Source organism: Virgibacillus halodenitrificans JCM 12304 (genome assembly GCF_001310895.1).
GTDB lineage: Bacteria > Bacillota > Bacilli > Bacillales > Amphibacillaceae > Virgibacillus_Q > Virgibacillus_Q halodenitrificans.
This window is the reverse complement of record NZ_BAZS01000028.1, coordinates 1-57,257: the sequence shown is the minus strand read 5'-3', so window position 1 is coordinate 57,257 and position 57,257 is coordinate 1. Positions and strand designations below refer to the sequence as shown.

General features: G+C 37.2%; 58 protein-coding genes, 14 tRNA genes, 1 rRNA gene and 4 pseudogenes. 9 read left to right on the top strand and 68 right to left on the bottom strand.

The window, feature by feature from the left end; translation table 11 throughout:
* Nucleotides 1-54 precede the first annotated feature (54 nt).
* From JCM12304_RS14250 to JCM12304_RS14165, 19 genes and pseudogenes are all read right to left on the bottom strand, one after another.
* Entirely contained in the window at nt 55-918 is an 864-nt protein-coding gene (locus tag JCM12304_RS14250; protein WP_060681105.1) for a DUF6612 family protein, read from the bottom strand.
* A gap of 129 nt (nt 919-1,047) precedes the next feature.
* Nucleotides 1,048-1,518 carry a UCP033725 family protein gene (locus tag JCM12304_RS14245; protein ID WP_060681103.1) on the bottom strand — a complete coding sequence of 157 codons (471 nt, stop codon included), beginning with the start codon at nt 1,516-1,518 and terminating at the stop codon, nt 1,048-1,050.
* Between the two features lie 105 nt (nt 1,519-1,623).
* On the bottom strand, nt 1,624-2,172 hold the full coding sequence (locus JCM12304_RS14240; RefSeq protein ID WP_060681101.1) for a hypothetical protein: 549 nt from the start codon (nt 2,170-2,172) through the stop codon (nt 1,624-1,626).
* Nucleotides 2,173-2,270: 98 nt separating this feature from the next.
* The gene (locus JCM12304_RS14235; RefSeq protein WP_060681098.1) at nt 2,271-2,546 is read right to left on the bottom strand and encodes a hypothetical protein; all 276 of its coding nucleotides are present in this window, start codon (nt 2,544-2,546) and stop codon (nt 2,271-2,273) included.
* A gap of 394 nt (nt 2,547-2,940) precedes the next feature.
* Nucleotides 2,941-3,165 carry a hypothetical protein gene (locus JCM12304_RS20145; RefSeq protein ID WP_233880409.1) on the bottom strand — a complete coding sequence of 75 codons (225 nt, stop codon included), beginning with the start codon at nt 3,163-3,165 and terminating at the stop codon, nt 2,941-2,943.
* Between the two features lie 88 nt (nt 3,166-3,253).
* Nucleotides 3,254-3,880, bottom strand: coding sequence for a hypothetical protein (locus JCM12304_RS14225; protein WP_060681096.1), 627 nt, complete (start codon nt 3,878-3,880; stop codon nt 3,254-3,256).
* A 137-nt stretch (nt 3,881-4,017) separates the two neighbouring features.
* Nucleotides 4,018-4,359: a hypothetical protein gene (locus tag JCM12304_RS14220; protein WP_060681095.1), complete on the bottom strand. Its 342-nt coding sequence runs from the start codon at nt 4,357-4,359 to the stop codon at nt 4,018-4,020.
* A 414-nt stretch (nt 4,360-4,773) separates the two neighbouring features.
* Nucleotides 4,774-5,043 (bottom strand): annotated as a pseudogene (locus JCM12304_RS20505) (DUF7957 family protein); the annotation flags it as partial.
* A gap of 860 nt (nt 5,044-5,903) precedes the next feature.
* Complete coding sequence (locus tag JCM12304_RS14215) at nt 5,904-6,491, bottom strand: hypothetical protein (RefSeq protein ID WP_156035940.1); 588 nt, start codon at nt 6,489-6,491, stop codon at nt 5,904-5,906.
* Nucleotides 6,492-6,544: 53 nt separating this feature from the next.
* Nucleotides 6,545-7,714, bottom strand: a complete 1,170-nt coding sequence (locus tag JCM12304_RS14210; RefSeq protein ID WP_060681091.1) for a glycohydrolase toxin TNT-related protein — start codon at nt 7,712-7,714, stop codon at nt 6,545-6,547.
* 41 nt (nt 7,715-7,755) lie between these two features.
* Nucleotides 7,756-8,367 (bottom strand): T7SS effector LXG polymorphic toxin, encoded by a 612-nt coding sequence (locus JCM12304_RS14205; RefSeq protein WP_060681089.1) that lies wholly within the window; start codon nt 8,365-8,367, stop codon nt 7,756-7,758.
* Nucleotides 8,368-8,387: 20 nt separating this feature from the next.
* A complete protein-coding gene (locus JCM12304_RS14200) occupies nt 8,388-8,687 on the bottom strand; it encodes a YwqI/YxiC family protein (protein WP_060681087.1) in 300 nt (99 codons plus the stop codon).
* Nucleotides 8,684-9,115 (bottom strand): YwqH-like family protein, encoded by a 432-nt coding sequence (locus JCM12304_RS14195; RefSeq protein ID WP_040954484.1) that lies wholly within the window; start codon nt 9,113-9,115, stop codon nt 8,684-8,686. The genes JCM12304_RS14200 and JCM12304_RS14195 overlap by 4 nt, the downstream gene beginning before the upstream one ends.
* Before the next feature lie 26 nt (nt 9,116-9,141).
* On the bottom strand, nt 9,142-9,597 hold the full coding sequence (essA, locus tag JCM12304_RS14190; protein WP_060681085.1) for a type VII secretion protein EssA: 456 nt from the start codon (nt 9,595-9,597) through the stop codon (nt 9,142-9,144).
* The gene (gene esaA, locus JCM12304_RS14185; protein ID WP_060681083.1) at nt 9,578-12,460 is read right to left on the bottom strand and encodes a type VII secretion protein EsaA; all 2,883 of its coding nucleotides are present in this window, start codon (nt 12,458-12,460) and stop codon (nt 9,578-9,580) included. Before esaA ends, essA begins: the two co-directional genes overlap by 20 nt.
* Entirely contained in the window at nt 12,457-16,881 is a 4,425-nt protein-coding gene (gene essC / locus JCM12304_RS14180) for a type VII secretion protein EssC (protein ID WP_060681081.1), read from the bottom strand. The genes esaA and essC overlap by 4 nt, the downstream gene beginning before the upstream one ends.
* 21 nt (nt 16,882-16,902) lie before the next feature.
* Nucleotides 16,903-18,243: a type VII secretion protein EssB gene (gene essB, locus JCM12304_RS14175; protein ID WP_060681079.1), complete on the bottom strand. Its 1,341-nt coding sequence runs from the start codon at nt 18,241-18,243 to the stop codon at nt 16,903-16,905.
* Between the two features lie 83 nt (nt 18,244-18,326).
* Complete coding sequence (gene yukD, locus JCM12304_RS14170; protein WP_019377034.1) at nt 18,327-18,566, bottom strand: ESX secretion system protein YukD; 240 nt, start codon at nt 18,564-18,566, stop codon at nt 18,327-18,329.
* Between the two features lie 136 nt (nt 18,567-18,702).
* A complete protein-coding gene (locus JCM12304_RS14165; protein ID WP_019377033.1) occupies nt 18,703-18,996 on the bottom strand; it encodes a WXG100 family type VII secretion target in 294 nt (97 codons plus the stop codon).
* A 284-nt stretch (nt 18,997-19,280) separates the two neighbouring features.
* Between JCM12304_RS14165 and dsdA the strand changes: the two genes are divergently transcribed.
* Nucleotides 19,281-20,606 (top strand): D-serine ammonia-lyase, encoded by a 1,326-nt coding sequence (gene dsdA / locus JCM12304_RS14160; protein WP_218185787.1) that lies wholly within the window; start codon nt 19,281-19,283, stop codon nt 20,604-20,606.
* A 50-nt stretch (nt 20,607-20,656) separates the two neighbouring features.
* Here dsdA and JCM12304_RS14155 read toward each other — a convergent pair whose 3' ends face one another.
* Complete coding sequence (locus JCM12304_RS14155) at nt 20,657-21,133, bottom strand: GNAT family N-acetyltransferase (protein ID WP_060681075.1); 477 nt, start codon at nt 21,131-21,133, stop codon at nt 20,657-20,659.
* A gap of 123 nt (nt 21,134-21,256) precedes the next feature.
* Here JCM12304_RS14155 and JCM12304_RS14150 point away from each other — a divergent pair, with 123 nt between their 5' ends.
* Nucleotides 21,257-22,204 carry an MFS transporter gene (locus JCM12304_RS14150; RefSeq protein ID WP_256200840.1) on the top strand — a complete coding sequence of 316 codons (948 nt, stop codon included), beginning with the start codon at nt 21,257-21,259 and terminating at the stop codon, nt 22,202-22,204.
* Nucleotides 22,205-22,425: 221 nt separating this feature from the next.
* Here JCM12304_RS14150 and JCM12304_RS14145 read toward each other — a convergent pair whose 3' ends face one another.
* From JCM12304_RS14145 to JCM12304_RS14100, 13 genes and pseudogenes are all read right to left on the bottom strand, one after another.
* Nucleotides 22,426-23,238 carry a helix-turn-helix domain-containing protein gene (locus tag JCM12304_RS14145; RefSeq protein ID WP_060681072.1) on the bottom strand — a complete coding sequence of 271 codons (813 nt, stop codon included), beginning with the start codon at nt 23,236-23,238 and terminating at the stop codon, nt 22,426-22,428.
* Nucleotides 23,239-23,284: 46 nt separating this feature from the next.
* Nucleotides 23,285-23,785, bottom strand: a complete 501-nt coding sequence (locus JCM12304_RS14140) for a GNAT family N-acetyltransferase (RefSeq protein WP_060681110.1) — start codon at nt 23,783-23,785, stop codon at nt 23,285-23,287.
* A 267-nt stretch (nt 23,786-24,052) separates the two neighbouring features.
* On the bottom strand, nt 24,053-24,160 hold the full coding sequence (yxzF, locus tag JCM12304_RS20500; protein ID WP_233880395.1) for a small protein YxzF: 108 nt from the start codon (nt 24,158-24,160) through the stop codon (nt 24,053-24,055).
* A gap of 137 nt (nt 24,161-24,297) precedes the next feature.
* Complete coding sequence (locus JCM12304_RS14135; protein ID WP_172675296.1) at nt 24,298-24,573, bottom strand: hypothetical protein; 276 nt, start codon at nt 24,571-24,573, stop codon at nt 24,298-24,300.
* A gap of 38 nt (nt 24,574-24,611) precedes the next feature.
* A complete protein-coding gene (locus tag JCM12304_RS14130) occupies nt 24,612-25,643 on the bottom strand; it encodes a potassium channel family protein (RefSeq protein WP_060681068.1) in 1,032 nt (343 codons plus the stop codon).
* A 275-nt stretch (nt 25,644-25,918) separates the two neighbouring features.
* Complete coding sequence (locus tag JCM12304_RS14125) at nt 25,919-26,335, bottom strand: GNAT family N-acetyltransferase (protein ID WP_060681066.1); 417 nt, start codon at nt 26,333-26,335, stop codon at nt 25,919-25,921.
* Between the two features lie 7 nt (nt 26,336-26,342).
* Nucleotides 26,343-26,693: an ASCH domain-containing protein gene (locus JCM12304_RS14120; protein ID WP_060681064.1), complete on the bottom strand. Its 351-nt coding sequence runs from the start codon at nt 26,691-26,693 to the stop codon at nt 26,343-26,345.
* A gap of 5 nt (nt 26,694-26,698) precedes the next feature.
* Nucleotides 26,699-26,791, bottom strand: a pseudogene (locus JCM12304_RS20415) (VOC family protein); the annotation flags it as partial.
* Entirely contained in the window at nt 26,757-26,879 is a 123-nt protein-coding gene (locus JCM12304_RS19630; protein ID WP_369813171.1) for a hypothetical protein, read from the bottom strand. The gene JCM12304_RS19630 and the pseudogene JCM12304_RS20415, both read right to left, overlap by 35 nt.
* Nucleotides 26,872-27,582, bottom strand: coding sequence for an aspartate/glutamate racemase family protein (locus tag JCM12304_RS14115; protein WP_060681062.1), 711 nt, complete (start codon nt 27,580-27,582; stop codon nt 26,872-26,874). The genes JCM12304_RS19630 and JCM12304_RS14115 overlap by 8 nt, the downstream gene beginning before the upstream one ends.
* Nucleotides 27,583-27,585: 3 nt before the next feature.
* Nucleotides 27,586-28,050 carry a GNAT family N-acetyltransferase gene (locus tag JCM12304_RS14110; RefSeq protein WP_060681060.1) on the bottom strand — a complete coding sequence of 155 codons (465 nt, stop codon included), beginning with the start codon at nt 28,048-28,050 and terminating at the stop codon, nt 27,586-27,588.
* Nucleotides 28,040-28,465 (bottom strand): hypothetical protein, encoded by a 426-nt coding sequence (locus JCM12304_RS14105; RefSeq protein WP_060681057.1) that lies wholly within the window; start codon nt 28,463-28,465, stop codon nt 28,040-28,042. The genes JCM12304_RS14110 and JCM12304_RS14105 overlap by 11 nt, the downstream gene beginning before the upstream one ends.
* Nucleotides 28,466-28,477: 12 nt before the next feature.
* Nucleotides 28,478-28,963: a GNAT family N-acetyltransferase gene (locus JCM12304_RS14100; protein WP_060681109.1), complete on the bottom strand. Its 486-nt coding sequence runs from the start codon at nt 28,961-28,963 to the stop codon at nt 28,478-28,480.
* Nucleotides 28,964-29,129: 166 nt separating this feature from the next.
* Between JCM12304_RS14100 and JCM12304_RS14095 the strand changes: the two genes are divergently transcribed.
* Both JCM12304_RS14095 and JCM12304_RS14090 read left to right on the top strand, forming a co-directional pair.
* On the top strand, nt 29,130-29,399 hold the full coding sequence (locus JCM12304_RS14095) for a YesK family protein (RefSeq protein WP_060681055.1): 270 nt from the start codon (nt 29,130-29,132) through the stop codon (nt 29,397-29,399).
* A gap of 97 nt (nt 29,400-29,496) precedes the next feature.
* Nucleotides 29,497-30,270, top strand: a complete 774-nt coding sequence (locus JCM12304_RS14090) for a glycoside hydrolase domain-containing protein (protein WP_060681053.1) — start codon at nt 29,497-29,499, stop codon at nt 30,268-30,270.
* 331 nt (nt 30,271-30,601) lie between these two features.
* Here the strand turns inward: JCM12304_RS14090 and JCM12304_RS14085 are convergent, their stop codons facing one another.
* The 8 genes from JCM12304_RS14085 to JCM12304_RS14050 all read right to left on the bottom strand — a co-directional run bounded on the left by JCM12304_RS14085 (nt 30,602) and on the right by JCM12304_RS14050 (nt 36,683).
* Nucleotides 30,602-30,943, bottom strand: a complete 342-nt coding sequence (locus tag JCM12304_RS14085) for an SIMPL domain-containing protein (protein WP_256200841.1) — start codon at nt 30,941-30,943, stop codon at nt 30,602-30,604.
* 41 nt (nt 30,944-30,984) lie between these two features.
* Nucleotides 30,985-31,254 carry an SIMPL domain-containing protein gene (locus tag JCM12304_RS14080; RefSeq protein ID WP_060681048.1) on the bottom strand — a complete coding sequence of 90 codons (270 nt, stop codon included), beginning with the start codon at nt 31,252-31,254 and terminating at the stop codon, nt 30,985-30,987.
* Nucleotides 31,255-31,335: 81 nt separating this feature from the next.
* The gene (locus JCM12304_RS14075) at nt 31,336-31,893 is read right to left on the bottom strand and encodes an SLOG family protein (protein ID WP_060681047.1); all 558 of its coding nucleotides are present in this window, start codon (nt 31,891-31,893) and stop codon (nt 31,336-31,338) included.
* 194 nt (nt 31,894-32,087) lie between these two features.
* On the bottom strand, nt 32,088-32,501 hold the full coding sequence (locus JCM12304_RS14070; protein WP_019377014.1) for a spore coat protein: 414 nt from the start codon (nt 32,499-32,501) through the stop codon (nt 32,088-32,090).
* 201 nt (nt 32,502-32,702) lie between these two features.
* Complete coding sequence (locus JCM12304_RS14065; RefSeq protein ID WP_019377013.1) at nt 32,703-32,855, bottom strand: small acid-soluble spore protein P; 153 nt, start codon at nt 32,853-32,855, stop codon at nt 32,703-32,705.
* Nucleotides 32,856-32,988: 133 nt separating this feature from the next.
* A complete protein-coding gene (locus JCM12304_RS14060; RefSeq protein ID WP_060681045.1) occupies nt 32,989-34,335 on the bottom strand; it encodes a dihydrolipoyl dehydrogenase family protein in 1,347 nt (448 codons plus the stop codon).
* Between the two features lie 789 nt (nt 34,336-35,124).
* Complete coding sequence (locus JCM12304_RS14055) at nt 35,125-36,057, bottom strand: manganese-dependent inorganic pyrophosphatase (RefSeq protein ID WP_060681043.1); 933 nt, start codon at nt 36,055-36,057, stop codon at nt 35,125-35,127.
* Nucleotides 36,058-36,125: 68 nt separating this feature from the next.
* A complete protein-coding gene (locus JCM12304_RS14050; protein ID WP_060681041.1) occupies nt 36,126-36,683 on the bottom strand; it encodes a hypothetical protein in 558 nt (185 codons plus the stop codon).
* Between the two features lie 144 nt (nt 36,684-36,827).
* Here JCM12304_RS14050 and JCM12304_RS14045 point away from each other — a divergent pair.
* A pseudogene (locus JCM12304_RS14045) lies at nt 36,828-37,945 on the top strand (NAD(P)/FAD-dependent oxidoreductase).
* Between the two features lie 101 nt (nt 37,946-38,046).
* Nucleotides 38,047-38,208 carry a hypothetical protein gene (locus JCM12304_RS19415; protein WP_019377008.1) on the top strand — a complete coding sequence of 54 codons (162 nt, stop codon included), beginning with the start codon at nt 38,047-38,049 and terminating at the stop codon, nt 38,206-38,208.
* Nucleotides 38,209-38,243: 35 nt separating this feature from the next.
* On the opposite strand, the gene JCM12304_RS14040 is transcribed toward JCM12304_RS19415, so the two are convergent.
* The 5 genes from JCM12304_RS14040 to JCM12304_RS14020 all read right to left on the bottom strand — a co-directional run bounded on the left by JCM12304_RS14040 (nt 38,244) and on the right by JCM12304_RS14020 (nt 43,504).
* Nucleotides 38,244-39,197: a cation diffusion facilitator family transporter gene (locus JCM12304_RS14040; RefSeq protein ID WP_060681039.1), complete on the bottom strand. Its 954-nt coding sequence runs from the start codon at nt 39,195-39,197 to the stop codon at nt 38,244-38,246.
* Nucleotides 39,198-39,253: 56 nt separating this feature from the next.
* Nucleotides 39,254-39,898, bottom strand: coding sequence for a YczE/YyaS/YitT family protein (locus tag JCM12304_RS14035; protein WP_019377006.1), 645 nt, complete (start codon nt 39,896-39,898; stop codon nt 39,254-39,256).
* Between the two features lie 183 nt (nt 39,899-40,081).
* Nucleotides 40,082-41,578: a histidine ammonia-lyase gene (gene hutH / locus JCM12304_RS14030; RefSeq protein WP_060681036.1), complete on the bottom strand. Its 1,497-nt coding sequence runs from the start codon at nt 41,576-41,578 to the stop codon at nt 40,082-40,084.
* 291 nt (nt 41,579-41,869) lie between these two features.
* On the bottom strand, nt 41,870-42,436 hold the full coding sequence (locus JCM12304_RS14025) for an NADPH-dependent FMN reductase (RefSeq protein ID WP_060681034.1): 567 nt from the start codon (nt 42,434-42,436) through the stop codon (nt 41,870-41,872).
* A gap of 12 nt (nt 42,437-42,448) precedes the next feature.
* The gene (locus tag JCM12304_RS14020) at nt 42,449-43,504 is read right to left on the bottom strand and encodes an LLM class flavin-dependent oxidoreductase (RefSeq protein ID WP_060681033.1); all 1,056 of its coding nucleotides are present in this window, start codon (nt 43,502-43,504) and stop codon (nt 42,449-42,451) included.
* A gap of 153 nt (nt 43,505-43,657) precedes the next feature.
* On the opposite strand from JCM12304_RS14020, the gene JCM12304_RS14015 reads away from it, so the two are divergent.
* Nucleotides 43,658-44,011, top strand: coding sequence for a winged helix-turn-helix transcriptional regulator (locus tag JCM12304_RS14015; protein WP_019377002.1), 354 nt, complete (start codon nt 43,658-43,660; stop codon nt 44,009-44,011).
* A 146-nt stretch (nt 44,012-44,157) separates the two neighbouring features.
* On the opposite strand, the gene JCM12304_RS14010 is transcribed toward JCM12304_RS14015, so the two are convergent.
* Nucleotides 44,158-44,559: an RDD family protein gene (locus JCM12304_RS14010; RefSeq protein WP_019377001.1), complete on the bottom strand. Its 402-nt coding sequence runs from the start codon at nt 44,557-44,559 to the stop codon at nt 44,158-44,160.
* 131 nt (nt 44,560-44,690) lie between these two features.
* Between JCM12304_RS14010 and JCM12304_RS14005 the strand changes: the two genes are divergently transcribed.
* Nucleotides 44,691-45,257, top strand: a complete 567-nt coding sequence (locus tag JCM12304_RS14005) for a Maf family protein (RefSeq protein WP_060681031.1) — start codon at nt 44,691-44,693, stop codon at nt 45,255-45,257.
* A gap of 401 nt (nt 45,258-45,658) precedes the next feature.
* Here the strand turns inward: JCM12304_RS14005 and JCM12304_RS20135 are convergent, their stop codons facing one another.
* The 3 genes from JCM12304_RS20135 to JCM12304_RS13995 form a co-directional block, all read right to left on the bottom strand.
* Entirely contained in the window at nt 45,659-46,372 is a 714-nt protein-coding gene (locus JCM12304_RS20135) for a hypothetical protein (protein ID WP_256200838.1), read from the bottom strand.
* A 71-nt stretch (nt 46,373-46,443) separates the two neighbouring features.
* On the bottom strand, nt 46,444-47,475 hold the full coding sequence (locus JCM12304_RS20130; protein ID WP_256200837.1) for a hypothetical protein: 1,032 nt from the start codon (nt 47,473-47,475) through the stop codon (nt 46,444-46,446).
* Nucleotides 47,476-47,477: 2 nt separating this feature from the next.
* Complete coding sequence (locus tag JCM12304_RS13995) at nt 47,478-49,424, bottom strand: efflux RND transporter permease subunit (protein WP_082388049.1); 1,947 nt, start codon at nt 49,422-49,424, stop codon at nt 47,478-47,480.
* A 268-nt stretch (nt 49,425-49,692) separates the two neighbouring features.
* Between JCM12304_RS13995 and JCM12304_RS13990 the strand changes: the two genes are divergently transcribed.
* The gene (locus JCM12304_RS13990; protein WP_082388048.1) at nt 49,693-50,262 is read left to right on the top strand and encodes a TetR/AcrR family transcriptional regulator; all 570 of its coding nucleotides are present in this window, start codon (nt 49,693-49,695) and stop codon (nt 50,260-50,262) included.
* 132 nt (nt 50,263-50,394) lie between these two features.
* On the opposite strand, the gene JCM12304_RS13985 is transcribed toward JCM12304_RS13990, so the two are convergent.
* From JCM12304_RS13985 to rrf, 18 genes and pseudogenes are all read right to left on the bottom strand, one after another.
* Nucleotides 50,395-52,326, bottom strand: a complete 1,932-nt coding sequence (locus JCM12304_RS13985) for a fructose-bisphosphatase class III (RefSeq protein ID WP_040954448.1) — start codon at nt 52,324-52,326, stop codon at nt 50,395-50,397.
* Nucleotides 52,327-52,525: 199 nt separating this feature from the next.
* Nucleotides 52,526-53,715 (bottom strand): annotated as a pseudogene (locus tag JCM12304_RS13980) (DUF4317 domain-containing protein).
* A 457-nt stretch (nt 53,716-54,172) separates the two neighbouring features.
* Nucleotides 54,173-55,270: a metallophosphoesterase family protein gene (locus JCM12304_RS13975; protein WP_060681027.1), complete on the bottom strand. Its 1,098-nt coding sequence runs from the start codon at nt 55,268-55,270 to the stop codon at nt 54,173-54,175.
* A 422-nt stretch (nt 55,271-55,692) separates the two neighbouring features.
* Nucleotides 55,693-55,776, bottom strand: a tRNA-Leu gene (locus JCM12304_RS13970).
* A gap of 7 nt (nt 55,777-55,783) precedes the next feature.
* Nucleotides 55,784-55,857: transfer RNA gene (locus tag JCM12304_RS13965), tRNA-Cys, on the bottom strand.
* Nucleotides 55,858-55,866: 9 nt separating this feature from the next.
* A tRNA-Gly gene (locus tag JCM12304_RS13960) sits at nt 55,867-55,941 on the bottom strand.
* A gap of 3 nt (nt 55,942-55,944) precedes the next feature.
* Nucleotides 55,945-56,019 (bottom strand) — tRNA-Gln (locus tag JCM12304_RS13955).
* Between the two features lie 25 nt (nt 56,020-56,044).
* Nucleotides 56,045-56,117 (bottom strand) — tRNA-His (locus JCM12304_RS13950).
* Nucleotides 56,118-56,127: 10 nt separating this feature from the next.
* A tRNA-Trp gene (locus JCM12304_RS13945) sits at nt 56,128-56,201 on the bottom strand.
* Nucleotides 56,202-56,223: 22 nt separating this feature from the next.
* Nucleotides 56,224-56,308: transfer RNA gene (locus JCM12304_RS13940), tRNA-Tyr, on the bottom strand.
* 21 nt (nt 56,309-56,329) lie between these two features.
* A tRNA-Phe gene (locus JCM12304_RS13935) sits at nt 56,330-56,405 on the bottom strand.
* A gap of 38 nt (nt 56,406-56,443) precedes the next feature.
* Nucleotides 56,444-56,520, bottom strand: a tRNA-Asp gene (locus JCM12304_RS13930).
* A 47-nt stretch (nt 56,521-56,567) separates the two neighbouring features.
* Nucleotides 56,568-56,644: transfer RNA gene (locus JCM12304_RS13925), tRNA-Met, on the bottom strand.
* Between the two features lie 21 nt (nt 56,645-56,665).
* A tRNA-Val gene (locus JCM12304_RS13920) sits at nt 56,666-56,741 on the bottom strand.
* 4 nt (nt 56,742-56,745) lie between these two features.
* A tRNA-Glu gene (locus JCM12304_RS13915) sits at nt 56,746-56,820 on the bottom strand.
* 16 nt (nt 56,821-56,836) lie between these two features.
* Nucleotides 56,837-56,928, bottom strand: a tRNA-Ser gene (locus JCM12304_RS13910).
* Between the two features lie 2 nt (nt 56,929-56,930).
* Nucleotides 56,931-57,005 (bottom strand) — tRNA-Asn (locus tag JCM12304_RS13905).
* Between the two features lie 36 nt (nt 57,006-57,041).
* Nucleotides 57,042-57,157, bottom strand: a 5S ribosomal RNA gene (rrf, locus tag JCM12304_RS13900).
* Nucleotides 57,158-57,257: the final 100 nt, after the last annotated feature.

Sequence of the window (57,257 nt, the reverse complement as noted above, 5' to 3'; positions counted from 1 at the left end):
GATAAACCGTAAAAAAGGACACTCGTGGAGTAATAACGAGTGTCCCTTTAATTTTTATTGTACTACAGCATCATTCTTAACTTCTTCAGGAACTTCAATTTTATCAATATTGTTGATATTGGAATACGTTGAATCAACTTTTTGAACGATGTTAATTGCATCACCCTCCGGCTGCATTGTCATATCCATATCCATATTAAATTTATTCATTTGATATGTTTCTTTATCAAGGTAAAGTTCGAAAGACATGCTATTTACTTTCATGTCTTCAATCGCCTGCTGTTCTTCTTCTCCCATTTCCTGCATAAGTTCAGGAGGCATTTGTTCCTTTAACATTTCTTGAATTAATTCATTGAATTTCTCACCATCTGCTTTTAGCTTTAAAATGAATTCATCAGAGGATTGCTCAAAGGATAATTGATCAGCATAATCTTTTAACATCTTTAACTGTTGAGATGGATCCGGTTGTTGACCTGCCATTTGTTGGATCATTTCCATAGAAGCACCTTCCATCTTCATCCATTGACCCATTTGATCGCTAAAGACATACATAGCATTATCGACCAAATACATCTCCATTTCCATTGCCGGCAAATTTTCCGTGCCTGCCATATTCATCTTCGTCGTCCCTTTTAAATGAGTTGCAAGTGGATCTAATGTCATTTTTGTCGTAAAATCACTCTCTGTATCCATTGCTACCCCGTCAGCTTCCGAGCTAATTTGCTGTTCTAGCTTCATATCCACTTCAGCACTTTCCATCTTTTCTGAAGCTTCCAGTGCCTTAGTATATACTTCTTCTGCCGTTAACTCACTTTCCTCTTCTTTTTCTGTACCTTCCGTCGGCTCCGCCTTCTCATTACAAGCCACAAGAACAGTTGCCAATAGAGTTGTTAGGAGCAGCATCATCCATTTCTTCAATGTAATATCCACCTTTCTAAGTTAGTCTCCCTATCTATACGAAAGACGGATATGGAAGGTTCCAGGTTTTTCCGAATAGTTAGTGATTTTAAGGGGCAGGAATTTTAAAATAGCTTATTTCCTGCTATTCTATTGAAGTAATTGTTTTAAGTAATCGTTTATATAAGAAGGATTTACTCTAGTTGTAACCAAGCCTTTTCTTCTAAATCTTAATATATGATTTTTCATCTCAATGAGGGCGTCAATCTCTTCTAGCGCTACATTCTTATGGCATACAAATTTATCTTCCCGAAAAAAATTATGGGTGGAGATATCCTGTAAATTATCACTTAACAACAATAACTCACCTTCGTCTAAGGTATGTTTTCCAATTCCACTCGTTTGAAAAGTTACTCCCTTAAAAATAGCTTCATGTGTTAATTCATATACATCTTCTACTTTTCGATCACTTACTTCCTTTATAAATATATCAGAATGAACATTTCCTTCTAAATCAATCAATTCTGTAAAACCGCTTTTCTTTTCTCTCGATTTCAGTCTGATTTTACGGTTTCTAATGTTGCATGCGTATCTTTCTCCTCGATAAATAGCGAATTTCAAGCTCGTTCCCTCCAAACCATGTAACTTTACTTCAGTTTTTCTTGGTTGAGAATGAAGTTGTGGATGATAATAATCTCTATCTTATTACTTCAATTTTAGAATGAATTAATATGCCAGATGTGTTTTTTCTAATGCAGCTGTTTGTATATCCAAACTAAAATGCCATTGATTTCTACCAAGTTGATCTTCTTCACTTTTGGTTATAGCTTCACAAACAACCGAGGGAAGACTTCTCATTCTTGATAAATATGAAAATTTATAATTGGTTGGAGCAAATCGTCGGAAATATTGGCTTCCATCCAAAGAATATGCAGTTAAGATTTTTTCTTTCTTTCCATTTAGTATTAGGACTAAATCTTCACTTCGATATAAAAATGCTTGTTCAATGTGATCCAAAACCAACGTTATTTTTAAACCATCATTAATCCATGTAATGGTGCGACTTTCCATTCTATAATGCAGTAAAGTATTACCATCAAAAGAAAATAAGTATACTTCCTCTTCAATGTGGTTACTCCCACATGTTACATTATTACATGCATTGACTGTATCTACACTGCAGAAAATTATATTGGCAATCTTGATTTCTACCTTTTCATGGTTATATTGCCATATCACTGTATCATGATTCCATGATAAATCACTAGCTTGCATGAGGCTAACTTCCAATTTTGAGTAGCGGAACTTATACTTGAAGCAAACATGCTATATTGAATAGCAAGGTGAGGCACTTAATTGAGTTTCTTATATTTCTAGTTGAGCTTAAGAAGTTGAATACCGAGATCATTATTGAAGCTCCATGAATCAGTAATAAAAATAGGGTAAGTTGGAGTGAATTTTTTATTATCAAGTTGTTCCTTCATTTTTTCAAGTTCAATTAAAATAGTCTTTAAATGAGAAATAGTTCCATCTACTCTTATACCTTGATGGTGTTTTTCTACTTTTCTCGTAACCTTAGTTATAACTTTATTGGCAGAAATAATAAAATCTACATCCTTTTTTTCAGCTTCAGGCGTTCTCAAAACCATTTTGTCACCTCTTTAAGCACTTAATTCCCATGAATCTTAGTAAATTTGCTATTAACTTTCTGAGTTTCGTTGTATGTTTGAATGGTGAGACTATCAGCATTCGGCAACTTCTAAAAGTTCACCAGTTCTCTTCATTCTTTATTTAAATTTGTTTTCTATTTTGCAATTATATCTTCATGTCCACCTTTAGAGCTAAACTTTACTTTTTTAGCTTCTTTAAAAGATATACTCATCACATGGTTAACCTAGAAGCAACTTCCCAATAAGTTAATACTCTTTTTTTAGAAGTGCCCGCTTAGCTAAAGGCAGCAACTCATTCAGTTCAAATATTATAAATAATTCCTAGTTATCTGGAGCGCTTAAAAGCAGTTTTGGAGATTTCCAAGCAAATGCCTTATTGATTTCTATCTCTCCCTCCACAACCTGGAGGCCATTGACCTGTTTCTGCGTACGTCATCACTTCATAAGCGTCTTGGTCTGATTTAAACGCTTTATCCATATTTAGTTTAGATATAGGATAAAAAACCGGTTCATTGTATGGCCCCTGAGCCCAAGAAATTAGATACTCTCCATCTTTCTCAATAATTGCAAAGCCATCTCCCCGATGTATTTTTTCCATTCTTCCTACCTCCATAGATTGGATTTATTTCAGAAACAGTATCCTTTTTTCCATTACTTCACGACTCCAATTTTGAGAGAATCCTAGATTAAGATAAAACTAATTTTATATACTCATCTGATAATTTTTCTGTATCTAGACCGCAAGATAATAAATATTCGAAATGTTTATCTAATAAATACAGCTTATACGCTTTTTTAAAAGTATTGTAATAGGCTAACCAGTTTTCTGCTATTGGAGATTCAACAACAATTTTTTGGTCTTCTCCTATAAAGAAAACCTTACTTTCAGTAACGTTAACTGGCTCTAGCAGAATACTGTTAGCTTTTTTAAGTCCGTTAAAACTATAATACGATTTATTTATATTTAATCTATTAAATGCTTCCTGTAAATCCTTTAAACTACAATGAGGCCCTCCAATATTTATATCCTTATTATCTTGCTCAAATGGATAAATATATTGTTCAAAAAAGCACCTTTTTAGTTGGAATGAATAGAAATATTTACTTGCCTCCGATTCCGAAGAGAAGCTTTTTAAAATTTTAACTTTATGATTGTTTTCTTTTTCAACCAATTCAAACTGCCAATTAAGTTTGTCTTTATATAGTCGATAAAAGTTTTCCCCTTGTCCACTCTTTTCTTCTAGGCCATTTTTTGTGATTTGCATAGGAATGCCTAGTTTATTTAGTAAAAGTAAAACTTTATTAATATTCATATATTAGCCTCTCGTTCTATTAATTTACTTGGCCAAACTATATAGCTACAAGCAGGTACCCTTACAATTATAAGAGAAATGCTTATATAACAGGAATGTTTCACTCCCAGTAGTTATTCACCTATAAATTATGCATCCTACTTCCAGCCATTAGCATCTAAAAATTTATCAGGTATTCTTAACTTTAGCTGTTTATCTATATCTGACCAAAATTCAATTAAATCACTATTATCTTCCCACTCATTTCTTGTGTTTAATGAAATAGCATCATCGCCATAAGAAATTGCACAACCGAAATGACCTCTCTTATAATTAAGTATTACTACATAGAAATTATATACACAAAACTTTATACTAAACATTTTATATGGTTCATCAGTAACAGAGTACAATGTAAACCCGTCAATCTTATTATTAAAATACTTTTTGGCTGTTTTAATAAATTCTCTTGCTGTATCGCGAGCATTATTTTTCTCCATACTAAATTCCTCCTTCTTCTCTTTATTATATTTTTCCTGTAAGTTTTTTTATACAAGTTCTGTAAAACTAAGAATCGACCTGGTATCTTCCCCTACTATAGCCATTAGCGGAAGCAAGTCCATAAATACTGTACTCTGTTTTTGATAGAGAGGAGAAGGTTTTGGCCTATTTATAGGCATCTAGGGAGTGATCGACCGCTTTGACGCCCTTGGCATCGCATTTCCATCCTTTGCTGCACTGCCGACTTAGCTGACAAAGGGAATAAACTCTACTGCTGAGAATATATATGCCAAAAAATAATAACACCCTGACAACAAATGTTTTTTATTTATTTGTTCAACAGATTTCTTCTTGAATTGATAAATTTTCTGGTATTACTACCATTAAAGATGTTGTTAATTTCTCAAATAAAACTACTTAACTATTTGCATATCTATTATTTTTCCATCGTTTACATCAATTTGAAATTTTCTCCCCATAAAATCAGTGGCAAATAAATTATTATTTTTACCTAGATTTAAACCAACATAAGGCACACTTTTCAGTTCTTTTCTACTCCTAATATTTGAGGGGCATATTTGCCAAAGCTTATCTCCTGAAATAGTATAACATTGTACGTTGTTTAGTTCCTTGTGGCTTAGTGGTACTCTAGTTGGAATCTTTAACAGTATGAAAATTCTATCTGGTAAAGATAAAACTTACCTATGGCAGTTGGCAAAAAAATCCCCCCTTTATAAAGCACTTTAAATTCCAGTTTATAAGCAAAGCTAATTTCTGTCTCCGATACTATCTTAATTAAAATCTCAGGGTGTTCTTTACCAAGAATATCTATATATTCTTTAAAACCATATATTTTGTCTTGCGGGTTATGGCTAGTTAATTCTATTTTTTTTGTTCTCTTTTACTTTTTCATCAATGAGTAAAACCAATCCTAAATCCTGTATTATAATTCCACTATTTACTTCTACCTCTTTGACTTTTATTGTATTTCCATCAAAGTCCCCCAAATAACTACATTTTTTCTCTGTCTAAAATCAAATCACTAATCATCTTATTTATCCTTTCTTGCCTTGGATTTTATCTCGAAAATCGCTTTAATAAAGTATATCCATTATTTTATTTTCAAGAAACACTTAATGCCATTATATTTATTCTGTGGTGCAATTCTTCCTTTGTAATTTCAATGTGTTTATTTCTAAGAAATTCTATCCTACTCAGTTCGTTTGCATTTTGTTTTAAAAAGTGAGTTTTATTAGCGGATGCTTTGTATTAGGATTCTCACTACGAAGAGCAAGATCTAGTTTTATCAGAAGCTACTTCTTCTGAAGATAAGTAAGTACCTCCAGAGTATCTTGGGAAAAGTGATAGTGATAAATCTCGAAGCATGTTAGATGGGCTTTGAGGGAGATGGAAATGATACAGTGATTTCATAATTCTTATATAGGAATTTTTATACTAGGAAACCTGTCAAAAAATGAAGTTTATAACAGATTTCCTATATTTATACTTAATTAATTTACATCTATTTTACAGTTATACAAATTTATAAGTATACACAGATATCCTCATCCGTGAAGTTGGAAGAAAGTACATTAGAATTCATTAATTCTTTCTCCAATGTTTTAAGTAAATATAAAAGGTATATTCTCTCATACATTACTTCATAACCTTCTTCAATTTCTAACGGAAGTGTTTCCAAATGGATTTGCTGATCATTGCCAATGAATTGTACAATTAAGTTGTTTTCATTATTCTTTTCTACTTGAATCGAAGAGGGCTTTCTTTTATCTTTAAAGTCATAATAGCTTGAAGGAATGCCCAGAACCGAAACTTTTTGTTTAACTATTTCTTTTGTGAAATCTACTTCATTTTTACTAGTAGGTAATACAAAATTAAGATAATAGTGGGAAGATAGCTGCTTTAAAAAGAAATATTTAACCGCGATCTCTTCATTTGAAAATTTTTTAATTACTTTTTTCTTAGGTGCATCTTTTCTTTCGCTATATATAAGACTGTATTCCCAGTTCTTTTCTGTTTTTTGTACTTGATAGTAATTCTCCCCTTGACCAGACTTTTCTATTAATTTATCTCCAGAAAGGATTACTTCCTTCCCAACTTTATTTAAAATCATAGACGCTTCCTCATATTTCAACTTTTTAGCTCCTCTCACTCAACATATCCAACTTATATCTCTTTAATATATTTGTTTTTAAGTAAGTTTTCAACCGTGGCTTCTACCATATTGCCTTCAAGATCTTTAATTTGCATAGAAGAATGAAATTGTATCCCACCGCCCTCTCGGTCAAACCAAGGAGATATTTCCCCCATTCTTACATTAAATGGCTTTCTAACTTTATATTTGTGATATTCTGCATAGTCACTGTGCAATGCTAATGCTCTTTGCTCATAACCTTCTCCTTGAGGTGATAAATAATTACCCTTAGGTCCTCCATATCTGTCAATCAAAGCTCCCTTTTCGAGGGTATGCCTTACTGGTGTACCTTCAAAACCATCATTAGGTGGCCAATTTATTTTTCCATTAATTTGATTATAATATTTAGGATTGTCGAAAGTAGGCTTATATTTAGCATATAATTCACCTGAAGGTTTATGGTTCCAATCACTTAACTTTATCCTATCTTCCACACTAATATTATTTTCTACATACTCCCAAAATCTGTGGTACCTCTCACTGTCTTGATCACTCATGGAATTAACAAATGAAATATTTTTTTCTTCTTGAGCTATTTTTGTTGATTTCTTATAAACCGCATTCCCAGCCTGCAACCGATCTACATAAGCCCCTGCACCACCAACGCCCAACACAAACAGCGCTTCTGTCAAACTACTATTCCGCTTTTCTTCACTCAATTCATTCCCAAACATATCTTTTCCGGTAATATATTCACTGAAGCCGTTCGCGGAAGCAAGGCCATAAATACCGTACTCTGTTTTTTGTAGCGTAGTGAATGCTTTGGCATTTTTATAAACGTCGAGGGAGTGGTCCACCGCTTTGACGCCCTTGGCGGTTTTGTAAATCGCATTTCCACCTTTTGCTGCTCGGCCGGCCCAGCCGACAACCGGAATGAAGCCTGCTGCTGCGAATGTGGCTGCTTTGATGCGATCTGCTTCAGATAGTTCTTCGCCCGTGACTGGATCAACACCTGTAGCTGCGCGTTTCATATCATAATAGCCAGTGACTTCCCCTGTAAACGTAGAAACAGTATCCCACGCCTTTTCATACCATGGTCGGTTTTCCAATTCTTCCATTTCTTTTTGGATACGTCGCTGCTCCTCCTGTTGCTCTTTAAATTCGAGATAAGCATCTGTTTGTGCTTGTGCATCTTCTCGCATCTGGTAAACATCACTATTGTGATAGGCCTGAGCATCAAAATTTATTGGCGAAATTGCTGAGCTTGGCTTGTTGCATCAAGCAGAGCACTGAAGAGACCTACCATCATATTCTCGAGATACTCAGAAGAGGCATATTCCTCCACTAGTCCTTCATCCAGATTAGCTACCTGTTCCATCGTATCTTTTCGTTTCTTATTGGCCTGGTCTATCTTTTCTTCAAAGTCCTCCTTTGAGAAAGGCTGAAGGGAGACAAGGTCGTTTATTCGATCAAAAATGCTTTTTAATGATTTTCGCTGGGCGTCAACCATCTCTTTTGACTGTGTATGTCCAGTATATAACTCTTCTTTCAAGAATGGTACTTGGACCAATGTGTCTCCTGATAAATCCACATCCTCCGTTGAACCTGATATACCATTAAAGAAGGCAATTCTCACGTTGCAGATAGAGATCCAGGAATCTACCACTTCAATCTGCCCTTGATAGAATCCTTTGATTGCCCTGGCTCCCTGACCCTTAAAACCATCCAGATCGACTATTTTTTGAAAGGCATTTTTCAAACTGACAAACTGCTTCTTCAAGCTTTCATATTGTACAGCTCTATCTTCCATGGAAGCTACCAGTGTTTTGGATTCCAATAAACGTTCATTACCCATGACTTACCTGCCTCTCCATGTTAAGTTCGCTTTATGGCTTCATCCTGCTCTTTGATTGTCTTCACATTAGCCACTGTATCTGCCAGATTTTTTTCCACGACCTGCATATATTGCTTAAGTAATTCCTCTAGATTTTTTTCTCTTTCCAACCATTGGTCTGTATAATTCAGCTTGTTTTTCCCATACGCATTTTCACTAGCACCTGTTAATTGGACTTCTTGCAATGCTTGCTTTGCATCATCTATTTCACTTAAGACAGACTCTATTTCCAAGCGGATTTCTGAAGCTCCACCACCAGTTGTTTCTATATGTGCCTTCATGAGAACAACCTGCCTTTTAGATCTCTGATTTTATCTCCCAATTCTGCAGCAACCTCTTCCCCTTTATCCAGAAGGTTGTCTGCCTGATGAGCAATAGAACTTGCTATATCCAATGCACCTTTTTGCAAATTTAATTGAAATATTTCATTCTCAATGCGCTGAATGTAGTCATCATAGTCATCAGTAATTTTTTCCATAATTTCTAAAGCATCTTCTCGGTCATCATCAAAGTTGGTAGCACGGTTGCCTGACCAAACACCTTCTAAAGTCGGCTTGGTAATTTTCGTTATTTCCGTCATACTGGATGCCTGTTCCTCACGAATATCATTTTTAGCTTTCGTTAATCTGTCAATTTTTTCTTCAATATCAGCAGACCGACCGGATATAACTGCAAAAGCCTGACTTAGGAAATCAGCATCATCTGCCATCTGATACACCTCCGTTATAAGTTTACTCAGCTCTCCGAGTGCTTTAACTTAGGTAGAAGAACAAAGAACATAATGCCGATAATAAGCACGACGGCTATAATTAATAGCATCATGACATTCGTGCTACTTTCCACATTCTCCTCGTCACCATCTAGCTTCATTTGTTTCTCTTTCTGTGAAAACAAACCAAGTTGGTCCGACTTGGATGTAATCGTATTTGTCTCTTTTACAGAAGAGGCAAATAACTTTTCCTTAATTAAGTTACTCTCCGTCTTATCTTTCTTCTCAAAAGATAATTGTTTCTGTTCTTCTGGAAGTTCTTCACGTTGTTCGATTTGATCCCGACTATTCGGCTTAATATTAATTTCTTTTTTTTCATATATATTTGGCTCTACCGGTGCTTGATTATCCTCTGCATGCACCGGCAGGCTTACAAACATAATAGATACTAATAGAAGAAGACTAAGAGGCTTTTTCTTCATTCGGCTCCACCCTTGCTTTATTTCTCATAACTTGCAATGTGTAAATAAAAGCAGAGATTGCTAGTGTAATAGCAGCTAATACAATTATTGTTAATATAAACGATGTTTCCGTACCATACTGTAATCCCATATATACATTGGATACTGGATTATTAAAGGTGAACTCAGGAACCACAATATTTAATAGTGGTGTAATAAAGAACACGATCATCGCTATACTTGCCAACCACCCGACAAATGGTCCAATGAACAAACCACCACGGACCACGTTTGCACAGGCCATCAATAAAAGAATCGTAAAGACAGACCATTTTATTGCCTGAGCATCATCCAATTCATATAGATTCAAACCATAAATACTTATTATCATTCCAACCGCCAGATTCAGTAAAAGGAATAAACCACCTTGTACGAGATACGTATTGTTGGAGTAATAATGACTTAAGAACCCGATTAATAATCCACTTATAAGGATAATCATGAACATAACCACAGGTGGCACTCTTTCCTCCGTTTCAGAAAGAACCTTGCCATTTACTTGTCCTTCAACATTTACAGGATTGGCTAAATGATTATAAACAAATGGATTTTCCTGGCCATCGACAACGGTGTTCCCAAGGATCTCGTATGCATCCTCTCTGATTAATCCAGTCGAAGCCACATTGACAGACCATTTATTATTCAACTCATCCGATTGCTTTTGAACAGTGCTGATTTGAGCTTGTAAATCTTTTGTGTTTGTCGTAATTTCACTCTGATTTTCTTCCAGGTTGGTAACTAAATCAGATAATTGCTTTAAGTCAGAAGCAGTACCCTGTTGGATACTGAAAACCATTTGCCCATCTAAATACTCCAAGGACGGAGATTCCTGCCATTCAAACGTATCTGCATTTACTGTTTGAAGTTGGTTCGTAATCTCAGTTGCGTTTTGTTGGAGTGCTTTTAATATTTCACTACTTTGTTTTTGTTGTTCTTTTATAATTGAATCATACTTTTTAATGTTATCTCTTGACTCATTGATTAAATCAGAAAAATTCACCCCTTGATCTGAATTAATCTGTACAGCTTTTATTTCTTCAGAAGAAGCTCCGAATAATTTTAATAAATCTTGGTTATATCCCAAGTTCATTTTCTCCCATTTTTCCATTTCATTTTCAACAAAATTAACTATTTCTGCATTTACCCCTTCTTTTTGAGAAATAGTTGTTTGAAAGATAGATAATGCATTTGAATAGTTAATTAAATTAACCAGCTTCTTGTTATCTTTATCCTTAATATTATTAAAAGCATTTTCAAGTTCAGGAACATTTTCAAGTATTAAGTCTTCCTTATTATCAATATCATCTAGTACTTTCTTTTTTAAGCTATTTGATACTTCAATTAATACCGAGTAATTTTTTAATAATTCCTCTGAATTATCATTTTCAACTATCTTAGTAAAACTTTTACTTAGTTCTGAGTATTTACTGTATATTTCATCCCAATTAATTGATGGTTTTTCCTCGTCTGACGGAGTACTTGGAGTTGTTTCTGAATCTTCGTCCGTATTTTCAGATGATTCATCTCCCTCTTTTTCATTTATGTTTGTTAAGTCCTCTTTATTATGCTTGGGCTCCTGAGTCTTTACTATATTCTCCTCATCAAGTGACTCCCCGCTAACTTTATCTAAGGTCTTCCCCAAATCTTCAAGTAGGTTATTAACCTCTTCAAAATTAATTCTTTCTCCTTCGATTTCATTGTTAATTTCAGTATTTGGTGCTTCTTTTAAAGTAACAATAGCTTTATTAAGCTCCTCTTTAGGAGCTACCAAAATTTCTTCAAACTTAGTATTCATATTTTCCAATAATATTTTCTGTGATTGTTCCTGGATATTTCTCCATTCGTTTAAAGTTTCTTTACCTCTTTGAACATTTAATTCCATGTTCCCAAACCGATTCATAATTTTATCTTGCTCTTCTCTAAACACAACCGACTGCTGTGACAATTTCTCCTGCATGGCTGCCATACTTTCTTCCATCGCTTTATTATAGCTTTCCATCCCTGCTGCAATTGCTTCCTGGTTCTTTGTCTGTGCTGCTTCGAGTAGCTTTTGCTGCTCCAGTTGTGTTTCTTTATATGCTTCCAAAGCTTCGGTAAATGTCTTCATTTTATTTTCTGCTTCATTCGCAGCATTGGCACTGTCGCTGGATACATCATTAATTTGATCTGTCTGATTTAAGATGTTCTCCAGATTGTTTTTATGCTGATCAATTTCATGTGCCAATGTTTTGGAGGATGGTGTGTAGAATGAGTACATCGCATCCTGAAAAGCAACTTCTTTTTCAAGAATTTTATCAAACTGGGCTCGGATGTTGTCTACTTCTTTTGACACATAGCTCCAGTAAATGGTGGACATCTCTTCATTAATTTTGTTTTTTGCAGTTGCCATTTCTCTGTGAATCCGTTGACGATCTTTCGCTTCCAGATTTGGCTGGATAACGTAGTTCAATGCTGCCTTTGTAGGCTTATCTTCCTTAAAGGTCATGATGTTCTCTGAAAAAGTTGATGGTACATAAATAATGGCATCATATTTTTGATTGCTAAATCCTTGTTCTGCTGCACTTCTGTTTACGACTGTCCATTTGTAATCCTTTTGTTCATTTAATAAAGCTGGGATCTCTTGCCCCAATATCAATTTTTCTTCTTCCTGTATTATTCCTGTATCTTCATTTACAACAGCAACACTTCTTGTCGCTTCATCCTCTTCCTCCTGGACAGCCGGTACTGGCTGGCTGTCCACATAACGGAATAGAAGGAGTGGGAGAACAAGTATGACAAAAATTTTTGCTGCTAGAGTTAAAGAAGATTTAAGTCCTTCACTCATGTAGCTGTCACCCTTTCTGCATCATAATGGGGAACCTGTATTTTCTTAACTTGGCCATTTACTACAAAGTAGCCAAATCCTGCTTTAATTTCAGGTTCATTTCTTGTATATGGTAATGTAATGAAACTTTGATCAGACTTCTTCATTAATAAAATAGCTTGCTTTATTTGTTTTACTTCACTTGTCAGTGGATCGAATCCTTTAGAGAACTCGTTTGCATTTCCTGTTGCAATAAAACTAAAGCCTAAATGACTGTATTTTTTAATAAAGTCAGCAATTTTCGTTTGTAAACCAGCATCCAGATTTTGCTGGAAATTCGCCATACTATCAACAAGAAGAATATATGGTGTAAATTGAAGATTCGCTGAGGTACGCTCACGTAGTGCCTCACGATATTTCTCTTCCCGGCTTTCAAACTCGCTTCCAGCTGTATTCAGCCAATTTTCCACATGCTCTTTTACTTCTATATAGGTTACGCCGCTCTCATCAACATAGTTTGCCAATGAACGATCAACTGAATCGAAGACACCAATCTGCGCGTCCGCCTGTTCCTGCATTCGGTGAATAATCAGTTGCAGCATATTTGTTTTTCCTTTTTGAGCGTCTCCTAAAATAAGACAATGACGATTTTTTTGCCAGTCAATGTACACTGGCTTAACTGTGTCCTCATCTAATCCTATAGCGAGCTTTGTTTTAGAAGGTATCACGTTGTAATCCTGATAGAAAGTGATGAACCCTAAACGTTGTGGTAGCATGGCAATTCCTTCTGGTTTTTCGCTATGCTTATATGTTTCTTTCAATTGTTTTACTTTTTCTTTTATATTTTCCAATACTTCCACATCTGTTTCTCCAGCTACCGGCAAATAGATCTGAGCAAGAAAGGCATCATCATTTTTGATATATACTCTTCCTGGCATTGCCTCTGTATCGTATTGGGTTTTACCAATAATCGCGTATTTCTCTGCCTGATCCATAAGGTAGTGAGCAATCTTGGTTTTTAAATTACTCATCAGTGCATGCTTAACGGCGTTGGATCTAGTCGCAGTTAATACAGTATATACACCAAGTGACTGGCCATCTCTGGCAATCTGGGTAAATCTGTTTTCCAAATCGATCATTTCTTCTTTTACTAAATCATAGTTATCAATGGCAATATAAATAAGTGGCAAACTTTCCTCAGAAATCAGATTATACATCTTGATATTACTAACTTCCTTGCTTCGGAAAAGCTGCTTTCTTCTTTCCATTTCTTCCGCCATAAATGTTAGAAATTTTTCTATTTTACGTTGATCATCCGAACGGAAATAATCTCCTGTATGTGGTAATTGCTGCAACGGAAGAAGCGCGCCATTACCAAAGTCAAAAATATAACAATTAAAAGCTTCAGGGCTGTTTTCTTCAGCGAAAGCCAACAGTAATGTTTGTAGAGTGGTAGATTTCCCATAACCTGACGAGCCAAAGATACCAATATTCCCATCATCCATTGCCTTATAGGTATATGGCATTTGACGTTGTTGCTCTGGTTCATCCACCATAGCAATTGCATAGTGATTGACTTCATTGCTTATCTGCTCAGGTGCAAATGCTCTGGATGGCAATGGAGGCAACCAAGGACTTGGCAGCTTATTAATATTGAGTCGTTGCTGCACCACAGCTATTTCTTCAACAACCGCATCAATTTCGGTACGTTTATCCTTTTTACCACTCTCTTCTGTTGCTACATCAGATAATGGGATTAATCCCAAATCAGTAACGAGAGCTATTTCATCTTCAGCACCAAAGGCTTCTTTCGTATAAGGCGCGCCACTCCATGCTGACTGGAATAATTCATAGACTTCGTTATTGCCAACCTGCAAATAGCCTCGACCGGTAACTGTTATTTTTGCGGCATCTCCATTTTTAAGGATCTCTTTACTATCACTCTCATCCTGTACCTTTAATGCGACTTTAAATCTAGCATTACTCCATATTTGATCATCAATAATTCCTCCTGGCTTTTGTGTTGCCAATATCAGGTGGACACCAAGACTACGACCAATACGTGCAGCACTGACCAGTTCTCGAATAAATTCCGGTTCTTCACTCTTTAATTCAGCAAACTCGTCGGAAATTAAAAATAAATGTGGTAATGGCTCCTCTGCTTCGCCTTCTTTATACAAATCCGTGTAATCATTAATGTGATTTACTTCATACATATCGAATAATCGCTGTCTTCGTTTTAATTCACTCTTAATTGAGGCAAGGGCACGTTTACTAAAGTTCTTGCTGCCTTCAATATTCGTAATAGTACCCAATAAATGCGGCATGGATTTAAAAGGCTGTGCCATTCCTCCACCCTTATAGTCGATAAGCAGAAAAGCAACTTCATATGGATGGTAATGAACAGCAAGGGACAAAATATACGATTGTAAGAATTCACTTTTTCCTGATCCCGTTGTACCTGCTAATAATCCGTGCGGACCATGTGCTTTTTCATGCAAATTTAAATATACATAGTCGTCCTTTCCTTTAAGCCCTACTGGTACAGCAAGCGACTTAGAGGATTGATTCTCCAGCCATTTTTCCTGAATCCCGATCTCCGCAGCATCTTCTGTATGAAATAATTCTAAGAAACTTACTTTATCCGGAATAGAGTTACTCATGCCTAATTGGTGATCCAGCGATCGTAGCGTCCTTGCAAATGTTTCATTGTCCTGTTTCGCATGTTCATCGAGATAAAATGGAATATGTACTGCTTTTTGTTGTTGAATTAAAATATCACCTTGTGTTTCATCGATATAACGGACAAGTGTGTGAATATTTTCGGATAGACTTTCCTTCGTGTCAGCTGCAAAAATAGTGGAAATCCCTATATCTGCATGCTCTCCTTCTAAATACTCTAAAATTACGTGTTCGGAGATCAGCTGTCTATTCGTAATTAAAAAGACAAAATGTGGACTGAAAATTTTCTTATCCTTTTCTTCATCTAAATCTCTTTCCTTCAATAACTCGTAAATAGAAGTAAGCAGCTGATCTCTCGTTTGTTCATTATAAATAAACCCCTTTGCATACGCATGTGGTAATTGAAAATGTGGCAGCCATTTCATCCATTCCCACGAGGCATATTCCTGTTCATCAAAAATCGCAACAAATCGAACATCATGGTAGCTTTGTGAGAAGCTTAGCTGTCCTACAATTTGTTGTATTTCCTTTTTTACGATAGAGTCTTTTCCAATCATCCCCATAGAGCCTTCAGATAAATTTATAACGAGCGGAGAATTTTTTATCGTTTTATAATGCGACACTAATTCTTGGGATTTTTCCAGGAGATCATCAATTTCCTGATTGGACATATCCGTTCGTTGGGCAGAAACTTTGAAACTGGCTGGCACACTTGCACGCCCTACGCGAAATTGTAAAAAGTCATTACTAACAAGTGTGCGTTCCCAAATACGGTTACTTATCTCGTTCGTTAAATATTTCATTCTTTCAAAGGAAGGAAAATGATAATACAACACGTCCCGTTGTTTATCTGCTAAATTCTGCAGCTCTTCCCGCTTGTTTTCTAAGTAACGTGTATACAGACGCTTTCTCTTTTCCTTGCGATGTCGTTGCTTCTTTTTTTCCTTAAAATATTGTACTGTAGATGTTACTAATGTTGTTCCAAACATAGCTACTGAAATAAGTATAAAGATTCCTCTTGGACGTACTAAAGCTACTACCCCCATAACAATCAGCATCATCAATGGAGGCATAATAATTAACCAAAGTCCACGCTGATTATCTTCACTTTCTTCAGAAGGAAAAGAGAAATCAATCTTATCCTCTGGTTGCTCATAGATCATCCGAGGGGTTCTTCTGTATTTTGGATACTTTTGCTTTAACACACTTGAAGGTAGTTCTATTTGTTCCAATTCCATTTGAATATTCTCATGAGTGGATAACTCAAGCGTGTCATCATCTGTTAATGTCACCAAACTACCGGCACTGTAAATAATATCTCCACAATTCAGTACTGTTCTTGACCTGATCTGTTGCCCATTAATATAGACAGCTTCATCTATAGGCAATACACACCATCGTTTATTCTGCTTTAACATACGGAAAGCTGGTAAGTCAGCCGCATGTGGAATGCTTATTTCAGTTCGATTACCCGTATAGAACATTTTTGTTTCATATTTGGACGTAGTAATTAGAAATTTAACCTCTTGGCCATCAATAAAAACAGGAAGCGGAACTCCTTCCTTCAGATCATGAATTACTTCCTGGTCTAAGTACAAAACATTTCTATCCTCATTTAGTTCTAATCTGTAGGGTGTTGGGATTTCCACGGCTTTAATTGTTAGTGTATGGTGTAATTGGTTACCAATGGTAATTTCTTTCAAATCATCTATTCCTAAACGCTGATAGTAGTCTTTATAGAAGACCCATAATTCCCTCATTCTGACACCTCCTTACCCATTTTACTTTTTGGAATCCTCTTCTTTTTTTGTATCTTTCTTTATCGTTTCAGCTGATTCTTTGGACTCTTCTTTTTCTTTTGCCTTTTCATCTGTCGAAGTTCCATTTTCTTGACCGCCAGCTGCCTCTTCTTTTAGAGTGGTGCTGCCTTGCTCAGAATCAGATTCTTCCTTTTGCTGCTCCAATTCTTTTTCCATTTCTTCTTGGTATTCATCAATTTCTTTTTCAATCGCATCTAATTGGTCTTCACGTTCAGATCCAGTAAGACTTTGGTCTGTTTTAATATCCTCTCGCTGCTTCAGCAACCCATAAATAATTAATTCTCTATCTTCCAATAGTCTTGCGGTGTCTACTGCTTCCTGATAATTCCCGCGACCGATATCTATCCAATAAAGAAAGTACTTACGGTCAGACTGAAGTGTGATCGTATTTTGGACATTCTCCCTTTGTTCCTCTGTTAATGATTCACTTACAATATAGGAAGAAGCTAACTGATATTGAACTACGTACGGCATATCGTCATGATCGTATTTTTGTAATTGGTCGATCACTGCACTGTACTCGTTTTGTAAGAAGGAACGATTACTTGCGACATATGCCTCTGTTTCGGGAATTTTAAAGAACAATGCATAAGCTGTATAAATGAGGGCTGGAACTAAAAAAATAAGTAATGCTAGAGAGACATACCTCTGAAACTTCCACTTTTTCCTCGGAACATGAAATACAGTTTCTTCATATGCTTGATCCTTTTTCAAATTATCTTCAATAATTTCATATAGCTCTACATAGGAAGCTGCATGCATAATTTGTTTTGTAACGGAAGAAATGTCTTTCGTTTCATAATGCGATAAGTACGTTTTAAAATCATACTTTTCATCAGCAATTGCCGCTATTATTGCTTTCGTTTCTAACCAAAGCCTGTCCGTATCCTCCTCATAAGGTGGAAGACTTTCCTTCACCCCATAATGAAGAAAATGGGGAGTTAAACCTCGATCATACATGATGTTCTCAGGACTTATAATTAGTTTTAATCTATCCAATGAATGACTTTGTATCTTTTGGAGTATGTTATAAGCAAACTGCCATCTTGACTGCACATTTTGCTGATGTATTGCTTGGAATGATGCGAAAGTATCAGGTGGAGTTAGTGTAATAATCAGTTGATCCTCTGTAAGCGTAAATGTTTTATTGAACTCTGGCTCTATTTCCTTCAAAAAATGTATCTCCATCTCATCATTCAATTTTAGCTTTGCACGCTGAAAGATAAGATTTTTTCTATCTTCCTCATAAGAGAGGATTACTTCTGTTTTTTCTTCTAAGTATGTAAGACTTTCCTTTGCCATTTATATACCACCTTCTGCAGCAGTCTATTGTGTATTAACAGCTCTTCCGCTGTTATATTTTCATAAAATATGTATTCATAGTTTCACAGAATTTCAATACGGTCACCTGCTGTAATTCCACAGTCTTTCAGCGTTGATGAGCCATCAAAAACCCTTTTTTTATTGGCTATACGAATCCAATAGCCCTCCCGTGGTTTGGTAGGTATTTTAGCAGCCTGCCAGGTAATATCCACCAAATTCTTTACCCGATGCTGGTCAGATAGCCTTAATTCAACTGGTGTTTGATTGTATTTGTTTAAATCAATTGTCACATTTATATACATATCGCCAGACTCCTTCTTTAGTAACTAACCCTCTAGACACTACCATTCTCCTGGTATATAATACTTACATTTTATACAAAAAATAGTGCCGACATGTTATAACTGCGGCACTATTTCATCTTCTATTTCTACTGTATTACCCGCGAATTTGACCTGCAATATTAGCATCTGTTTGTCTAAGTGTATCAGCACTAGAAGCTAATTGACGTTGAATGTCCTCTAAAAGAGTTACCATGTTAACAAAAGAAGGTCGTAGTTCTACATATTGATCTTGGAAAGCTTGTGAAGCTCCACCTTCCCATGCGTCTCCTAACTGTGCAATGAGATCATCCAAGGTTTTTAGAATGGCATTTACATTTCCACTTTCAATACCATACCTTCTCGCAAAATCTTCTAATTCTTCAGGGTTTAAACGAATCATACCAGACATTTAAACAACCTCCATTTATTTTATTGTTCTTTCTACATGATATTATAAAAGAAAATATTGGTAATAACTACAGTTTATACAGAATGTTTTATAAAATAAGTCCTTATTCCCACAAAATTAAAGCTTCAAAAATCATTTATAGGCAATAAGTTTGATTAATCTAGTTACCACTAATTACCCATATTGGATGAAAGCTAAACCTCATAGATTATAATATTTGTTTCCTTCAGTAAATACTGAGAAAATAGAAAAATATCAATGAAGCATTTAAGGAGGGATTGTTTATTTTTACAAATAACGAATTAAAAGCGTGGGAATCAACGTATCCTTTATTAACTGATTTAAGAGAATTACGGCCTGTGTATTGGCAGAATCCTCATTTAGCACCTGCTTCTTGTTTTGATACATTACCCTTAACGATGCAGGATATGAAAGAAGCCGAAGAAAGATGGCATAGATTTGCTCCTTTTTTGGCTGAGGTTTTTCCGCAAACCGAAGAAAGTAACGGAATCATTGAATCCCCTCTGCGCCGCATCGCTGGTATGAAGGACAAACTTGCTAATTACTATAATAGAAGTGTAGCTGGAGAGCTCTATTTGAAATGTGATAATGAATTACCAATAGCTGGTTCTGTAAAAGCAAGAGGGGGAATTTACGAAGTATTGCATCATGCAGAAGCACTTGCTATTGATGCAGGCTTAATCTCAAAAGAAGATAATTATACCCTTTTTGCTACCAAAGAGTTCAAGGATTTTTTCAAAGATTACTCCATTGGCGTTGGGTCTACTGGGAACCTTGGATTGAGCATTGGTATTATGAGTGCAGCATTAGGCTTCCAGGTTTCTGTTTATATGTCCGCAGATGCCAAGCAATGGAAAAAGGATTTATTGAGAGAAAAAGGAGCTAAAGTAGTTGAATTTAGTGGCGACTTTAGTGAAGCGATTGAAGAAGGAAGGAAAACAACAACAGAGGACCCTAATGGCTATTTTGTTGATGATGAAGACTCCAAGCATTTATTCCTTGGTTACAGTACTGCCGCATTTCGACTAAAGCATCAATTGGAAGAACAAGGAATAAAGGTGGATAAAGATCATCCTCTATTTGTCTATATACCATGTGGAGTTGGTGGGTCCCCAGGTGGTATTACATTTGGGCTTAAGCAACTGTTTGGAGACCATGTTCATTGTTTCTTTGTTGAGCCCACACATTCCCCGGCTGTGTTAATTGGATTATTAACTGGAGAAATGGACCGTGTTAGTGTTCAGGATTTCGGACTCGATAACAAAACGGCTGCGGACGGTTTAGCTGTAGGACGCCCATCCCAGTTTGCTACTTCTATTAGCGATCAGTTAGTAAGCGGCATGTATACCATGGAGGATGATGATTTATATCGATTACTTGCTATGCTTCAGGATACAGAAAATATCCAAGTTGAGCCATCAGCAACAGCTGGGCTTCTTGGTCCCCAAACCGTCTTACAAAGTGACTATGCTAAACAACTGGAAATAAATCCGGATAATATCAATCATATCGCCTGGGCAACCGGAGGAGACCTTGTGCCTCAGAAAGATCGAGAAGTATTTTATAAGACGGGGAAAGATCTCATGTAGAAGAATGTAGCGGCCAGAGTGCCGCTACATTTTTTTTAAAAAGAGGAAGCTTATCCTTTATTTCCTATCATCGTAATAAAAGTTGCCCTCTCTGTATTAAATTCGTTTTCTTGTTTAAATCCAAACTTTTTATATAAATGGATGGCACGTTTATTGAAAGTAGCGACTGTTAGACGTTGCGGCAGATCGGGTGAATTCTGCCCAATTGTTTTAAATATATAGTCACAAAATGAATAACCTTTTCCTTGACCAGTTAAATCTGGATTCATACCGAACCCAATATCGAGTTTTCCTTTCTTGTAAGCTTCTACCCTATTCCCCGCTGGCACTTGTGCAGCAGTTCCAGTACAGTAAAAACCAATCAGTCTCTCCCTCTCATCTACAATTGCAAAATAATCCTCGCTTATAAATTCATGTAAAGCTTCTTCCGTTAGTTCATTATTATAAAAATCATATGGTTTATCATATTTCCAGTTTAGTATGGACATGGCAAGCTCTACATCCATAGGAACTGTTTTTAGCTTCATATTATGTCTCCCCTTCTCCTAATCGAATGAAGTAATTCTATCAAAAAATTGCTGGAGTTCAGTGCAAGATTCAGAAAGAAAAGTTAGCCCCTCCTTCGTAAAATAGATGAGAGGTGAAAAACAATGTATCTATCTACATTAACTAACAAAAATATTAGAAATTATTTGCTCGGAGGTGGTGTTTCTCGTTTAGGTGATGTACTTTCTGGCATGGCTTTTCTCTTTCTTGCTTATGACCTTACTGATTCAACTATATATACAACTATAATGGCAATTGCAGAAACAATACCATACTTGTTATTTGGACTGATTGGTGGTGTTATTGCAGATTGGATTCCTCGCAAAAAACTATTAATTTTATTAGATAGTCTACGTATTCCTATTATTTTATCCGTCTTTCTTTTCCATCAGACTGGTTTACTAAGCTTTAGCTATTTACTTATTGTAAGCTTTGTCATTCAAACAATAGGGTGTTTTTTCAACCCTGCACACCGGGCCATTTTACCAATGATTACACAAGCTGAGCAACGCGCCTCTGCAAACAGTCTATATGATACGGTTAGTCGTGGCGTCACAATCTTAAGTCCCGTCTTATCTGTTTGGCTTCTAACTTATGGAACGGTTTATTTTTTTATCGTTGATGCATTATCCTATGGTATTAGTATTGTATGTCTCAGAAAGATCCATTTTACGGAAGAAAAAAACCTGGCTAAAAAGACAGTTCGAACTGCAGTTCTTTCTATCGTTGAGTTTTTTTCGTGGGTGAGAAAACATACAAAGGTAAAATATTTGTTTACTGTAACATTTCTAGTTGTGTTTTTTAACACCTGGGTATGGCAAGTTGGGTTGTTGCTTGCTCTAACTGAACTAACCTCAAACAGTAAAGAACTATATAGCATCCTTCAAGGGGTTTTCGGAGCTATTGTTATCATTACTAATCTAATTATCCCTTACTTCATTCGGGAGATGACCCTAAAAACATATCTTATAGGAGCACTTTTATGGGGTTTGGGGATAACCTATTACGGATTCATGTATAGTCTTACACACTTTTTTATTGGTGTAGCTTAGTAGGAATTGGCCTGCCATTGTCCAGCTTAGCGAGAGTTTATATGCTCCAAACTCTTGTGCCTGAGAACATGCATGGTCGTGCCTTTAGTTCCAATGCATTTCTTCTTTATACGGCAAATACTGTTTCTCTTTTGCTTTTTGGACTGCTTGTTATAGTTACTCCTATTCAATGGTTAATGCTTGGTAGTGGCCTAATGATCATCATAATAAGTTTAGCCGCGTTAACTATTTCTTCGGTAAAGCAGTCGAAATTCCGAGGGTGTTCTCCCATAGATTTTTATAAATAGTGTGTTATAGGATGAAACGTTTTTAAAACCAACATCCAGGGCAATTGATAAAATACTTCTATTCGTCTTAGTTAAAAAATGTTGGCTTTTTAGTAAACGGAATAATTGCAACCAAGAGTACGCAGATAATCCCGTCTCCCTTTTAAATGCATGAGAGAACGGAAATTTATTCATGCCAGCTATCGTTGCCATATCATCCAACGACCAATCCTGCTGGTAAGATTGCTTTAACGCATCAAGCACTCTATTTACATTCGGCGAATATAAGCTATGTGGCAATTCCTCAAGCTGGGACCCTGGAGCGTATTGAAGCATCAGTGTTGTCAACTGAATAAGGCTTGACTCAATAAATAGTTTCTGCATTCCCGTTGTCATATTTTCATTCATGGTAAGAAAATTTTTCGTGAAAGATACCCATTGTAATAGCAGTGGATTTTTAAAAGCAGTAGAGGCAAATTCCATATCTGTTCCTGGAACACCTAGTTGACTAGCTATTTCATGTAGTAAATTCGGTTCAACTTCAACGAGAAATTTTTCTTGTGTTACCTGAATCTGTTTGTGCTCAAATTTCGGATTAAATATAAAAAACTGGTCTTCCTCTATTTGAATGTCAGAACGAGACGTTTGATAGAGGCTTTTTCCATAAGGAGTAAATATTAACTTATAGCATGAATCATATCTCCAATCACGTTCACCTAATCGGTCGGTACGATATAATAAAAGCCCTTTTTTATCCTGCAAAATCATTTAAAAAACTCCTAATCTTAGTCAATCAGCTAAAATACAAAACTTCCTAGATGAACAATACCATATGATCTTCATCATAGTACACATCTTCCAACTTAAGTGCCTTGGTCTCTGTTCCAAAAGAACGAAAACCCATATCTTGATAAAGGCGACTTGCCCTCGTATTTGTTTTTACTACACTAAGGTTAATTTGTTCAATTTCTCTTAATGCTTGTGCCTTTTCTATTGCCTCTTGCAGAAGGGCTCTTCCTATACCCTTGCCGCGTTCTTCCGTGGAGACATACATTGCAAACAGATTTGCTTTGTGCTTTATTTTCTCTCTTGTTTCAATTAATAGAGTTACCATTCCAATGAGACTTCCATTCTCAAACGCTCCAAATGTGTAATTCTCTTCCTTTTCCAGATTGGCAGCAACGCCTTGCAATGGGTTTTCTCGCTGAACTGCCTCTTCATAACAAGTTAAGAATGCTTCTGGATGTCTCTTCAAAGCTTCCAATCTTAAATTCCAATAGCTTGCTGCATCTGCAGGCTTCAATCGTTTAATCAGCATCGTCCAATCCTCCTATTTTCTAATCTATTATATTCGCTATTTATCAAGCATTTTCCTTTAGTAGTTTGGAGAATAGACAAAAAAGTTTCATAATAAAGGTATTTTTTTATGTACATTTGGTGTATTTCTGCTAAATAACTGTTGGGAAAAATATGCTTCAGCTATAAATCCCCCGCTTTTTCAGTGCGTCAGTGATCATAAACCATCGACCAATATAAAAAGGCAAAATGAAACAGCCTAATGCCGATTTCATTTTGCCTATTATTAGGACCGATTATAATTTTTACTATTTTTTCGTTTGTTAAGAAACTTTCTAACGATCGGATAGATGACTGGCCCGTATCTAATTAGTCTTTTGATTAAGCGTCCCATTCATTGTTCCTCCAATTCATTCTTGGGTTATTTATATATTCCCTTTAACTAGACAACATTAAACAATCTACTTGAGAAAAGCGCAACTGTCCGTAAAAGATAGACATTACTTCTGTTAATAAATCTTTAAGGGCTTATTATGAAAATAAAAAAGGGGCTCCTATACACAGTACCGCAATAATTATTAAATACCATGTACTTGCTTTAGACAACTTATTGCTTCTTTTACCTTTATACCAACCAGTGAATTGCAGTCTATTTCGGTAGTATACAAATAACAAAATATAAATACCAACGATCCCATACCATTGATCCTTTTGTTCAATACCATTATTTGTATATACCTGTCCTAATATATACCAAGCGATTCCTCCAACAAGCGTAAAAATAACAATAATCCGTATTAAGTCCAATACTAGCCTCATCAATTCACACCTTTCCCCCGTGGTAACTAGCTTGATTTCTTAATTTGTTCGTAAATTTCACTCTTACAAACAATTAACAATTTGGATTGAGGTGGAAGTTTTTCCGAAGATTTAGCAGCGATATCCAAGTTATTATCTACAGACAATAATGTTGCTCCCATGTTATGCAGAGATTGACACGCATCCCCATATGTTTTCCATGAAGCCTGGGGAACTATCGTAAAAATATCTTCACCATAATTAGAGGAGGTCAACTGTCTGAAAACCTCACTTATCCCTTTATATGTTCCGCTTTTGGCTATCAATCTGGCACTAGTTTGATTAGGTGTAATAAATTCATCCACCCCGCCGTGAACAAAGCTTGCAATATGCTTTTCGCTTGTCACTTCTACAATCGTGTAAATAGATTTGTTTATTTTTTGAGAATAGTCTTCAACGGAAGTAGCGACGAGCAAAGTTTGACCATCCGCAAAAGATGCATTTGGAACACCATCTGAAGAAAAAATCATAACAGAAGTAGAGTCAGCAATATTTGCTTTTTCAAGTGTATGTATATCGGCAGGCTCTCCATGCACAAAATGGACATGCTCATGGACAAAAGGCACCTTTTCTATATCTTCATCTATTAGAACGATTTGTTTATCTTCATGCATATTTAGTAACTCTTGTATGGTTTCCTTGGAACGTCTTGTGTAATTAATAATGACAAAATGATCTTTTCCTTTAAAAGCCAATTTCCCACTCTCCTTCTTATTTTTAAATTCTACGTATACGTCCACTACATAGCCTACAGCTACCCCCATTATGCCAATACCGACAATGTAGACAATAACCATAGCAAATAGTTGACCACCCGCTGTCACAGGAGAAATATCTCCGTAACCTACCGTGGTTACACTTGTCATAACCCACCAAAGGGCAGAGAAATAAGTGGTAAATGTTTGTGGTTCTATTACCTGAATTGCTTTGGCAGAAAGTAGAACAAAGATGAGCAAGCCTATAAATATCGTAGCTTTCACATTCATCTTCATTGCTTTCTGCAAAATACGAAATATCATAAATGACCTCCTGGGTTTTTAGTAATCGATTGAGAAAGGACAGGGTGTGTTGTTAAGTGTCGCGGATGTACGTGGTGTTGTCTCGGTTGAGTGTCCTGCTGTCTCGGTTGTGAACGCTGCTGTCTTGGCTGGACGCGTTGTTGTCTCGGCTGAGTGTCCTGCTGTCTCGGTCGATCCGCGCGTTGTCGCGAATGAGCGTGCTGTTGTCGCGGATGAGTGCTTTGTTGTCGCGGACAGCTCTTATTTTGGCTCAACCATTAGGATAATAACAGCCCCTATTCCAAAATTGTTTTTCGATAACCATAAAAAGGACGAAATTGTTTTTGTTCATAGAACGTGTGTGAATTGCTGCTTGCTAACAACTCCATTCTGGTTTTCGGGTATAATTGATGAACATAGTCTAATAACATTTTACCAATCCCCTGTCCCCTATGTTCCTTCTTTATTAATAGTTCACAAATAAAAAGAGTTATATATTCATCTGTCAGCCCGCGTACATAGCCAACGATCTCACCGTCCAGTTCAGCAATATAAGTCACATTTGAGTGAGACCAGGCTTTTTTTAAGTCATCCGATTTTGCGACAAGGTTGTCCCACTCTTCTAACTTGTTGAGTTGATTAATAGAATCAAAGTCCTTTGTGTCATAAGCACGAACAAAGATCTTAGATTCACAGCTGGAATTCCTCTCCATATGAAATTCACCTTTCTTTAATTAATTTCACCCCGATTGCAAGTGTTCCCCATTTCTCTTCCTGCCTCGGGGAATAGATTTCATAAGTAGCTTCCACCATTTCACTTAAAGAACCACCCTCATCTCCAAAGTGTTGAGTTGGTATCGCTAAATACATAGCTTCAAATGTATTAAAAGTCTCCAGACTAATTACGTGGACTTCTAGCTTTTCTTTTAACTCAGGCAGCTTTCTGAATTCAATTCTATCTCCTACAGATAGCCCCTGTCTTTTAAGATCATTTAAGCGAACTTCAATTGTTTTTTTGCCTGACTTCATAGCAGTAAAAGGGCCTTCATTTAATTTCATTTTATGCAACATGCTAATTACTCCTTCATCCTTTGTTTGAAGGTAGGACTTAACTCACTCCAAACATCAAACTTATTACCATCCAAATCGGCAAATACAAAGTTCCTTCCCTAACTTAGCTACATACCACGAGGCTGCCTCTTCAAGGTGACGCACAGGTAAGTAGATTGTTCCCACTCTTATTAGCTTTTCATTCAATTTTTGTCGCCTCTTCTCCTAATGAAATTTTCACAGCTTCCACGGCATGAATACTCGTCGTATCAAATACTGGGAGACATACTTTTTCCTGCTTCACTAAAAGTCCGATCTCTGTGCAACCTAAAATAATCCCTTCTGCACCTTGCTCTTTTAACTTTTCAATTACTTCATGAAAAAAAGCACGGGACTCTGGAAGCAGTTGTCCAAGGCAAAGCTGTTCAAATATAATTTGATTTATTTTCTCTCTGTCTGTTTGACCTGGTGTCATTATTCTGAGGCCTTGTGATTCTAATATGCCCTTATAAAAGTCCTGCTCCATTGTATATGCAGTTCCTAATAAGCCTATATTTTCTATACCCTGCTGTTTAATTCGGGTAACAGTTGCTTCCGCAATATGTAGAATGGGGATACGGATAAATTTCTCTACTTCTTGAGCTACCTTATGCATGGTATTTGAGCAAATAACAATAAATTCAGCACCAGCCATTTCTAGTCTCACTGCAGCATCACCCAAAACCTCCGCTGCTTTCTCCCATTCATTTAATGATTGATATCTCTCTATCTCGGCAAAGTTAACACTAATCAACAAGCATTCAGCTGAGTGTAATCCACCAAGCCGGCGCTGTATTTCCTGATTAATTAACCGATAATATTCAGAAGTCGATTCCCAGCTCATACCTCCAAGAAGCCCAATTCGTTTCATTCATTAGCCTTCTTTCTGTAAATTTTTTTCTAAACGAAGCATATCTCTACATCTGATTCCATTTTCAACTATTTCTTCCTCATAATGATCTGTAAAATAATCCTTTCTTACACCGATAATGCGAAAGCCACATTTCTGATACAATGCAAGTTGTCCAATGCTGGAATTACCAGTACCAATCTGTATCACGTCATAACCCTTTTGTTTTGAATTCTCAATGGCATGTAAAACCATTTTTCTTCCGATGCCTTTTCCTTGCATATTTTCTTTCACAGCAATGTTAACCAATTCAATAAAGCGAAGGCCTCTTGGAAGAAGAACATATACACCTACTATAGCTTCACCTTCAAATGCAACATAACATTCCCCTCTAGCAAGATAATCCTCTACTATTTTTAAGGAAGGATCTGCAAGAAGCAACAAATTCATTGGGGCATCTTCCAGATCTTTTATTCTTTTAATTTCCATTGCTTGCTTTCCTTTCTATTAAATGATCGTATTCTTTTGTACTGGTTACAGGGATAGAATATCTACCAGCATAATTATGTAAATCATCAAATACTTTCTGCGAGTTATAGTTATCAATATGGATAGGAAACCCCTTTTCTCGTAATATTGCAGCCCCTCTCTTCTTCCAACCAACACGCTTAAATTGTATCTCCTTCATTTCTTTTGGAGAAATCCTTACTTCTCTAATAATAAAATTAAATAGTGTTACTCTATAAAAGATTTCTGTGTCCAATGTTAACTGCATGCGACATAAACTAGCAGCAAATAGAAGCACCGTACCAATAAGAAAATATGAACTTATATCAATTAGAATCAATGTGACTAGTATTAAAATGAGTAGAAACGCAGTTCTCGGTCTGCCATAATACGTCATTACCCTGCTCCTTTAAACTGTTAATTCCATGCGAATAGTTTTCAAAATATGGCCATCAAAATTCTCATCGAAGGTAGAGATCATTTCAAACCCTTTTGCTTTGTAAAATTTCTTACCTATTTCATTATCTTTTTCTACATTAATAAAGATCTTTTTCACCTCAGATAAATAGGTTATTCCCTTTTTAAGAAGGGCTGTGCCAATGGAATTACCTTGATATTCAGGGAGTAAATAAATTGCACCCAGCTCTGCTACTCCTTCGTTAGAAACAGAAGAGAAATTAGCAAAGCCAACTACTTTCCCGCCTACTTCAGCAACAATAATTGTTGATATTTCGATTCGTTGTTGGAGCATTTCTTCACTGTATGCATGTTTTAAAAAGTTATCTTGAATTTTCCTCGGTATAATTCCTTCATAGGTTGCATGCCAGCTTGTTTCAGCAACATATTGCACTTCTAAAATATCATCCTGCTTCATTTTTCTAATTAAAAATTTCATTTCGTCTCCTCCATTTACAACTATAATATCAGAATTTTCCTTTATAGCGGGAGTATTATGTAAAACTTTACTTCCCTTATTTTTAAAATGATTTTCATATGTTATCTTACGAACTTGGCTTATAATGTAGTTATAATCCGTAATAATCATTAAAGGAGCTCAAAAAATGACATTATTTTTTATAATTGCGCCACTAACCTTTATCCTTCTTACTAGTTTAAATTGGTTTTTTGGTCGGTCAAAATCACCACTGGCATATCTCTTTCCTATTTCAGTTATTTTCATTAGTATGATATTGATAATAATCGCATTTCTTATAAATGATCTTGAAGGTATTGGCATCATTGGTTTTGCATTATTTATTGGTGCAGCGGTCGCATTGTTGATTACTGCCATTATTTCAAGTAGTAAAGAACTGAAAAAACATCTCTTTTAACCTGTGCCTTCTTATAGGGCAGGCTTTTTTCATCTGCTTAACGCCCAAACATGAGATTCCATTCTCCCATATACTGCAATAATGGGAGGTGGGGAAGTTGAAGAAAATTGACTTGCTCGTATTTTTAGGTTCAGTAACCGTGCTAGCCATATCAGCCTTTTTCATTTTATTTACAGGTAAGCAGAATAATGATAATGCTAATGATGGCGAACAGACATCAGGTAATGAAGGTACTGAAATTTTTTGGGGAGTAGATTCAGCCAGTAAGGTAGATGAAGATATGTTTCAGTGTGTCGCAGAAAACTTTGGAGAACCGCGTGTATGGGGAAGATATCTGGTAGATATTCAAGATGTTTCCGTTAGTATTGATAAAGAGGAAGCAGCATTGTTACATCAAAAGGATGTAGACATTCTTGCCATTTATAACGCTGTTACTGATGCTACCGGACAGGAAGCTGGAATAGATCATGCTAATAAAGCAATTGAAATAGCAAAAAGCTTAGATATCCCCGATGGTGTTGTTCTTATTGTTGATATTGAACCGAGTTTTCCTATAGATACCGCTTTTCTAGAAGGCTGGTATAACACGATAACTAATTCTCCCTATTCCCCCGGGGTGTATGGCGTATTTGACGACGAAAGTGATCTTCTGACAGCATTTACAGCCACAGACAAAAAAGTACAAGAAAATATGATTGTCTGGACCGCTTTCCCTCAGGTAGAAATAACTACAAAAGAAAACGCTCCTGAATATAATCCCCAAGGTCCTGAGAACAGCATGCTTTACGGGTGGCAATACGGAATTGAATCAGATGCCTGTGCAATTGATACAAATTTATTTAAAGAGGAAATTCTCGATTATCTATGGTAAATAGAAGTAAAGATCAAGGTTCCTATTATGGATGTATGATTGGGTTCTATTTGTATTACCCTTATTCAAAAGAAGCGATAAATTGGTTTTAGCATCGTTTTAATGATGAAATAAAATGAGGGAGGTTAACTAAGTCTAGCTAGTTAACTTCCCTCTTTTGTATATTTTGTATGATACTAAGCTAAATTAAGCAAGATTTTTTGGGGGAAGAATTGCTGCCGTCTCGGATAGAAGGCTTAGGGTGGGGCGCACTCTAGGTGTCCCTTTTGAATTCAGGCTATTATCGAAATTTCAGATATAGGTTTAATTAGCTTAAGAACTTATAAGTTTTTTAATAGTTAAAGGTTGCTTCCAGGGCTGCTTGAATAATAATCTGTCCCGGCTCTATTGGTGTTTGCGCCTGACTGAACGCCATTGTTTTGTATAGAACAGGACCATCACTTCTAAATTCTTTTATTCTTATAGGGATTGATGAAATGGTAGTATTCATTGTCCGGCCCAATACGCCAGCTTTAGTTACTGCATCTTTCAGAGCGTTGCTTAATGCCTGTTCCTCAAACTTCTCTGAATTATCCACTTGAAACTGAACGTTGCTCACACGGTTTACTCCATTTTGAACAGCTAAGTCAATTAAATAGCCGGTTTGTTCAAGCTGCTTAATTTGCACACTGATTGTATTCGTTACTTCATAGCCTCTAAAAATCTGTTTACCTTCTACATAATCGTACCTTGCTCCACCGTATATGAGATGGTTTGTATTTGTTCACTTGGAATTCCTGCTTCATCTAGAGCTTGAATAACTTTTGTCATTATTTCTGAATTTTGTTGTTGCGCCTGGCTAAGTGATTCACTCTCTGTTATTACCGATAGCTGAACCACAGCAATATTCGGCTCAACAACTACTTCCCCATTCCCCGTTACTACGATCGTCCGATTCATACTTTCGCCGTTTTGTCTGCTCGGCCATATATACGTAGGATACAAAGCTGGCCCTCCTTACTACTTCATCGTTCTTTATCATTGTATGCAAGGAGTGAGGATAGTGTAATCTGCAGGCTTGTCCGATTATCCAGACCAATAATCTGGGTTTTGCATACGAAGCTCCTCTACAACATCATCCAAATCAGCAGGAGTTATCACGTAGATTGGATAATCCTTTTCTATTTGCTTTGCTGCCTGATAAAAAAATCGATTACTTCCGGGAAATTCATCGTCCATTAGCAAAAGACACCCATCACTTTTATCAGCAAACCACATATTTTTTGCTTTAAATTGAAAAGCACCTTTATAATCCCCTTGGTAAATTGGTTTATAAAAGTCAGCAATCATTGTTAACTCCTGATACTTTTCCTGTAAATGCTCCGGCCATCGGTTTTCTTGATTTTCGAACGGAGGAAATATCCCCAAGTTAATATTATATTTTTCTTTCAAATCCATAACTACTTCGGCTGTCCACAACTCTACTCCCATCTGTCCGGAAATAATTACCCATTGCAGTCCCTCTTCAATAAAACCAATTAAACGTTTTTCTATGGCTGCTTTAATAAAATCAATTCGTGGATCATTTTCCTTAAATATGCTTAACTCCATCGGTTTATATCCAGTCACAGTTACTATATTCATTTCGTATTCTCCTTTTTCACAGTATACAGAGCAAAATATCGACGTATCTATTAGTAATAAAAACGAACTTAAGCCAATAAAACGTTGTGACTGCTTTGTCGTAGTTGCTTTATTCATCAAAATGATGGCTGTTCGTGCAAAAGTAATTATTAAGACCAAAAAAGAGGCCAGCATTTGCCAGCCTATGATTTACATTAACACCATTTGTTTGGTTTCTTCCAATGATGTGGTCCATACATGCCCGGATCCATCGCACCTGCTACCTGACCTGGAGCATAACCTGGTCCCATTCCTGGTGACATTGCTCCAGCTACCTGGCCTGGAGCAGCTCCTGGTCCCATTCCTGGTGACATTGCTCCAGCTACTTGGCCTGGAGCTGGTACGTTAAATGAACCTCCATACACATCTACACTATTTGTTGTATTCTGTACAGAAGTGGAATGTGGATAAATGTGTTTGTTTTTTATCAAATGATGATTCATTATGGTTGTATGTGATGGATGGATATGATCAACTTGACTTTCTGAAAAGTTGTTCACACAATTATGCTTGGTCGGATATACTATTTGTTTCGGGCAACCGCAATGCGGTCTCTTATGATGTCTCATTTAAAAATCCCCTTTCCTCTAATAGGTTCACTAATAACCTATGGCAAACGGCTATGACTTGTATAAGTCATGTACCTATATTTGGGAAATTTAATCATACTAATTTATATTTTACATCAATGTACTGTTATTTACTCACCTATCTTTTAAAAGAAAAAGCTGTCTGCAGATAGCTCTTGCTATTTGCGGACAGCTTTTTTCTTACATATCATGACCTGGATTATGTTTTTGCCTCGTATGATTTGCTTGTTTTACTTTTTTTGATCCACTTAATGGCTCACCATATGGTTGCTGGGGACTTTGTGGTAATTTTGGTCGCTCTTGCTGCTTAGGTCCTTTAGGTTTCCCACCCATCGTACCTGCCTCCTTTCTTTCTTATCTTACTTAGGATTCGAGGATCAATCCATTTTTATTCACTATATACCTTCTGACTTGGTAAATATAGGAGAGAAAGGTAAGGAAACATTGAAGTCATCATTCTAATGAATTATAGCATTGTCGGGATGTCTGATATTGCAGTTGGGAAAACCAGAGTTAGCTTTTTAATCTCTTCTGTACTAAGTTGTAATTGGATAGCCATTGCGAAGAAGTTAATTAACTCATCTGCCTTACTGCTTATCATATGAGCACCCAGCAATCGTCCTGTTTTTTTATCTGTAATAATCTTCACAGATGCTCTAGATTCATTTTTGTGTGCATAAGTAAACCAATCCTTCATATCTGTAAATTTCGACTCAATATCGTAACCATTCTTTTCTGCTTCTTCCTCTGTAATTCCCGCAGAAGCTACCTTTGGCATGGTAAATACAACAGAAGGAACACCAGTATAATCAGCTTCACCCCTGTTTCCATTAACAATATTTTTAATTACCACTCTTGCCTCTATACCCGCAACTGGGGTCAAGGGAGCTCCTGCTGTATCAGCAGCATCTCCTGCAGCGTATACGTGTGAATTAGTTGTGCTTTGTAAATATTTGTTCACGGTTATACCTGCTTTTTCATATGCCACGTTTCCATTTTCAAGCTGCAGATCTTCCAATTCAGGTATTCGGCCACCTCCATGTACTACCATATCTCCTGTCATTATTTCTTTTTTTCCATTCTTTTTCGTGACAACCTGGTATTGGCTTCCCTCTTGTTTAATTTCTTCTACTTCCGTATTCAAATGTACAGAGACACCTGTTTCCTCCATAGCTTCAATTAATTGCTGCACCATATCCTTATCAAATTGCTTTAAAGGCTGTTCTCCCCTTTGAAGAATATGCACATCACAACCTGCTTTTGCAGCAACATGAGCTAACTCAAATGATATATATCCCCCGCCTACGAAAAGAATACGGGACGGTAATTTGTCCAAATCTAAGAATTCATCACTTGTGGTAAGGTGCTCATTTCCTTCTATTGGTAATGGCATTGGTTTTGCACCGGTAGCTATTACAACATTTTTACCAAACAATGTTTCTTGTCCAATCATTATTTCCTGGTCGTGTACAAAAGTTGCTACTCCATGAAAGGTCTCCACACCTGCATCTTGCATGCTAGTCTCCTGTTTTTCAGGAACAGGTTCAGTAAAAGAACGTTTAAATTGCATGAGTTCCTTCCACTCGATATTACTTGTTCTACCTATTCCTTTCCCTTGCATCTGCTCTGAATGTTGAACCACTTCTGCTGCATCTGTCAACACTTTCTTCGGTATACACCCTCTCAACGGGCATGTTCCTCCATACCCACGGGAATCAACAGCCGCTACATTTAATCCTTGTTTACTGCATCCTGCAGCTATTCTTGAACCGCTTGGCCCTGTTCCAACCACAATCACATCAAACTTTCTCATTACACCACGACACCTTTCCGTCTTTAACAATCTAGTATAAATTTCCCCTTTCCTCATGAATTTGAAACTTTCGGTTTAGTAGCTCATTCGATTTTAATTACGGTAATGAGTTTTAATGAAGTTATGCAATAGTTCGCAAATTGTATAAACTCCGACGTAACTTGATAGTACTGTAAACGGATTTCTAAAAATACACTAGCAAAAAGGTTACTTTAAGACGTTTAGAAGATCACCTATCGCCATTGATTTCCATTGCAGATGAACGCTCTCCACCGGCATGGCTTCAGCCGCTTCCTCCGCTACGCTCCGTCCAGGGTCTTCAGCTCATGCTATTTCGGCAGGAGTCGTGGGCCAACAGGACGTTGGTCACGCAATCGCTTCCACAAAGGTCTTCGGTGGGACGAGTTAGCGCAGTCCCAGGACGTGGCGTTTTTAGATTGCCATCTTCCATTCCAATCAATTGGAATGGCTCTTCTATTTTAGAGAGTTAGAATGAAGTCTTTAGCGAAGGGAAAATATGAAGACTCCTGCGGGAAAAGCGAGACTAGCGAGACCCCACAGAACGGAACGTTAGTGTAGTTCGAGGAGGCTCGCAGGCCGCCCGCGGAAAGCGGAATATTTCCCCGTAGCGGTGATTCACGCACCCTCTATATTCCTAGTTAGTTCGGAGTTTTCTTCTACTCTGATAGTACAACATAACTTTTGACACCAACGTTTGCAGTAGAACCCAATTGCTAGTCCAATAAAAAAGCAACCTCATTCTAAAATGAGATTGCTCTGCCCATGATTTTATTTTGTAAATTCTTCTGTTAATGCAGTCACAATTTGTTTTTTACGAGATACTACTCCTTTAAGTAAGGCACGATTGTTATGGTCGAGTTCCACTCCAAATGCAGACTCTACTTTCTCCTTACCTTCTCCAAGCGCAAGTACTTCAGAATCATTATTAAGAATATCTGTAACAACAAACAAGAATAAATCAAGATCTTTATCCTTAATTATTTGAGCGATTTCTGGATTAATGTCATCCTGGAAGGCATAAATTTTACTCGTATCCACTGCGTTTACTTGAGCAATTTCCACTTTGGCATCCCCCATGGAGAACTCTTTTGCATCCATAGTTAATAATTCTGTAACTGTCTTATCACTTAAATCAGCACCGGCCTGAAGCATTTCCAAACCATATGTCTCCAGATTAACACCAGCAATCTCGGCAAGTTCATAAGCTGCATCGACATCTTCTTTTGTGCATGTTGGAGATTTTAATAATAAAGAATCTGAAATAATAGCAGATAACAATAACCCGGCAATTTCCTTGGAGACAGGAACTCCATTTTCTTTATACATTTTATTTAAAATCGTTGCAGTACATCCAACTGGTTCTGCACGAAAATACAAAGGTTCCTTTGTCTCGAAGTTGGAAATACGATGATGGTCAATTACTTCAGCAATTCGAACATCCTTAATGTTGTCAACCGTTTGTTGGAATTCGTTATGATCCACCAAAATAACTTCTTTAACCTGCTCATCTACTTTTTCGATTTGCTGTGGGGCTTCCATACCAAAATAATCTAACGCGAACTGTGTTTCCTTACTGACAACACCAAGTCTTGCTGCCTCCGCATTTACATTTAGCTTATTTTTTAAGTCAGCATAAGCAATTGCTGAGCAAATAGAATCTGTGTCCGGGTTTTTATGTCCGAAAATCAATGTCTTTTCCATGATCATTCTCCTTCTGTGTTTCATTCTATAATACAGATTACCATATTATATTCGCTGAAGAATAGCAGTTAGTTTTTAGCCTCTAATGTCTTTGTCACATTCCAAATTTTATCATATCCATTATAGCTATTCAATGCAATATCAAGGTCATGAAAGTGACGGTGCAGCTGTCGTACATCTTCAGTTTTTTGTTGATCTATGACGGACTTTGCAAGCTTTTTGATATCGTTTAAATCAGCCTTCAGCGTTTTATTTTTCACAGATTCTGATTGTTGTGCAATAAACTTGGAGACTTCTTCCGCTTTACTGACCTGTTTGTCCCAATCTAAATTACTGATTCCACCATATCCCGTTGTATTATTGTAAAAAGCATGCGCCTCTGAAATATACTCACCTATTTCTTTATGTTCCTTACCTACTGTATTTTGAATTTCTTCTATCTCTTGAACCTTTTCCTCAGACACTTCTTTTTTGCTTTGCGCTTCTCCGTCTCCTTCTCCTCCTATAACCGATTGAACATTAAGGTCAAATAATTGAAAGAAAAATATAAATGCACCAATTATGATAACTAATACCGTACTTATAACGGTCCAACCGAACCAACCTATTTTCTTCTTTTCACTCATAAAAAAACTCCTTTATATAAACCCTACCCTATTTACTTCTCTTCTATTGGTAATATTCCTTTAATTACTTTGCAATTCTTTACAATTCTTCTGATTGTTTTTATGATTAATAAGAAAATAACTATACATTGGAGACGGATATACATGCATGTGACATACATTATTATAGGTGGCGGAATAGCTGGAGCCTCTACCGCCTACTATTTAGCGAAGGCGGGAAATTCGGTAGCTATTATTGATCGAAAGGATGAAGGACAGGCAACAGATGCAGCAGCAGGAATTATTTGTCCATGGTTATCACAACGCCGGAATAAGGCATGGTATCACCTGGCTAAAAACGGTGCTAAAATTTACCCTGAATTAATTAAGGATTTAGCTCAAGATGGCGAGAAAGACACAGGTTATACGCAGGTTGGTGCAATTAGCTACATACAGATAAAAAAAAGTTAATTGCAATGAAAGAACGTGGGTTGAAACGACGTGAGGAAGCACCTGAAATCGGAGATATAAGCCTACTGACACCTGAACAGACACGTGCCTTATTCCCACCATTAGGAGAAGAATTTGGAGCTGTTCATGTGAGTGGCGCTGCCCGAGTAGACGGTAGAAAACTTCGGGATGCCCTACTCCGTGGTGCACAAAAACATGGTGCCACTTTTATCAGGGGAGATGCTTCATTGACTTTTGAAAGTAAAAAAGTAACGGGAGCAACAGTTAACGGAAAACACATGACAGCAGATACGGTAATTGCAGCAAACGGAGCATGGATGGGCAAATTACTCGCGCCACTTGGTGTTACTTTTCATGTTAAACCACAGCGAGCTCAAATAATGCATTTAAAAGCAGCACAGGAAGGCACGGGAGAATGGCCTGTAGTCATACCACCAAACAACCAATATATGCTGGCATTTGAAGATCAGCGCATTGTTGTGGGCGCAACACATGAGGATGATACCGGGTTTGATTATCAAGTAACAGCAGGTGGATTACATGAGATACTGACGAAAGCAATCGATGTTGCACCAGGTCTTCGTAACGCATCTGTTTTAGAAACAAGAGTTGGTTTTCGCCCTGTAGCTCCTGGATTTCTTCCCATCCTTGGTCCATTACCTGGATTTGAAGGTATTTTACTGACAAATGGATTTGGGGCATCTGGCTTAACTATGGGTCCTTATATTGGCTCCCAACTTGCCAAACTGGCTCAAGGAAAGGAATTGGATATTGACCTTGCAAATTACGATGTTGGAGGAGCAATTGGTTAGAAAAGCCTTTTATTACAGATAATTGAACAGAGAACTAACCTTGTTTACACAGTGGAAAGGCTTTGGTAATCTTAGGATAAGAAACGTAAGGAGGCAATTGGATGAAAGGAAAATTCGTCGTCTTTATACTTATAATAGCTACTTTAGCCATGCTCGTACTCGCATGGTTTATGTTACAGGATGTAATTGTCGATTATGATTTGGATAGTGCACTTTCAACTGTCCCATACGCAAATTCAATAACCAAGCTACCTCCGATATAATTTTTACATAGACAGGGTAAGTAATCCTGTCTATGTTATTTTTCAGTCCAGCTTTTTTTATCATCATCTTCAATTATTCCTAGTACTACATCTGCTATTTCCGACTGTCGTAACAGAGTATCAGTTAGTTTAAATTTAATATCATCCGCATCTGCAAGACTGAGCCCTTTCTTAAGTTCGACAGTACCTTCCACATGGTATAACCTTCCTTCCTGCACAATTCTTATTCTTTTTATATCGACGACAGCTTTATCTTCTAATAAAATGCCAGCAATCTTTCGTTCCACTTCCACAGGAGCAGCCACTCCGATCAGACCGACCATATTATCATAACCAACGCGGAATGCGACAAACAGCATTAATAAACCAATTAGAATGGATATAAGCCCATCAGCTGCCAATATACCAAAGAATTGGGACAAAATAATTCCCAGCATTGCCAATGCAGCTCCAGAGGTTGCCACAAGGTCCTCATAGAACACCAAACGAGTAGCAGGAGATGCTTTTTTTACATTTTTAAATGCCGTGGAAAACAGTCCACCCGAATTGTCAGCACTTGATTCTGCCTTAATTTCTTTCATAGCCTTTATTAAAATGAATCCGTCTACTAACAAGGAAGCAAATAAAACACCAAAATTAAGTAATAGACCAGTGGATTCTTCCGGCTCTCTAAACAAATGCCATCCCTTTAAGATTGTTTCATACGCCATTACCGTGACTACAATTACTGCCACCATACAAAAAATATTAATAACTCGGCCAAACCCAGTTGGAAACCGTTTGGATGCAGGTAGTTCTGCTACTACACTTCCAAAATAAACAAACCCCTGATTAATAGCATCAGCTAGAGAATGCATAGAAGAAGCAAACACAGAGCCATTCCCTGTAAATGCCGCAGCTATCCCTTTAATACCAGCCAAAAAAGCATTACCTATTGCCGCAAAGCCGGAAGATGTATTCCCTTGTTTCAATCTTTTCCATAAACCCATAAGTCAATCCTCCCATCATCTTAGCTATACCCTTAATTAAGATGATTGATTACAGATTATGCTCCCAGGTTCCGTGATTGCTTTTGAAGCAGTCTTGTTTCAATATGATCGATCTTATATTTACACCGTTTATATGTGTATTGAAAAATAGGACTTTGAATAAATGTAAAAATAAAGGTAAAGAAAAAGACAGGGCCTCCGAGCAGTAAACCTAAAACGAGCACAGTACTTTCGGTTATTATTCTAATTCTGCCAATTGGCGCATGAAGCTTATCTGATATGGAAAGCATAAACCCATCACGCGGACCAGACCCTACCCCAGCTGCATTGTAGATTCCTCCGCCAACTCCCATGATGATAATGCCAGAGATCATAATAAATATGTCTGTCCATGTGTGAGTAGTTACTGGTAAAATATCAGTCCATAGATAAAAATCTACAAATAGACCTACCAGTATCGCGTTAAAAAATGTACCAATTCTTATGTAACTTTTATCCAATATCCAAGAGATAATGATAAGTAAAACAGATATGATGATATTCCAAGTCCCTATCGAAAAGCCAACTTTTTCATATAATCCGACATTCAATACATCCCAAGGATGGACCCCCAGATATTGAACACGTATTGCCGTACTAATCCCCAGACTAAAAATCATGACCCCTAACAGAAAAATTGTCCACCGCATTGTTTGTATCATAACTTCCCTTCTTTCTGTCCCCACTATCATAATATGAAAAAAGAAAATATTGAAGCAACTTACTCATGCATTTATTTACTGTCACAGAAAGCTTTACTCGTCAGGAGGTTCCACTACATATGGAAACGTCAAAATATCCATACAAAAAGATCGGCCATTAACCGATCTTTAAATTTCTATATGTTAGCAACCAAAGTCGAAAGTAGTTTTGTTCATCCAGTCAGCAAGGTTTTCGATATCTTTCGAGAAAACTCTATCTAGCTGAATAGAGGGTGCGACAGATCTACCTTCTTTGTATAATCGTTGAATCGAAGGGGATGCCATTTTTTTATCCCGGTATTCCAGTGCCTGCATGCCACAGAATAGTTCGATTGCCAAGACTTTTTGTGCATTCTCAATAATTTGATGCGCATGTCTTGCACCAATCGTTCCCATACTTACATGATCTTCCTGATTGGCCGAGGATGGAATGGAATCCACGCTCGCAGGATGTGCCAAGGTTTTATTTTCAGAAACCAGGGATGCAGCCGTATACTGCATGATCATTGCACCTGATTGCAGGCCGGGATTAGGACTGAGAAATGCCGGCAAATCATTCAATTGTGGATTAACAAGTCTTTCAATTCTACGCTCAGCGATGTTTGCTAATTCTGCAGCAGCAATTTTCAAAAGATCCATTGCAATCGCAATGGGCTGGCCATGGAAGTTACCACCTGATACAATTGTTTCCCCATCATCAAACAAAAGTGGGTTATCAGTAGCTGCATTCATTTCTATCTCTAATTTTTCTTTTACATAAGCTAAGGCTTGTCGTGACGCTCCATGCACTTGAGGAATACACCTTAAAGAATAAGCATCCTGCACACGCTTTTCTCCCTGTGTAGTCATTAAATTACTACCTTTGTTAATTTCCCTGATCCGATACGCAACTTCAACTTGTTCAGGATATCCTCTTGCCTGGTGAATTGCTGGGTGAAACGCATCTATAATTCCTTCAAGTCCTTCCAACGTCATAGAAGCAATCCAATCTGCTTGGTTCGCAAGCTTTTCTGCTTTTATATAGTTAACAACACCCATTGCAGTCATTGCCTGTGTGCCGTTAATTAGCGCAAGACCTTCCTTTGCTGTTAATGTTAAGGGTTCATACCCTTTCTCCTTGTACACTTCCTTCGTTTCTTTTATCTTGGAGCCATCATAAACCTCACCCTCACCTATAATAACGAGAGCTAAATGAGCTAAGGGAGCTAAATCTCCAGAAGCACCTAAAGAACCCTGACTAGGAATTACAGGAATAATGTCTTCATTTGCAAGATCTCTTAAACGTTCTACAATACATGGACGTACTCCTGAAAAACCTTTTAAAAGGGCGTTTAGCCTTAGAACTACCATTGCCTTGCTCACTATTTTCGAAAAAGGGGCACCAACACCACAAGCATGTGAACGAATTAAATGTAACTGAAGTTCGTCTACATCCTTCTCTTTAATCCGCACATCACTAAATTTGCCAAACCCTGTATTAATTCCATATACTGTACTTCCTTCTTTAACAATTCGTTCCACTGCATAGCGACTTTTTTCAACTTCGCCCATACTTTCTTTATCGATCTCTACCTTCTCATCCCTATAGCAAATCGCTTCCATATCATTTATTGATAGCTTCGATCCATTTAAATAAATCATACGATTCTCCCATCCAGATTAATTACTTACCGAAGAAATTAATCTCTACACTTTAAACGTATTGTAATAGGGATAAACGTTCATGTCAATAAATTTACAGAATATTTAGTATATTAATTCATTAAAACAATAGTTCATTAACGTAGTGCAGTAAACCTTTGTTATTCATTTATTTTTTATTTAACAATTCATGCCAGAGACAGCTGACAAGAAACGTAGAACAAAATTTTTTCATATATGAAAAAACAGCTTGCACAACACCTTTGTAACAAACTGTCTCTTTTATACCAACTAAAAGTCATATTCTTCTTCTTTTTGTTCATGGATTGCCATAAATGTCTTGGATAGAAGTACCGTATCTTCCACTAAACGATCCAGACGAAAGAGGACATCATCATTTACAATTTCTTTTCTATGAAAATCCGCCTCTTCGATAAATACATACGTCTGTACAAGCTGGGCCTTCATATATGCGAGTATTGGTTTTAGCTGTTGTTCCGCAATTAAATAATGCTTTGCCGAACCGGCAGTAACTAGCATACTGACAACTTTCTCTCGAAAAGCATTTATGGGAAGTAAATCAAAAATGTTTTTTAGGGTTGCAGGGATGGACGCTTGAAAAATCGGAGTTCCAATAATAATTGCATCAGCTTCCATCAGATTTTCCAAAACAAATTTTGTATCTCCTTCATACTCCATATAATTGCGTCCGTCGCTAAATTGAATATCATATGATGCCAAATCAATGAGTTGAAAATCTTCTTTCGGATACTTTTCTGTAATTATTGAAGCAGTATAGTCCATGGCTGTTCTTGTTTTCGTTCCAACATTGGAACCAGATAATCCTACAATTTTCAATGCTATTGCTCCTTACTTTGCTGTATATTTTTTTATAGCTGGTAAGATTTCATTACCGATTATTTCAATATTTTTTTGTAACTTATCAAAAGGCATAGCACCAAAATCAATTTGAGCGATATACCGCTGATGACCAAAAGTTTCATGCTGATAAAGGATTTTTTCAATAATTTCCTGTGGACTTCCGATATTCATGATATTATGTGGGTCAACGCCTTGTGCAAAATGCTGTTTCGGAAAGCCCTGCCCGTTTGTTTTTTTCATCCCTTCATTAATATAAGGATACAAATCTCTTAACGCTTGTTGGGAGGTCTCTGCTGCATAGAAAAAACCTGCTGTTGCAACTGGCAGCTCATCGGGATTATATCCACGACTTCTAGCTGCATCACGGTAAGCGTCAATTGAGCGTTTAAATAAAGTTGCCGGTCCCCCAAGATGGGCAAGGAACATCGGAACACCTGCATACCCTGCTTTTCTCGCACTAGCTGGAGTACCACCGACTGCCCGCCAAATTGGCAGTGAACCATTTTTTGGTCGAGGAAGTACTTTCGCATCCTTTAAGGGAGCACGGAATTCCCCTTGCCAATTTACTGTTTCTTGCTCGTTAATTTGCAACAAAAGATCAAACTTCTCTTCAAATAATTCTTCGTAATCACGGACATCATAACCAAGCAAATCAAATAGCCCGATTCTAGATGCTCTACCGGCGACGAGTTCTGCACGTCCGTTTGATATTAAATCAAGTGTAGAAAAGTTTTCAAATACACGAACCGGATCTGATGTACTTATAATCGTTGAGGAACTGGCAATCTTAATATTTTCTGTTGCTTGGGCAATGGCAGATAAAACTACAGCATGTGCTTGGGTAGCAAAATATTCCTGGTGACTCTCTCCTACACTAAAGAAGTCTATTCCTGCCTGATCAGCCAGCTTAGCGTATTCAATGATTTCATGAATGCGTTGCTCTGCTGAAATTCTATTCCCTGTTAAAGGGTCAGGTAAATGATCTCCTAATGTATATATTCCAAATTCTAATCCCTTGTTAGGATTAATTCCGTATTTTTCCATTATTTTATCCCCTTCATTTTCGCATTTATTGTTTATAGGGTAAAGGTTTGCTGTTTATTTATCCAATGTTATTATAGACAATATAAACCTATAAAGTAAGTACGCACTTTTAAGTGGTATAGTATCAAAAAAGATACTAAAGGAGGGAAAACAATGGACAAAGTCCCTGAAGAATGTCGCGTGGAAGATGCGCTCGGCATTTTAGTAGGAAAATGGAAACCAATTATATTATTACATCTTTTGCAAGAGGGGACAAAACGATTTAGCGATTTAAAACGTAGTATGCCTGGCGTAACGCAAAAAATGCTTACAAAGCAACTTCGTGAACTGGAAGAAGAAGATATTATTCAGCGTGTAGTATATCCTCAGGTACCTCCAAAAGTGGAATATTCCATTACAGAGTACGGTAGAAGCCTTGAACCAATACTTGAGGCCATGCATGAATGGGGTACAAAACACACAGCACATAAACAAGAGAAGCAAATAAACCAAATTAAACAAAATTAACCTTTCAACTCAACCTCTAGAAGGAGGGGGTTAATTAAAATTTGATGTACAAAGCCCATAAGGTAAGAAAAGCAAGTGTATAGGAGTATTATTACTAATAAAAAAAACCAGCTACCGTAAGCTGGTATAGTAGTCTAGCGAGGCTTCTATTGTACTGTCTCCACTTCCTTTACTTTCGTTGCAGAATAGTGGTCATGAGGCATAATTGCTCCCTCTTCCTTATCAAAGCCTTTAGGGTTTCCTAAGTATGCAAATGTACTGATCGTATCGCGGTAGGCCATTCGTTTTAAAATTTGACGAGAAGTTGGCAGTCCGCCATTTTCATTTTCTAAGATGAGTCCCAACTGCTTATAGCCAATTGTTTGGCCATTTCTGCGCAACTGAGCATATTCCAAAGACCACATAGCTACGGTTGGTGTAACTAATGCATGGAATGCCTCATTTTTAATTTTTTTGCGCAGGATAAACTCTGCCCCTGCAGTTACTGCGGTAGATATAGCCAAATCTATGAAGAAAGCCTTGGTACGTTTCTTAGTAATTTCATTCATAGGTAAAACCTCCTCTTTATTTCTATAACAATACGAATTCTAGCAGGATAGGTTTCACTAATTTAGAAATATATAAGCTCAAGAGCTGCATAATAAGAAACACACACGTAGAATTTCAGGAGGCATAAAAAATGACAAACAAATTAATTCTGGCATCTTCCTCACCTAGAAGACAGGAACTTTTAAAGCAAGTAAAAATCCCTTTTATCCAGCGATTACCAAACATAGATGAATCATTAGTAGTGACCAATGATCCAGTAGAAAAAGTCAGGCAGCTAGCCCTAAGAAAAGGGCGTGCTGTTTCTTTTGAAAGTAAGAACGAGTTCATTTTATCTGCTGATACGGTTGTTTCTCATAAACAACAGATATTTGAAAAGCCAAAGAACAGAAAAGATGCTGTGCAAATGATTTCTGCCTTAAGTGGTGATATTCATGAAGTGTTTAGTGGTGTTATGATCCGCTCCCAAACGGAGGAAGTAATTTTCACCGTTTGTACAAAAGTAGAATTTTGGCCATTATCTAAAGAAGAAATAGAATGGTATACAGCCACTGAAGAACCTTATGACAAGGCAGGAGCTTATGGTATCCAAAGCATTGGAGCTATGTTTGTTAAACAAATTGTCGGGGATTATTTTAATGTTGTCGGGTTACCACTCTCTCGAACTGTCAGAGAACTAAACAGGTTTTCTATTTACTAGAAATATTGATGATAAAGAGCTCATAATTACTTTGCTTAATTTTTTGTATATTAAAAGCAATAACGGAACAGCTGAAATTTTTAAGCTTAGTCCCCACTCTACATGTAGCGGGGAACTAAACTTTTAATTTCTTCCACCACGAGCATTAGATTTTCCTTTGGAATGTCTTTGTTCATTAGGCAATTTAGCTTTATTGTTCTTTTTCTTCGGTGCGTGTGAATCCTTACCCATAATTTTACCTCCATTTGTTTTAACACTCGTTCGTACACCTGTATTGTTAACTGATAAAATAAAATTATTCTTTTCTGCAGATACCATGGGTCGTATAAAAAAATGGCAAGGATGGAAAAATTATTCCCATCCCTGCCATCTTTTGTTTATACGCTATAATGTTGCGCTGATCAAGTGAACAAATCTTTTAAGCGAGCCCAGAATCCTGTTTCCTTTTTAGTTGGTTTTTCTTTTGATTCTGGCTCTTCATGTTTAATACTCTCTGTTTTTAAAACAAACTGAACGGAATTTACATTCTTATTCTTAGCAGAGACAAAGGATACTGCTTCAAAGTCTGATTTATCATATTCGGACATCATTTCATCGATTTCTTTTGTCATCTGTTTAGGTAAGTCCTTAGTTGATTCATGCAGCTTGGATGTACCATTATGAAGCTCACCAACACCGTCTTCCAGTTTTTCTGCTCCGTCTGCCAATCCACCAATGCCATTGTGGATGTCTTGATAAGAACCAGATAGTTGGCTTACTCCATTTGTATATTCGATTAGCCCAGAATGGAATGTATTATAGTTATTAGATAATGCTGTCAGTCCTTCCTGCAATTGTGCAATTCCCTCAGAAACATCGAGGCTCTCTATGGAAGAAGCTACTTTGGCGGCCATCGTATCTATATTGTCTGCCATATCTTGAAGTGAAGTGACAACACCTTCTAACGTCTCACCTACAGAATCAAAAGCTTGCTTTACTTCATTATAGGTTCCCTTTGCCTTACGTGCAGCAGTATACGTATCCACTAACTGTTTAATCGTTTTCTCTTCAGCTCCGGAATTATACAACTTTTCAATATCCTCTTCAGAAATATCATTTGAAGGTATATCATTCATGGCTTGGTCTAGTGCACTATAAGCTTTAGCATAATTGTCTTTTAATGTTGTTAGTCCCTTGGCTGTTTCCCTTAAGCTCCTGAGATCTGTGAAAGACCTTTCGTCATTTCTCCCAGCTTACTTAAATCTATTTCTTCCTCTCCACCAAGTGAGTTACTCATTTTCTTCAGGGCTTGTTTCATCTCATTTGAGCCATTAACCAGTTCAGAAGAAGACCCGCTAAGGCCTGCTAATCCATTTTTGTATTGAGCTGAGCCGCTTTTTAATTCCGATGCACCTTTTTCAAAAGAAGCAACATTATTATTAAGCTTGCTCACACCATTATTTAAATCTGCAATAGCTCCAGTCAGAGATTTCATATCACCTGTCATTTCATCGACATCTGGCTCATCAATGGACATATTAGAAGGCACTCCTGTGATTTCAATCCCGTTTAATTCAAAATCAACTACATCAGCTTCTACCTTAAATTCACCTTCTTTTTCAGGCATAACAGTAAACGTAACTTGTTTATTTTTACCGGCATTGGCGATCGTACCCTCTTCAGTCTTTATTTTACTGTATACTTCTGAATCAAGCGTCAGAGAAATTTGTAATAAATAATTCTCAAAAAAAGCAGTGTTTCCTGCTTCGTTAGCAGAGGTTTTTATTCGGATTTCCACATGTCCATTTTTCCCTGTAAGCTCTTTTGGTGCAATTTCTTTTCCATCTAAATAATAAGAAATAGAGAAATTCCACGGCAATTGCTGATTATCTAAATTCCCCTGATAATAAAATTTACCCTCAGGAGCTGCGACATTTACCTTTTTACCAGACTGCTTCAATTCAGAGTCATCTGTTAAGTTTTTCAGGTTTGAATAATTACCATAATCAGCCACTTGGCCTGCTTGAGAAACATCCAACGTGTTTACAACATATATATTTTGTGTGTTTCCATTCGCATTAAATGTAGCATAGACTACTTCATCCTTTGATGAAACCTTCCCATCTTTCTTTGTTGCAGCTTCTGTGCTTTTACCATCATTTGTAGAGGCTGTTACTAAAAGTGACGGCAATACAAGTAACACAGCTGCAAGGACAAACAATATCTTTTTTATATTCATCATCATTTCTCCTTATAAAAGTTTGCTTTCCAGGTTGTCTTTTCAATAATCTTATCGAATACCAACAGCATCGCCGGCAGGAATAATACCACCATAATAAACGCTAGCAATGCGCCTCTTCCAAGTAGTAAGCCAATGGATGAAACGACCGGATTAGAAGAAGTGATCCATAGAATAAAACCGACACTGGATAAGATAGAAGCAGAAATAGCAATAGAGAAAATTTTCTCGTCAAGGGTCTTCTTTATCGCTGCAAGGGCTGGCATTTCTTTTCGATTCTCTTTATATGCCTCCGTTAACAGAATGGCATAATCAACCGTTGCTGCGAGTTGAACCGTACTTACAATCAGATATCCTACAAAGACAAGCGAAGAGCTTGTAAAGTAAGGAACAGATAAATTAATCCAAACAGCTGATTGAATGGTCAAAAGAAGGATAATTGGAAAAGAAATCGACTTAAAGGTGACAAGCAATACAAGTGCAACTGTAATAACAGTTAACAAATTTACCAATGTATTATCTTTTTGGACCACATTTTTCATATCATACAGGGTAACACTTTCACCAAGTGCATAAAATTCTTTTCCATAATAATTTCCAGTGGTCGCTTCCACATCCTCAATTAAGTCAAAAGCTATATCTCCCTCTGTATCTGTATTTGTTTGCAGGATGATTCGACTGTAATTCTCTGAATAAAATTGTTCAGTAACAGACTCATCCAAATATTCAGGAGGAATGGCGGGACTTACTGTATTTACATAGGATAGAACGCTTGTTACATGTTCCATTTTCTCTAAGTCTTGCACCAATTCTTCTTCTTTTGCAACATCCCCTTTTGGTACAAGTAAGACCATTGAGGTACTTTTTCCGAATTCATCTTCAATTTTTACCACATCACTACCTGCTCGAGTTGTTTCGGGTTGTTCACCAATCCCATAAATGAAACTCGTTTGACTTTGTGCTAAGAAAGCAGGTACCAGAAGTAAGAACACAAGAATCAGACTTGGGATTTTTAGCTTTATAACTTTGCTTCCAATATTTTTAAAGCTTGGAAGCAATGGCTTATGTTGGGTTTTATCAATCCATTTATAAAACATGAGTGTTAGAGCAGGCAAAAATACCATAACACTAATAAAGCTTAATACAATTCCTTTTACGAGGTTGACGCCCAAATCCGATCCAATCTCAAAATTCATGAACGTTAATGCCATAAAACCGAAAAAGGTGGTTGAGGCACTGGCGACAATTGCCGGGAAGGACCGCTTCATTGCCAACCGCATTGCTTCCTTAGGATCGGACACTTCCTTTCGATAGTCAGAAAAACTATGAAGAAGAAAGATAGCATAATCGAGTGAAACCGCAAGTTGTAAAATAGGTGCAACAGATTGGGTAACAAAGGATATTTCTCCAAGAAAGATATTTGTTCCTAAATTTATTAATACAGAAACTCCAATTGCTGTAAGAAAAAACAGTGGTTCCACCCATGAGCTTGTTGAGATCACCAAAATAATGATGATGATTGGTATTAATAATGCTGCTGCGTACATCGTTTCAGTAAAGGCCATGGTTTGTTGGGTTGCTGTATTAAGTGCCTCCCCTGCCATAGCATTGTTGTCCTCACCAATGAGGTCATAAATCTTATCTGTAACAGCTACTTCATCTCCCTCACGGATACTAAAGGAGAATAGAGCGTTACTATCCTTATAATAGGACTCTACTGTGTCTTCATCAGCCATCTCAATAGGGGTTTTGATGTCAATCGCATCATCCAGCCATGTAACATCAGACACGCCATCAATGGCTGCAAGCTGTTCTTTATAAGCGAGTGCCTCCTGAATGGAAACGTTATTGATCATGACACAAGTATTGGGTACCGCCCCATCAAATTCCTGTTCCATCACATCCATTGCTTCTGTAGATGGTGCATCTTCAGGTAAATAATCTACCATATTGTAATTGACAGCCACCGCAAATTGAGCAACGGCGCTGATTAATGTAATTATAAAAAAAGTAAGTACAATGGGCTTTTTATGTTTAATAATTCGAGCCGCGATGTTTATTATGGTTCACCCTCTCTTGCATTTTGAAAAATTCCACTATATCATTATATAAACACCGTGTTGTTTTTACAACAAACAGTTTTATAAAATACGTATGTATTCCAACATGATCGGTTATTGTGTTGGAATACAATAAAATTTTTAGGAGCGATTCACCGTGACTTCCGAAAAGCTGGATAGAAGAAAGAAATATACCCGCATGGTATTAAAGGATAGCCTAATGAAACTATTACAGAACAAACAAATTTCAGCCATTACAGTAAAAGAAGTATGTGAACTGGCAGATATTAACCGTTCCACCTTCTATGCACATTATGCTGATCAGTTTGATCTCTTGGAACAAATCGAGGAAGAACTGATTGAGGATCTGAATATGTATCTAAGCGGATACGATTTTGAGAGTGAGGACGAATCTTTACAAATGACGGAGAGATTAATTGAATACTTTGGTTCAAAGCAGGATGAATGCCAGACTCTGCTTAATATAAACGAGGATTCCTCTTTTCAAACAAAAGTAATGGACGTAGCTCAGCATTTTCTTATGAAAAATTGGATGGAGGTAAGCCGACTTGATCATGATATGTCTGAATATATAAGTTCATTCATTATAAGTGGAAGTATTCAAATTATGAAGGTTTGGCTAAATAATGGCATGGATAAATCGTCCAAGGAAATGGCACAGTTAATTACAAATCTCGTTAACCAAGGATTGAGTGGGTTGAAGTAGGGTTATTCAACGGTATTTCAGATCCACACAACATATTTCCTTAATTCTAGAGCTGAAGCAAAGAACAGACTAAAAAAGAGCCATTAAATCGGCTCTTTTTTAGTCTGTTTTAAATTAATGGCATCAAAGCTTTCACTTCATATAACGATCTTCAAGCAAACTATTCAACATGAAGATCTCTTGGAGCAATTCCTCACCAACATTCGTTTCTAGAACTTTCTTTCTTTCTAACTCTTTATCTACCAATCTTCTAACTGATAAGACATCCGTTCCGTGCAATAGAACATCTTCCTTTGAAGTGAACTTTTGATGTGCCACAAGCTGCATACCGTAGGAGTTATATAATAATGTGTAGCCTGCAATCCCTGTTGTAGACTGATACGCCTTGGAAAAACCTCCATCAATGACGATCATCTTCCCATTTGCTTTAATTGGGTTTTCTCCATCAATCTCTTTTACAGGGGTATGGCCATTTATAATATGACCTTGATCTGGATTCAAACCGAATTCCATTAATATTTTCCGGCAAATATCCTCGTCTTCTCTTAAATAATAGTAAGGATTTTTTGTTTCTTTATGTGTAGTTTTGTCGCTGATAAAATACCTCTCAAATGTCGTCATTTCTCTTTTCCCAAAGAGGGATGAACGCTCCCCTGTCCATAAATACCACACCATATCTGTCGCCAAATCATCTGTTTCTTCAGGATGGGCAAATGCCTTCCGTAAATAATGTTCAAATACATCCAGCAATTCGCGCCCTGCATACGTTTTATTTTCGATGCCCATTTCTTCCATATTCCCTTGCTCATCAACTGGGATACAGCCATGAATTAATAAATTTCCGTTATATTTCAAATAAAGGCTGCCTTTTTTCATCAGAAATTTCATGTGACGAGCGAGCTTTTCAGAATGCTGCACAGAGAATAGCAGTTTATCAATTACTTCTTTTTCTTCGGCCAATAATTCTCCAGGCTGGTCTGGATTAACCGTAGCAAAACAGGTGTTTTCCAGTGGGTATGTTTTATCATCAATGGTGACTTCCTTGTTTTTATAATCCACTCTCTCCAGCAATAGCCTTCTTTTCATATTAAAATTAGGACGTCTCTTAATAATAGGCATCTCCAATTTAAATTGAATCATTGCAATGGCTTGATGAATTTTAGTAATTTGCAGTGCTTCCTGTTCGGATAGCTCTTTATCTGAATTACGCTTTGGACGAAATGCCGGATTATCTCCATAGTATTTTTCTGCAAGGTTTTGAAGTGGACGAAGATTAATACCATACGCATCTTCAATAATATCCAAATTATCATAACGGGCACATATACGAATGATATTGGCAAGGCAAACCTTTGAACCGGAAAATGCCCCCAGCCAAAGCACATCATGATTCCCCCACTGAATATCAACCGAATGGTAGTTTATGAGTGTATCCATAATTTTATCGGGTTCTGGTCCACGATCATAAATATCCCCCACCACATGAAGATGGTCAACAATTAATCGTTGTGTCGTATACGCAAGTCCGGTAATGAGCTTATCTGCCTGCCCGAGGGAAATAATCTGTTGTACAATCTGACTATAATAGTACTTCTTATTGGTATATTCATTCGTTTTATAAAGCAGTTCTTCAATAACGTAAACAAACTGCTCCGGCAAGGCTTTACGTAACTTTGATCTCGTATATTTAGAGGAAGCGTAAGAAATTAATTTTATGAAATACTCTATCGTTTCCGAATACCAATCATTAAGTTTCTGTTGATCGGCAAAATTATTTTTAATCAATCGCAGCTTTTCTTCCGGATAATAAACCAATGTGGCTAATTCGTTCATCTCTTCTTCTGTCAATTGGTCTACAAAAATATCCCTTATTTTTTCCTTCACTTTTCCTGAACCATTTCTTAGCACATGTTGAAAAGCCTGATATTCTCCATGTAAGTCACTGACAAAGTGCTCTGTACCCTTGGGCAGATGGAGAATCGCTTCCAGGTTAATAATTTCCGTTACTACTTTTTCTTCACAATCGTATTCTTTTGCCAACAAATCTAAAAAATTCTTTTTCAAGTGATTCCCTCCCCATCAAAAGGTTTATGCTTCTTTTGTCTGTATAGATCAACTGATTTAATGTCTGCCCTTTTTACATAATGGCTACTCTTTAATGATAGTTTAAGGGTAGTCTACCAACTCCGCAAGCGTTTCCACGAAAATGAATAATGCAATAATCTGGAGAGGAGCTACTACCGCTCCCCTTTCATCCAAAAAACTATTCCTCTTTATCTACCACTTTCTGAACGAGTGCTTCCGGAATCATCTCAAATCCTTCAATGATCGTGTTTTCCTCCACTTCGATCATAAGGCTGATCTTCCATTGAAGTGTACTTGGCGAACATATCTTAAGTCTTGCGGACTAACTTTAATATCCGCTACCTTTGTTTTTATTTTAATAGATTTTGATGTGTATTTCGGTACAATACTACTAGCTTTTAATTCATATTTTTCATCGTCAATGACCGTTTTAAAAGCTTCTTCCACCTTCTCTGTTTCAATATCTTTAACTCCACTGCTCCTTAATACCTGCTCAACATCCTTATAGTCAAACTTCGGTATCTCTTCCTCTTCATTTTCTTCAATGGTCCGATGAATTTCATCATACACATTGGAAAGCGTAGATGTATTGATTTGATCACCAGCAACCTTTTTTACGATTTCCTCGAAAACAACCTTATCATCCTCAGCGGTCATTGTTTCTTCGGCATTTAAAACTTCTTCGATGAAATGATAATCCAGCTCATAGGCTTTTCCTGCTGAGTAAAGCACATGATTGACATCTGCTGCGCTATCCGAAAAGCACGGGAATAAGAATCCCGACATAGGTGCCTTCAAATTAATAATTGGGTCTACGACGATATTATATTTGAATTCCTTTTCCACATAGTCAAACAGCAGTTCTTTCTTCGGGTCCTGTGTCTTGTTCATACTTCCCATAATAAAGGAGTGCGAATAAACCGCATCTCTTGCATTCTCTTCGGACTCCTCATTACTGCGCTTCATCGGCTTCATATATTCACCACGAATGAAGGTAATGACAATGTCCATCTCATATTGCTTGTCTTTCAACATTTTCTCTACAAGACGAAGCATTTGGTTATTCCATTCCTCTGTATCATTACTTAATAGACCCTGATGTAAAATAAGCTGGCTACTATCTTCCACATCACGCTGAAACTTCAACTCAAATAGTTTCTCATCCATTTGCCCAGACAATACTTTCTTAAAGTTAGCCAAAAAGAGCTCCTTTTGCTCATCCTCCAGTAACTCAAATGGCACACTTTGATAATGATAAATCTCACTAGATTCCTTCATAACATATACATTAAAAATCTCATGTATTTTTAATAAGTCATTATTCACTTTAAATTGTTTACGAATATTTGCGATATCTTTTTTATTCAATCCTGTTTCACTCCTAAGGCTAATACATATATAACTCTATATCTATTCTATCATTTTTTAGCATGTGTGATTAAATTTAATAGAAAATAAAACGCAATGTGGAAAGGAAAGTTTTGTGCTAGTATTCCTTCATTAGTAATAAATTAAGCGACAGAATCCGTCAAGAATATCTTACATATTCACCAACTACCTAATTCCATTACAAATTAATTTCTAGATTTCTTTCAATTAAGATTCCAAGATTTTTCAAATTCCGTCTTCTTCTTTGCCTGTTATAATAAAGAAGAGATCAATTTCATAGGGGAAGGGACAGAATATGTACCTAACACGTCTCTAAGCTAAACATAAGGGAAAAGACAAGAAAAAAGAACAGCCAGATTCATCTCTTATCAGGACTGTTCTTACTTTTAAAATTAACCTTGCAATTAATATCTAATTAGATTTATTCAAGAATCTCTTATTCAATCCCATAATCTCTAGCAAAGACCATTTGTGTATCGACAAATACATCTTTATCTTTTTCATCCAATGTGAACACTCGAGCTCCACGCAAACGGTTATTTTCCTCGCCACCAAGGCCATACGCCCCAAACCCAGTACTTCCTGCGTAACCAAGCTTAATACCGTAGTAATCACCAACGTATGTATTAATATGGTCATGGCCGGCGAATACACCTTTAACATCCCCGCGTTCTAGCATTGCTGAAAACATACCACTGTTAAATGGACCAGTACAAACACATTCATTTTTCTCTCCGGTTATGTTATGCTTTTTTATTGCTTCTTGATGACTTGCTTGATTAGCCTGGTATGGGCGAGCAAACCACATATACTCAAATTCCGGAAGTGGGATATGCATGAAAGCAAGCGATGGAACTGGATAGCCGTTCTTCTTTTCAAGTTTTTTTGACGTCTCATAATACCACTCGACTTGATCCGTTTTTAGCCAATCATAGGTTTGATAACCTTTAAAATCTTGACCTGCTACTTCATCTGGAGCATACCTTCCACTGTCGAATAACCAGATGTTAAATGCGGCTTTTGCGTTTTTGGAATTCCTGATTTCAATCGAATTATTGCCGGTTCCTGTACCACCTTTTGGGCCAGGCTGGTTCATATTATGTTCATATGACATATAGATATCAAGCATCTTTTCTTCATCTATACCAGTCTTAAATGTATGATCTTCATCGTGATTTCCGAATGTAATTGCCCATTTCACACCACGTTCTTCCATAGGCTGCGCAATATTGTCTATTGCTTTTTTAACTTGTTTTTTGTTTTTTACATCACCTTGTATCATATCACCGTTAATCACAACAAAATCAGGTTTTTCTTCATCTAGAGTTTTCTCCATTAAAGCAACAGTTCGTGGATCAATATCCTCGTCATCCTGCGTGTCGTTAAACTGTACAATCTTAAATTTCCCGTTACTGTTAAATTGCAGTTTTTGATTCTTGTCTGTTTTACCTTCCACAACGTTCATAGAAAAACCAAAAGTGAAAATGAGTGCTAGTCCAAGTGTAATCGTACTAAAAATAGCTTTAAATTTCACACAAAGTTCCTCCTTTAGTAAGTCTTGTCTCAATACTATCAATCATTTATTAACTGACAATAAATTGTGAATTAAGGTTTAGTAAAGATAATTATTTTGTGAGAGACAGGAGTTTAGAAACGAAGAGATGGTTTCCTCGTTTCTTCTATATAAATACGCTTATTACAATTAACAACCTTTTAATTTATCAACTAGAGCTAATGCAATTATTGCCTTTGCGGATGTATGTTTTATGAGTTATTTCTTTGTATATCTCGATTTTTAACCATAAAAAAAAACTCCCCTTCGTTCGTTCAAAGAAAAGCCCCTGTTTACAAATGGACAGGAGACTAGCCACACACATACTGCGTAATATGAACGCAAAAAAGACGACCCTCTAACGAATAAATTTCGCTAAAACGTCGTCGTATTTATATCTATGATACCGGTGGTCGGGGTCGAACCGACACTCCCGTGAAGGAACGGGATTTTGAGTCCCGCGCGTCTGCCAATTCCGCCACACCGGCATGTTCATGGAGGCGGTAACCGGATTTGAACCGGTGATAAAGGTTTTGCAGACCTCTGCCTTACCACTTGGCTATACCGCCATAATATATTGGAGCGGAAGACGGGATTCGAACCCGCGACCCCCACCTTGGCAAGGTGGTGTTCTACCACTGAACTACTTCCGCAATTGGCTGGGCTACTAGGATTCGAACCTAGGATACACGGGATCAAAACCCGATGCCTTACCGCTTGGCTATAGCCCAATATAAGATATTGAATATTAAAAGGGGCGACCGGTGGGGATTGAACCCACGCGTGCCGGAGCCACAATCCGGTGCGTTAACCACTTCGCCACGGCCGCCATATTAAAATGGCAGGGGTAGTAGGAATCGAACCCACATCAAAGGTTTTGGAGACCTTCGTTTTACCATTAAACTATACCCCTACTTATATGTTAAAAAGATAAATGGTGGAGGGGGGCAGATTCGAACTGCCGAACCCTGAGGGAGCGGATTTACAGTCCGCCGCGTTTAGCCACTTCGCTACCCCTCCATATTTATAAAGACAAAAAAATGGTGGCTCGGGACGGAATCGAACCGCCGACACAGGGATTTTCAGTCCCTTGCTCTACCGACTGAGCTACCGAGCCATTTAGTTGTAAAGTACCAACATGGTATTAAATAATAGTGGCGGTCCGGACGGGACTCGAACCCGCGACCTCCTGCGTGACAGGCAGGCATTCTAACCAACTGAACTACCGGACCATATTAATTTGCACTCTTAAGTGCTATTGTCATTCAATGAATTAATTTGGTTGCGGGGGCAGGATTTGAACCTGCGACCTTTGGGTTATGAGCCCAACGAGCTACCGAACTGCTCCACCCCGCGATGTGAATAATTTAAAATTAATGGTGGAGGATGCAGGGCTCGAACCTGCGACCCCCTGCTTGTAAGGCAGGTGCTCTCCCAGCTGAGCTAATCCTCCATGTTGGTGACCCGTACGGGATTCGAACCCGTGTTACCGCCGTGAAAGGGCGGTGTCTTAACCGCTTGACCAACGGGCCATTAATATAAGTAAGGTGGCGGAGAGCGAGGGATTCGAACCCTCGAGGCCGCGGTAACGGCCTACACGATTTCCAATCGTGCTCCTTCGGCCACTCGGACAGCTCTCCATTGGCTCCACAGGTAGGATTCGAACCTACGACCGATCGGTTAACAGCCGATTGCTCTACCACTGAGCTACTGTGGAATAATCCAATATAATGATCAACTTTTTATTGAATATGCCTGGCGGCGTCCTACTCTTGCAGGGACAAAGTCCCAACTACCATCGGCGCTGGAGAGCTTAACTTCTGTGTTCGGCATGAGAACAGGTGTGACCTCTCCGCTATTGCTACCAGACCATTTCAAACTTGATCCGAGTTACTTAGGAATTTTTCATGACAATCATTATTATAATTGTTTCTAGGAAAAAATCAAGTATTTATTGTAAATATGTATG

Excerpts from the sequence above, each read along its gene's own strand:
- JCM12304_RS14240 (WP_060681101.1), bottom strand. The coding sequence starts at position 2,172 with ATGCAAGCTAGTGATTTATCATGGAATCATGATACAGTGATATGGCAA.
- JCM12304_RS14235 (WP_060681098.1), bottom strand. The coding sequence starts at position 2,546 with ATGGTTTTGAGAACGCCTGAAGCTGAAAAAAAGGATGTAGATTTTATT.
- JCM12304_RS20145 (WP_233880409.1), bottom strand. The coding sequence starts at position 3,165 with ATGGAAAAAATACATCGGGGAGATGGCTTTGCAATTATTGAGAAAGAT.
- JCM12304_RS14225 (WP_060681096.1), bottom strand. The coding sequence starts at position 3,880 with ATGAATATTAATAAAGTTTTACTTTTACTAAATAAACTAGGCATTCCT.
- JCM12304_RS14220 (WP_060681095.1), bottom strand. The coding sequence starts at position 4,359 with ATGGAGAAAAATAATGCTCGCGATACAGCAAGAGAATTTATTAAAACA.
- JCM12304_RS14215 (WP_156035940.1), bottom strand. The coding sequence starts at position 6,491 with ATGATTTTAAATAAAGTTGGGAAGGAAGTAATCCTTTCTGGAGATAAA.
- JCM12304_RS14210 (WP_060681091.1), bottom strand. The coding sequence starts at position 7,714 with ATGCGAGAAGATGCACAAGCACAAACAGATGCTTATCTCGAATTTAAA.
- JCM12304_RS14205 (WP_060681089.1), bottom strand. The coding sequence starts at position 8,367 with ATGGGTAATGAACGTTTATTGGAATCCAAAACACTGGTAGCTTCCATG.
- JCM12304_RS14200 (WP_060681087.1), bottom strand. The coding sequence starts at position 8,687 with ATGAAGGCACATATAGAAACAACTGGTGGTGGAGCTTCAGAAATCCGC.
- JCM12304_RS14195 (WP_040954484.1), bottom strand. The coding sequence starts at position 9,115 with ATGGCAGATGATGCTGATTTCCTAAGTCAGGCTTTTGCAGTTATATCC.
- essA (WP_060681085.1), bottom strand. The coding sequence starts at position 9,597 with ATGAAGAAAAAGCCTCTTAGTCTTCTTCTATTAGTATCTATTATGTTT.
- esaA (WP_060681083.1), bottom strand. The coding sequence starts at position 12,460 with ATGAGTGAAGGACTTAAATCTTCTTTAACTCTAGCAGCAAAAATTTTT.
- essC (WP_060681081.1), bottom strand. The coding sequence starts at position 16,881 with ATGAGGGAATTATGGGTCTTCTATAAAGACTACTATCAGCGTTTAGGA.
- essB (WP_060681079.1), bottom strand. The coding sequence starts at position 18,243 with ATGGCAAAGGAAAGTCTTACATACTTAGAAGAAAAAACAGAAGTAATC.
- yukD (WP_019377034.1), bottom strand. The coding sequence starts at position 18,566 with ATGTATATAAATGTGACAATTGATTTAAACAAATACAATCAAACACCA.
- JCM12304_RS14165 (WP_019377033.1), bottom strand. The coding sequence starts at position 18,996 with ATGTCTGGTATGATTCGTTTAAACCCTGAAGAATTAGAAGATTTTGCG.
- JCM12304_RS14155 (WP_060681075.1), bottom strand. The coding sequence starts at position 21,133 with ATGAAGCTAAAAACAGTTCCTATGGATGTAGAGCTTGCCATGTCCATA.
- JCM12304_RS14150 (WP_256200840.1), top strand. The coding sequence starts at position 21,257 with ATGTATCTATCTACATTAACTAACAAAAATATTAGAAATTATTTGCTC.
- JCM12304_RS14145 (WP_060681072.1), bottom strand. The coding sequence starts at position 23,238 with ATGATTTTGCAGGATAAAAAAGGGCTTTTATTATATCGTACCGACCGA.
- yxzF (WP_233880395.1), bottom strand. The coding sequence starts at position 24,160 with ATGGGACGCTTAATCAAAAGACTAATTAGATACGGGCCAGTCATCTAT.
- JCM12304_RS14130 (WP_060681068.1), bottom strand. The coding sequence starts at position 25,643 with ATGATATTTCGTATTTTGCAGAAAGCAATGAAGATGAATGTGAAAGCT.
- JCM12304_RS14125 (WP_060681066.1), bottom strand. The coding sequence starts at position 26,335 with ATGGAGAGGAATTCCAGCTGTGAATCTAAGATCTTTGTTCGTGCTTAT.
- JCM12304_RS14120 (WP_060681064.1), bottom strand. The coding sequence starts at position 26,693 with ATGTTGCATAAAATGAAATTAAATGAAGGCCCTTTTACTGCTATGAAG.
- JCM12304_RS14115 (WP_060681062.1), bottom strand. The coding sequence starts at position 27,582 with ATGAAACGAATTGGGCTTCTTGGAGGTATGAGCTGGGAATCGACTTCT.
- JCM12304_RS14110 (WP_060681060.1), bottom strand. The coding sequence starts at position 28,050 with ATGGAAATTAAAAGAATAAAAGATCTGGAAGATGCCCCAATGAATTTG.
- JCM12304_RS14105 (WP_060681057.1), bottom strand. The coding sequence starts at position 28,465 with ATGACGTATTATGGCAGACCGAGAACTGCGTTTCTACTCATTTTAATA.
- JCM12304_RS14100 (WP_060681109.1), bottom strand. The coding sequence starts at position 28,963 with ATGAAATTTTTAATTAGAAAAATGAAGCAGGATGATATTTTAGAAGTG.
- JCM12304_RS14095 (WP_060681055.1), top strand. The coding sequence starts at position 29,130 with ATGACATTATTTTTTATAATTGCGCCACTAACCTTTATCCTTCTTACT.
- JCM12304_RS14075 (WP_060681047.1), bottom strand. The coding sequence starts at position 31,893 with ATGAATATAGTAACTGTGACTGGATATAAACCGATGGAGTTAAGCATA.
- JCM12304_RS14070 (WP_019377014.1), bottom strand. The coding sequence starts at position 32,501 with ATGAGACATCATAAGAGACCGCATTGCGGTTGCCCGAAACAAATAGTA.
- JCM12304_RS14065 (WP_019377013.1), bottom strand. The coding sequence starts at position 32,855 with ATGGGTGGGAAACCTAAAGGACCTAAGCAGCAAGAGCGACCAAAATTA.
- JCM12304_RS14060 (WP_060681045.1), bottom strand. The coding sequence starts at position 34,335 with ATGAGAAAGTTTGATGTGATTGTGGTTGGAACAGGGCCAAGCGGTTCA.
- JCM12304_RS14055 (WP_060681043.1), bottom strand. The coding sequence starts at position 36,057 with ATGGAAAAGACATTGATTTTCGGACATAAAAACCCGGACACAGATTCT.
- JCM12304_RS14050 (WP_060681041.1), bottom strand. The coding sequence starts at position 36,683 with ATGAGTGAAAAGAAGAAAATAGGTTGGTTCGGTTGGACCGTTATAAGT.
- JCM12304_RS19415 (WP_019377008.1), top strand. The coding sequence starts at position 38,047 with ATGAAAGGAAAATTCGTCGTCTTTATACTTATAATAGCTACTTTAGCC.
- JCM12304_RS14040 (WP_060681039.1), bottom strand. The coding sequence starts at position 39,197 with ATGGGTTTATGGAAAAGATTGAAACAAGGGAATACATCTTCCGGCTTT.
- JCM12304_RS14035 (WP_019377006.1), bottom strand. The coding sequence starts at position 39,898 with ATGATACAAACAATGCGGTGGACAATTTTTCTGTTAGGGGTCATGATT.
- hutH (WP_060681036.1), bottom strand. The coding sequence starts at position 41,578 with ATGATTTATTTAAATGGATCGAAGCTATCAATAAATGATATGGAAGCG.
- JCM12304_RS14020 (WP_060681033.1), bottom strand. The coding sequence starts at position 43,504 with ATGGAAAAATACGGAATTAATCCTAACAAGGGATTAGAATTTGGAATA.
- JCM12304_RS14015 (WP_019377002.1), top strand. The coding sequence starts at position 43,658 with ATGGACAAAGTCCCTGAAGAATGTCGCGTGGAAGATGCGCTCGGCATT.
- JCM12304_RS14010 (WP_019377001.1), bottom strand. The coding sequence starts at position 44,559 with ATGAATGAAATTACTAAGAAACGTACCAAGGCTTTCTTCATAGATTTG.
- JCM12304_RS14005 (WP_060681031.1), top strand. The coding sequence starts at position 44,691 with ATGACAAACAAATTAATTCTGGCATCTTCCTCACCTAGAAGACAGGAA.
- JCM12304_RS20135 (WP_256200838.1), bottom strand. The coding sequence starts at position 46,372 with ATGAATGATATACCTTCAAATGATATTTCTGAAGAGGATATTGAAAAG.
- JCM12304_RS20130 (WP_256200837.1), bottom strand. The coding sequence starts at position 47,475 with ATGAATATAAAAAAGATATTGTTTGTCCTTGCAGCTGTGTTACTTGTA.
- JCM12304_RS13995 (WP_082388049.1), bottom strand. The coding sequence starts at position 49,424 with ATGGTAGATTATTTACCTGAAGATGCACCATCTACAGAAGCAATGGAT.